Source organism: Cupriavidus sp. UYPR2.512, from assembly GCF_000379565.1.
Lineage (GTDB): Bacteria > Pseudomonadota > Gammaproteobacteria > Burkholderiales > Burkholderiaceae > Cupriavidus.
On sequence record NZ_KB902852.1, the window covers coordinates 113370 to 169124 of the forward strand.

The window sequence follows — 55755 nt, forward strand, 5'->3', positions numbered from 1 at the left end:
AGCCTTTCGCGCGCTTGCATGAGGGGCAGCAGGGCGCGCCGGAAGGCACGGGTCTGGGGCTGGTGCTGGTGCGCGCCGTGGCCGAGCGGCATGGCGGCAAGGCCAGCGTGCGCAGTGCGCTTGGCGCGGGGGCGGTATTTCGTATCGAATTGCCTGTGGCCTGAGCGGGACGGCAACTACCGCTAGGCATGTTGCGGCTGCCGACACAATTGTTGGCAGTCGCCGCAGGCGGATTTGCGTAGCATCGGATCGCCGCTGGAGCCGCATCCGGTGGTTTTCGCGCCCACGCCAGCTCCCCCAATGGCCGTAACTGGCGTGGGCGGCTTTTTTGGGGTTCTTCGCCGATTGGCGGGGGGATGGATTTTGGGCTTTGGCACTGCGGTTGGGTGTCGTGCTTGGCGAGCGTGGGCTGTTTCGCCGGCGTAGCCAGCGAAACGGCGAGATACCGCATGGCCCGGTAGGCCTGGCCAAGTGTCCGATCCGGTTCCTGTCCATCACGATCGATCAGCGACAGGGGGGGAATAGGTGCTCTGCGATACGCGCCATGCTGCCCGGGTTGCCGGCGCATGCGATCACCGCTGGCACGGCTGAATCTCCCTCACGCTCTATCCCCTGAACGTCAAGACAAAGCGCGTCCTCCCCTCTGCCGACTCCACCCCAATCCCCCCGCCATGCGCAGCCACAATCGCCTGCGTGATCGCCAGCCCCAGTCCCGCACCATCGGACTCAGGCCGGGCCCGCGACTTGTCCGCGCGGAAGAACCGGTCAAACAGCGAGGGCAGCAGCTCAGGCCGGATGGTCTCGCCCTCGTTCTCGACGACCACCGTCACCACTTCGGCGGAGGGCAGAATCTCCACCACAATGCCCTTGCCCGCAGGCGTATGCCGTAGCGCATTCGATAGCAGGTTGCTCAACGCCCGCCGCAGCATCAGCCGGTCGCCGGTGATGCGGCCACGGCCGCGCACGGCCAGGCGCACACCCTTGTGCTCGGCCAGCGCATCGTAGAAATCGAACAGCGCGGCGACTTCATCAGCCACCTCGATCGGCTCGGCGTTCGGCAGGGTGATGCCGTTCTCCATCTTCGCCAGGTAGAGCATGTCCGACACCATGCGCGACAGCCGCTGCAGCTCTTCAACGTTGGACGCCAGCACGTCGCGGTACTTGTCCGCGTCGCGCGGCTGCGACAGCACCACCTGGGTCTGCGTCATCAGGTTGGTGATCGGCGTGCGCAACTCATGCGCCAGGTCCGATGAGAACTCCGACAAGCGCGCGAAATCGCGCTGCAGGCGTTCCAGCATGGCGTTGAGCGTCGCGGCCAGGTCGGCCATTTCCACCGGCACCGCATCGACCGGCATGCGCTCGTCCAGCTTGTGCGCGGTGACGGTGCGCGCCCGCGAGGCCATGGTGCGCAGTGGCCAGAGTCCGCGGCGCGCGGCCCACCAGCCCAGCAGCCCGCTCGCCAGCGCGGCCAGCGCGGTGTAGAAGGCCAGCGACTGGCGGAAGGCGTGCATGAAGTGGGCATGCAGCGCCGTGTCCATGCCGACCACGACCTGCAACGGCCCCGGCTGCCCCGGCGGCACCTGCGCCAGCGCACGCATGCCGCGGTAGGTCTGGTCAGCCTGTTCCCAGGTGAAGGCATGCCGCTGCGCCGGCAGTTGCGCGGCGGCGGCCAGTGCCATGCCGAAATCGAAGTCCTGCGTGGCATACAGGCGCTTGCCGTCGGCGGCACGCACCTCGGCCACGAATCCGGCATGGTGTTCCAGCACCGGGCCCAGGCGTTGCGGCAGCGAAGCCGCCGGACCCTCGCCCGCGATCTTCTGGATCAGCCGCACGTTGTCGCCCAGCACGGCGTAGTCCTCGTCGGCGAAATGATTGTCCATCGCCAGCCAGATCAGCACGCCCAGCCCCAGCAGCACCGCGGCCGACGACAGCGAGAACAGGATGGTGAGCCGTGCCGTCAGCGACATCCGGCTCTTCATTTCGTGTCCTCCGCTGCCTCGGGGGCTTCCAGCACATAGCCCATGCCGCGCACGGTCTGGATCAGCTTGGACTCGAACTCATCATCGATCTTCGCGCGCAGGCGCCGGATGGCGACGTCGATGACATTGCTGTCGCTGTCGAAATTCATGTCCCACACCTGCGAGGCGATCAGCGAGCGCGGCAGCACTTCGCCGCGGCGGCGCGCCAGCAGTTCCAGCAAGGCGAATTCCTTGCTGGTCAGCGTGATGCGGCGCCCGGCGCGCGTGGCCCGGCGGCGGCCCAGATCCAGCACCAGGTCGGCCACCTGGATGCGGTCCAGCGCCATCTGCGCCGTGCCCCGGCGCAGCAGCGTGCGCACCCGCGCGAGCAGCTCGGAAAAGGCGAAGGGCTTGACCAGGTAGTCGTCCGCACCCAGCTCCAGCCCCTTGACGCGGTCGGCCACGCTGTCGCGCGCGGTCAGGAACAGCACCGGCACGGCGATCTCCGCCGCGCGCAGCGCCTGCACGATGCGCCAGCCGTCGACGTCCGGCAGCATCACGTCCAGGACGACCAGGTCGTAGGTCTCGGTCATTGCCATATGCTGGCCGTCCAGCCCGTTGGCCACCAGGTCGACGACAAAGCCCGCCTCGGTCAGCCCCTGGCGCAGGTATTCGCCGGTCTTGGGCTCGTCCTCCACCACTAGCAGTTTCATCACACTTTCCTTGATCGATCGGCCCTTTCGGCAGGGTCCGGCAACTCTACGCCGGCAACGCGGGCGCCAACATGACCGGAAGATTACCGGAATGTCATGTTCCGGTCAGACGTGCGTAGGGTGGCCTTCGCTACGCTTATCATGCTTTCAACCAGGACTGATGCCATGCGACGCCACCCCACTACCGGCCTTGTGCTGCCCGATCTACCCCGCCGCCGCTTTGTGCAAGGGCTGGTAGCCGGCGGCGTGGTGGCCAGCCTGGCCGGCGTCGGCGGCAGCGCGTGGGCGCAGCATGCGGGCCAGCGCGCCGGGCAGCCTGCCGCGGCCGGCTCGGGCTCGGCGCCGGTCCTGCGCGGCACGGAGTTCGACCTGGTGATCGGCGAGTCGCTGGTCAACTTTACCGGCAAGCCTGTCATCGCCACCACCATCAACGGCATGCTGCCCGGCCCGACGCTGCGCTGGCGCGAGGGTGACACGGTCACCATCCGGGTGACCAACCGCCTGCGCGAGGCCACCTCGATCCACTGGCACGGCATCATCCTGCCTTTTCAGATGGACGGCGTGCCCGGCATCAGTTTTGCCGGCATTCCGCCCGGCGAGACCTTCACCTACCGCTTCAAGGTTGCGCAGACCGGCAGCTACTGGTACCACTCGCATTCCGGCTTCCAGGAAATGACCGGCGTGTACGGCGGCATCGTCATCGATCCGGCCTCTGGGCAGGAAACCGTGCGGGCCGACCGCGACCACACCGTGCTGCTGTCGGACTGGACCGACGAAGACCCGATGCGGGTGCTGACCAAGCTCAAGGTCCAGGGCGACTACTACAACTACAACCAGCCGACCGTGGTCGACTTCTTCCGCGACGCCTCGCGCGACGGGCTGAAGCAGGCGCTGGACAAGCGCAGCATGTGGAACCAGATGCGGATGAGCCCGACCGACCTGGCGGACCTGTCCAGCGCGACGCTGACGCACCTGGCCAACGGCGTCACGCCGGCCGGCAACTGGACCGGGCTGTTCCGGCGTGGCGAGACCGTGCGGCTGCGCTTTATCAACGGCTCGGGCAACACCTTCTACGACGTGCGCATCCCCGGGCTGAAGCTGCGGGTGGTGCAGGTCGATGGCCAGGATATTGAACCGGTCACGGTCGACGAATTCCGCTTCGGCCCCGGCGAGACCTGCGATGCCATGGTCGAGCCGCGCGACGACGCCTACACCCTGTTCGCGCAATCGATGGACCGTACCGGCTATGCGCGCGGCACGCTGGCGGTCAGGGAGGGGCTGGCGGCGCCGGTGCCCGCGCTCGACCGGGCCGAATGGCTGACCATGACCGACATGATGGGCGAGATGACGGGCCACGGCGGCCATGGCGGGCATGCCGGACACGGTGCCATGCAGCACGGTGCCATGCCGATGCAGGGGATGGACCACGCCGGCATGGACCACAGCCAGCACGCCATGGCCGCCGCCGATCCGCTCAAGGTCCCCAGCAAGACCGCCCGCCACGCCCGCACCGAATACGGTCCTGGCACCGACATGCGCGTCGACATGGCCCGCACCAACCTGGACGATCCCGGCATTGGCCTGCGCAACAACGGCAGGCGCGTGCTGACCCTGGCCGACCAGCACACCATCGGCGGCGCCATGGATGCGCGCGGGCCCGGGCGCGAGGTCGAGCTGCACCTGACCGGCAATATGGAGCGCTACACCTGGTCCTTCGACGGCGTCGAGTTCGGCAAGTCGACCCCGATCTACTTCAAACACGGCGAACGGCTGCGCGTGATCCTGCACAACGACACCATGATGACCCATCCCATGCACCTGCACGGCATGTGGAGCGAGCTGGAAGCGCCGGACGGCAGCTTCCAGGCGCGGCGCCACACCATCCCCGTGCAGCCGGCGCAGCGCATCAGCTTCCTGGTCACCGCCGATGCGCTCGGGCGCTGGGCCTGGCATTGCCACCTGATGCTGCATATGGATGCGGGCATGTTCCGTGAAGTGGTGGTGGCGTGATGGCTCAACCTGAATTCGCAATCTCCATGCACAGGCACACGAAGACGATACTGGCCACGGCGCTGGCACTGACCGCAATGGGCGCAGCCCAGGCGCAGGATGCGCATGCCGGCCATGCGCACAACCACGATGCCCCGGCCGCCATGCAGGGCATGGACCATGGCCAGATGCAGGGCATGGAGCAGGACGGGATCCAGACCATGGACGGTGGCGGCGCGCCGATGACTGACATGCAGGACATGGCCGCCCCTGCCATGGACCACGGCGACATGAAGATGCAGGGCGGCAGCGCGCCGCCCGACGCCCGCGATCCGCATGCCTATTCCGGCGGGTACCAGCTCGGGGTCGGCAAGTACGCGCTTGGCGACAAGCGCCAGCTGGTGATGGCCGACGAGCATTTGTTCGCCTCGGTGCTGGTCGACCGCCTGGAGTGGGCCCACGCCAGCGGCAGCAATGCCGCCGCCTACGAGGTGCAGGCATGGTTCGGCAACAGCTACGACAAGCTGGTGCTCAAGGCCGAGGGCGAAGCGTCGAAGGGCAAGATGCACGAGGCCCGCACCGAGCTGCTGTGGGGCCACGCCGTGGCCAGCTACTGGGATACCCAGCTGGGCCTGCGCAACGACGCCGGCAGCGGGCGCCCGGCGCGCAACTGGCTGGCCTTTGGCGTGCAGGGGCTGGCGCCGTACTGGTTCGAGGTCGATGCCACGGCCTATGTCGGCACCAGCGGCCGCACCGCGCTGCGGCTGTCCGCCGAATACGAATTGCTGCTGACCCAGCGCCTGATCCTGCAACCACGCATCGAAGCCAACCTCTATGGCAAGAACGACCCGGAGGTGGGCATCGGCAGCGGCTTGTCCAACGGCACCGTGGGGCTGCGGCTGCGCTATGAGTTCAGCCGGCAGTTTGCGCCGTATATCGGCGTGGAGCGCTACCAGACCTTTGGCAATACCGCCGACATGATCCGGACCTCTGGCGGCAAGGCGGGCGAAACGCGTTTCGTCGCCGGTGTCCGCGTCTGGTTCTGACACCACAACTTCATCATCCCCAAGCGGAGATAACCATGCATGCCCATCGCCCCCTGATCCAGACCCTGCTTGCCGCAACCGCCGCGCTGGCCAGCAGCATTGCCTTCGCGCACCCGAAGCTGGTGTCATCCACGCCGGCGGACAAGGCCGAGGTGGCGGCGCCGCAGAAGATCGAACTGCAATTCTCCGAGAGCCTGGTCACCCAGTTTTCCGGCGCCAGCCTGGTGATGACCGGCATGCCGGGCATGGCCAGCCATGCGCCGATGAAAATGGCCGCGAAAGTCTCCGGCGGCGATGACCCCAAGGCCATGGTGATCACGCCGGCGCAGCCGCTGCCGCCGGGCAGCTATCGGGTGGACTGGCGGGCGGTGTCGTCCGATACCCATCCCGTCAACGGCAATATCGCCTTCACGGTGAAGTGATTGCCACAACCGGACTGGGTGGCCGCCGGGCTGCGCCTGGCGCTCTATGTCGACCTGGCCTTGCTGTTCGGGCTGCCGCTGTTCTGCATCTATGCGCTGCATCGGGGTGAACGGGCCTCACGCTTTGCCATGCGGTGCCAGGCGCTTGTGCTGGGCTGTGCCGTAGCGGGCATCGTGCTCTCGCTGGGGGCGCTCGTCGTGATGGCCCGGGCCATGACGGGGGTATCTGACTACGCTGCATTGCAGGGCCACGTCTTCGCGATGATCGTCACGGGCACGGATTTCGGCGTGGCCTGGTCGGTGCGCCTGGTGGCGCTGCTGCTTTGCGTGCTGGCCTGCATATCGTGGCGCAGCTGGCGCAGGCGGCCGGGCGCGCACTTCGCCGCGCTGGCCGCGCTGGCCGGGTCCGGCGGGATGGCGCTGGCCACGCTGGCCTGGGGCGGCCACGGCGCGATGCATGAGGGTGCCATGCGCTATGTCCACCTGAGCGCCGACGTGGCGCACCTGCTGGCCGCCGGGGCCTGGGTCGGCGCGTTGGCCGCGTTCGTGCTGCTGTCGCTGGCACGGCCGGCATCGGACCAGGCGGCCGTGGCGCTGCTGAGCCGCACCTCGAACGGCTTCGCCCGCGTCGGCACCATCATTGTTGCCACGCTGCTGCTGACCGGCGTGCTCAACTACTGGTTCATCGTGGGCCCGGTGCTGCCGGATTTAACGCCGATGTCCTATGGCGGGCTGCTGGCCGCCAAGCTCGCGCTGTTCGTGGCGATGCTTGGCCTGGCTGCCGCGAACCGCTTCCGCCTGAGCCCGCGGCTGGCGTTGGCGGTGCAGGCCGGGGAGTATCGGGTGGCGACGCTGGCGTTGCGGCGCAGCCTGCTGCTGGAGGCCTGCGCCGCCGCGCTGGTGATGGCCCTGGTGGCCATGCTGGGGATGCTGTCTCCGGCGCCGATGTGAGGCCGGGGCAATCAGACACAGGCAGTCAGACGGCCGGCACAGATCACCAGCGACCACGTCACCATCGAGACAATGGCGCTGATCCGCGCGCCGGCTGGCGGCGCGGCGCCGCTGTCCCATCCCCGTTGCCCGGCATGCAGGCTGCGATAGGGCCCCAGGCTGGGCATGGGTGGTCTCCGGTCAGGACAGGTGCAGTATAGGTCCCGATCCGGGTCGTGGCAGGGAGACTTATGCGCGGCACGAGTCGGCGCGCTGCACCAGCCGGTGCAGGCCAGGGCTCATGGGCTTGAGCGCGGCGCGTTCGGACGTGAGCGCGAGCGCCAAGTTGCGGCGGCCGCCGCGCAGCGCCGCCTCGAGCAGGGTCAGGCTGATGACGTCGCGCTGCACATGGCTGCCGCCGAAGCGGTGGGCCATCAGGCGCACCGGCATCAGCAGGTCGATGGCGGTGGTGTAATCGCCCTGGTCGAACGCGATCAGGGCATCGGCCACCGGCAGCCCCACATCGCGCGACATCATGGCATTGGTGCCGTTGCCAAGGGCGGCGCGCTCCAGCGCCGCACGGACCTGGTCGGCGGCGGCGGGCCGGTGCGCGCCCAGGCTGGCCATCACGGCATGGACATCATTGAAGGCGTAGTAGCCGGCCGCGCCGCGGCCCAGCCAGTCGTCCGCCACTGGCTGCCAGCGCCCGCCCACGTCCACGCCGCGCAGGTGCAGCCGCCACAGCAGCGCGCAGGCATCCACCAGGTCCAGCGCGATCGCCGGCGCGGGGCGCTTGATATAGCGGTCGTACAGCGCCAGCACCTCGTCGGTCCTGCCCTCTTCCAGCTGGAACAATGCCAGGTGCCACCAGTTGTGCACGGCCAGCATATTGTCGTCGGACCAGTCGTCGCGGCGCCCGTCCAGCCAGGCGATGCCGTCGGCCAGCCGGCCCTGCATCTCCATCACGTGCGCCACCGCGTGCACGGCCCACGGGTCGCGCGGATTGAGCTCCAGCGCGCGCCGACCGCTTTCCTCGGCGCGGCCGTAGAGCTGGGTTTCCTCCAGGCCGAAGGCATGCATGCCGAGCAGGTAGCCATAGCCCGGCATGCCGGCATCCCAATGCGGCAGCGCCTGCGCCACGCGGTCGCGCAGCATCGATGACTGCCCCAGCAGGAAGTCTTCGAGATGCGCCGTCTGGATCGCCAGCAGGTCGCGTGGATAGTCGATCACGATATCGCCGTAGAGCCGGACCGAGCGCTCGAACTCGCCGTCCAGCCAGGCGCGTGCCGCGGCAATATGGCGACGCTCGCGGTCGTTGGCGCGGGCATGCAGGGCTTCGCCGGCTTCGACGCTCTGGCGCAGCATCGACTCGGCCGTGCCGTCGCCGGCGGTCACCATCAGCGCGGCGCGCAGCGCGTGGCCCATGGCGAAGCCGGGGTCGGCGGCCAGCGCCGTGTCGATGGCGGCGAGCGGGTCGCCGTAGTAGCCGTTCAGCAGTTGCAGGGCGGTCTCATACTGCTCGACCGAGCGGGCGTTCTGGGTCGAGACCGGAAGATCCCGTGAATCCGTGAGTGCCATGGCAATCTCCGTGCGCCCGCGGCAGCGGGGCTGTCACGAACCATCGTAGACGGCAAAACGCCCCATGTAACGGATGTGGCGGGGTGCGCCGCACCATGCCCGCCGCAAGGCGCATGGCCGGGGTGCGTTGTGCGCTATATGCCGCTGCCGCCATATCGTTGTTGTGTGTCGGTTAAACTGCCGCATCCCCAATCACGACCTCACGACCAGGTTTCCCATGAAAACACTTGCGCTTTTCCTCGGCACCCTGACCTTCGCCTGCGCCGCATCCGCGGCCGCCCCGGCTGCCTCGGCTGCCTCGGCCGCCTCGGCCCCGGCCGCACCCGCGGCGGCGCCGCAGACGCTGGCGTCGGGCATGACCATCCAGCACCTGATCAAGGGCAACGGCGCCTCGCCCAAGGCCACCGACACGGTGCAGGTCCACTACCGCGGCACGCTGGCCGACGGCACCGAGTTTGACAGCTCGTACAAGCGTGGCCAGCCGATCTCGTTCCCGCTCAACCGCGTGATTCCGTGCTGGACCGAAGGGGTGCAGGCGATGCAGGTGGGCGGCAAGGCCAAGCTGACCTGCCCGCCGGCCACGGCCTACGGCGCGCGCGGCGTGCCGGGCACGATCCCGCCGAACGCCACGCTCACCTTCGAGGTGGTGCTGCTGGGGATCGGCGGCTAAGACCCCGCATCAGCGCGGCGCCTGCGGCTGCGCGGGCGCAGGCGCGCCCGCCGGCGCCTCCGCGGCGGGCGCTGCGGCCGCGCCGCTGTCGTCGTTTTCGTCGTAGTCCGGCAGCGACGTGTTCTCTCCCAGCAGGTAGCGGCGCCGCTGCAGGTAGGCATCGCGCACAAAGGTGTACTTGTCCAGCGCCGCGAGCTTCAGCAGGTCGGTGGCGCCCAGCAGGTTGGTGCGCACGTCCACCACGTTCATCCCGAACAGCGAATTGCGCACCGCCGGCTCGGCATAGGTGGTTGGGTCGAACCAGAAATTCACATACACGCCCATGCCGTCGCGGAATGAACTGGGGCCGAACACCGGCAGCACCAGGTAAGGTCCCGATGGCACGCCCCAGGTGCCCAGCGTCAGGCCGAAATCCTGCGAATGTTTCTGCAGCCCGGCGGGCGTGGCGATGTCGATCAGTCCGCCGATACCCAGCACGGAATTGATCGCGACCCGCATGAAGCTCTCCGCGGCCTCAACGCCCTTGCCTTGCAGCAGGTTGTTGGCAAAGTTGCCGATGTCGGCGATGTTCGAATAGACATTGGTGACCGCGGTGCGCACCGGCTCCGGCGTGACCGCCTTGTAGCCCTTGGCCACCGGCACGGCTACGTACTGGTCGAGCTTGTCGTTGACGGTGAAGACCGCGCGGTTCATCGGTTCGAGCGGATCGTCGGGATTGGCTTGCGGGCCGGTGGCGCAGCCGGCGAGCAGGGTGGCGGTAATGGCGGTAATGGCGGCAATGGCGGTAATGGCAACGGATGTAGCGCGCTGGCGTAAAGGCATCGTACGAAGGAGATCGGGGGCGGCCGCGTCGGGTTTGTGATTATGACCGGCCAGCTTTGTCATGTTTGTGATGGGCGCCTTCGCGCGGGCGGCCCATCAGGATCGGCTGGAAGAACACGGCGCCGACCAGGGTGCACGCCAGCGCCAGCGCCAGCAGTTTGCCCATGCTGGCGGTGCCGGGATGCTGCGACAGCCACAGGCTGCCGAAAGCGGTGGCGGTGGTGGCCGCGCTGTACAGTACGGCGTGCGTCAGGCTGGACTGCAGCAGCTGGGTCTTGCCGTGCCGCCAGGCAATCACGTAGTAGATCTTGAACGCGACCCCGACGCCCAGCAGCAGCGGCAGCGCGATCACGTTGGCAAAGTTCAGCGCAATGCCGGACAGCACGCACAACTCCAGCGTGACGATGGCCGAAACCAGCAGCGGTATCAGCGTGCGCAGCACGTCGCCGAAGCGGCGCAGCGTGATCCACAGCAGGATGGTGACCGACACCACCGCCCACACGCCTGCCTGGGTAAAGGCGGCCATGATGGTATCGGCCGAGCCGCGGATGGCGATCGGCCCGCCGGTGGCGGTCGGTGCCACGCGCTGCACCGCGGTGATGAAGCGGTCCAGCGCGGCCTCGCGCTGCGCGCTGGCGGGCGGCAGCTTCGGGCTGACGCTGACCAGCGCGCGCCCGTCCGGCGTGATCCAGTCGCGCACCAGTTCGGGCGGCAGCGTTTGCTGGCTGACGGGCTGCGGGTCCAGCGCCAGCTTCAGCCGTGCCAGCGCCAGCTGCAGCGGCACGGCGATGGCGCGCTCGGCGCGGTCGCGCGTGGTGGCGTCGGCGCTGGCCAGCTGCTTCAGCGCGGCGGACAGGTGCGCGGCTTCGGCCGCGCCCGGACCGGGATGTTCGTCGGCGGCGATGGCCAGCTGCCGCGCGGCATTGCGCAGCGCATTGACGCGCGCGGTGTCGGTGGCAGGCGTGGCGGTGGGCTGCGTCAGCGCTGGCATCAGCGCGGCCGAAGCCTGGCCGATGGCCTGCAGCCTGGGCGGCTGGTCGTCGGGGATAAAGGTCTGCAGCGTGACCGCGCGCGCCACCTCGGGCAGCGCCGCGAGCTTGCCGGCGAGATCGCGCGCAGCCGGCAGCGAAGGCGCCAGCACGCTGACATCGTCGGTGCCGGCCTGCGGCGCGTCCTTGAGCGCCAGCAGCGTGGCCATCGATTCGGACCTGGGGTCCTTCAGGTGCAGCGGGTCGAAGTCAAAGCGCAGGCGCGGCAGCAGCGGCGCGCCTGCCAGGATCGCGAGCAGCGTGACCAGCAGCACCGGCTTGCGATAGCGGTCGAAGAACCGGTCGGCGGGCGCCAGCCACGCGAAACCCGGCGCCTCGGGCTCGCCGCCGGGCTTGAGCACGCAGATCAGCGCCGGCAGCAGCGTGAAGGTGGTGGCGAATGCCACCATCATGCCCACGCCGGCGATCAGCCCCAACTCGGCCACGCCGCGGTAGTCGGTGGGCAGGAAGCAGAAGAATGCCGCCGCCGTGGCCGCGGCAGCCAGGGCCAGCGGCGCGCCCACGCCGCGCGCGGACAGCCCCAGCGCTTCGACGATATGGTCGCGGTCATGGCGCTCGGCGCGGTAGCGCACGCCGAACTGGATGCCGAAATCCACCCCCAGCCCGACGAACAGCACCGCGAACGCCACCGAGATCATGTTCAGCGCGCCAACCATGGCCAATCCCAGCGCGGCAGTGATCAGCAGCCCGGCAAACAGGCTGGCCAGCACCGCCACGATCAGCCGCGCCGAGCGCAAGGCCAGCCACAGGATCAGGACCACCACCAGCACCGTCAGCACGCCGTTGAGTACGGCGCCGTCGCTGACCGAGGCGAATTCATCGTCGGCCAGCGCCTGCGGGCCGGTCAGGCGCACCGTGGCCTGGTAGCGCTGCGCCAGGTGCAGGTCGGCCGCTGCCTGCCGGATCGCGCGCGAGGCGGCGGCGCCGGCCTGCAGGTCGCTGTAGTCCAGCACCGGGCTGAGCGCGATGTAGCTGTAGACGTGGCCATCGGGCCCGGGCTTGAGGCTGTCGTCGAGCAGCCCTGCCCAGGACAGCGCGGCGGGCTTGCCGGCCAGCACCTGGTCCAGTGTCTGTGCACTGCTGCCCAGCAGCCTGGCCATGTCGCCCAGCTTTACCTGCCCCATCTGCAGCGGCAGCGTCAGCGTGGTGGTGAGGAGATCGGACAGGCCGCGCAGTGTCGGGTCATGCGCGAGCGCGTTGACCAGCGGGCGCGCCTGCATGAGCTGCTGCGTGAGCTGGCGCACTTCATCGGTGCTGGCGAACAGCAATCCGTTGCGCGCGAAGAACGGGCCGCCGCCGGGCTGGCTGACCGCGGTGAAGCGTGCCGGCTGGCGGCGCAGCGCCCCGGCCAGCGCGTCGGCGGCGGCCTCGGCCAGTTCTGCCGCGGGCGCCTGCACCACCGCCAGGATCAACTGGTTGCGCTGGGGAAAGGCGTCGCCGATGGCGGCGTCGCGCACCGCCCAGGGGGCGTCGGATTTCAGCAGGCGGCCGATGTCGGTATTGATCGCAAAGTTGCGGGCCACGTAGACGCCGCTGGCGGCGGTGAGCAATGCCGCCAGGATGATGACGCGCCACGGCCAGGCGGTGGCAAGCCGGACAATGCGTGTCAGCAGCGAAGTCAACATGGGCGGATCCGGAAGGAGCACGAACCGCGAGTATATCGGCTGGTAGCGTGTCGCATGCGGCATGCGCGGCCCGTGGCATCCGCGATGCAGGCCGATCCGCTATAAACTGTCAGCCTGGCGCCGGCGCTGCAGCGGCGGCGCCGCTTCACGGTCCTTCCCGGCTCTCACATCCATGACGATTCACGGTTTGCTTCCCCTGGCGCCGCTTGCAGCGGTGGCCATGGTTTCTGTAGCGCACGCCCAGGCTATCCAGCCCGGCGACCTGCGCGCCAGCCCCGAGCGGCTGGTGCAGGCCGCGGTGGAGGGCGTGATCGGCACTATCCAGTCCAATCCCGACACCCGCGCCGGCGACCTCGGCAAGATCACCGCGGTCGTGCAGAAGCAGTTCCTGCCTTACACGGATTTCCAGCGCACCACACGGCTGGCGGTGGGGGGTGCCTGGCGCACCGCCACGCCGGAGCAGCAGCAACAGCTTTATGAGCAGTTCCAGATGCTGCTGGTGCGCAGCTATGCGGTGTCGCTGGCGCAGCTGCGCGAGCAGAACGTCAAGTTCCGCTACCAGCCGGTCAAGTCCGGCAGCGGCGCCACCGATGTGGTGGTGCAGACGCGCGTGCTCAACAATGCCGACGAGATGCAGATCGACTACCGGCTGCAGCGCACTGCCAACGGCTGGAAGATCTACGACATCAATATGATGGGGGCGTGGCTGATCGAGGTGTACCGCAAGCAGTTTGCGGACATCGTCGCGCGCAGCGGGGTCGACGGGCTGGTGAAATACCTGACCACCCACAACGCGCGCCAGGCGTCTGACGCCTGAGCGCCGCGCGCCATCATGGCGCGGCGTGGCCGGTGTGCCGGTTGCGGCGCCAGTGGCGCAACTCCACCCACTGCCATGACAGCAGCGCGGGCACGCCGAACAGGATCTCGCGCGCGCGCTTGACCAGTGCCAGCGCCAGCGAGACCTGCGCATCCATCCCCAGCACCTGCCCCAGCAGCATCACCACCGCTTCCTGCACGCCCAGCCCGGCGGGCACGAAGAAGGCCACCTGGCGCGCGGCCTGGGTGAGCGATTCGATCGCCAGCGCCTGCCAGACCGGCACCGGATGGCCCAGCAGCATCAGCGCCAGCCAGATCTCCAGCGTGCCGCTGAGCAGCCCTGCCAGTTGCCAGCCCAGCGCCGCCAGCAGCTCGCGCCGGCGCCGGTTGAGCGCGCGGATATGGGCATCGAGCCGCGCACCGTCGATCATCGCGACGATGCGGTGATCTTCGCCAAACAGCTTGCGCGCCGCGCTTTCCAGTTTTTCGAATACGGCGGTGTGCCGCAGCGACAGCGCGAACAGCACCGGCACCGGCAAGGACAGCAGCAGCCCGGCCAGGATGACCCAGGCTCCGCCGCTGTCCTGCAGCGCGGCCACCAGCAGCAGCACCCCCATGGCCGAGAACAGGTACTGCGAGAACAGCGTCACCATCACTTCGACCACGATGCTGGCAGTCACCGCAGTGGTGTCGCGGATGCGCAGCCGCGTCAGGCGGATGCCGACCAGTTCACCGCCGACCCCCACCGTTGGCAGCAGGCGGTTGACCGCTTCGCGCACAGTGGCGACCCACCACAGGAAACCGAGTCCCGCCTTCTCCTCGGGGTCGGCCGAGGCCAGCAGGACGCGCCAGCCTTGCGCGTCGAGCAGCAGCGGCAGTGCGTGCAGGGGCACCAGCAACAGCAGCAGCCAGCCGCCCTGCGCCACGATGGCGGCGATATCGCTGGCGCCCTGGTGGATCACCAGCGCGGTGAGCGCCAGCAGCCCGATCAGGCCGGTCAGGTAAGCAATGCGCTTCATCTTGAAGTTTCAGGGCACCAGCACGTCGGCAAAGCCGCCGCGCCGGTTGGCCGCGCGCTCCAGCGCGGCGCGCACGCGCGGCGACAGCAGCGCGGCCAGTTCGTCGGCGTGGCGGTAGCCAAGCATCGATGCGGCGATGGCCGCGCCCGACACCACGGCCGGGTGCAGGTAGATCTCGCCCACGCCCGCGGGCAGGCGCGCCAGCGCCTGCAGCAGGGCTGCCTCGTCCATCTGCCCGCTGCGCGCGATGCCGACCACGTAGTCATTGTGCGCGATGCCGGCACGGTCCAGGCGCCGGCGCAGCAGCGCCAGCCAGGGGCGCAGCAGCAACGGCGCGCCATGCTCGCGCGGCAGGCGCATCGCGCGCAGGCCGTAGTCGCGCCCGATCGACAGGATCAGCGACAGCACCGTCGGATGCAGGTGGAAATGCTTGTGCGTGTTGACGTGGTCCAGCGGCAGGCCGGTGGCGGCAAAGGCTTCGAACTGCGCGCGGATCTCCGCCGCCAGCTGGCGGCGCACCCGCGGCAGGAAGAAGAAGCGGCAGCCGTCCAGGGCCATGGCGGAGCCGAAGCGGGCTTCGGCGTCGACCAGGTCGGGGATCTGCGCGCGCGGCAGCGTGGCCGGGCCGTCGGCCAGCACCACGTGCAGCCCCACGCGCAACGACGGCAGCCGGCGCGCGCGCTCGACCGCGTCCGCCACGGCGGGCGCGCCCACCATCAGGCTGGCGGCGTTGAGCACGCCGTCGCGGTGGGCCAGCTCCACCGCCTCGTTGACGGCGGGGTGCAGCCCGAAGTCGTCGGCGGTGACGATCAGCGCGCGTTGCGAGGCACAGGAAAGCGCGTGGGCCAGGATCAGGCCTCGTGCGAGCGCAGGAAGCGGAAGAACTCCACGCCTTCACGCAGGCGCCGCTTCATCATGTCCCAGCTGCCCAGCATCTCGCGCACAATTTCCCAGATCTTGCCGGGGCGGAAGTAGAAGCGCTTATAGAAGGTCTCCACGCCGTGGTAGATGTCTTCCTTGGACAGGTGCGGATAGCTGATCGCGGCCAGCTGCACGCCCTGGTCATTGACCAGGTTGATGACCTTGTTTTCCTCGAGCCAGCCGTTCTCCACCGCCTGGCGGTACAGCGTGGTGCCAGGGTAGGGCGCGGCCAGCGACACCTGGATGGTGTGCGGGTTGATTTCCTTGGCGTACTCGATGGTCTTCTCGATGGTCTCGCGCGTTTCGCCCGGCAGGCCCAGGATAAAGGTGCCGTGGATCTGGATGCCCAGCTTGCGGCAATCCTCGGTGAAGCGGCGCGCAATGTCCGTGCGCAGGCCCTTCTTGATGTTCAGCAGGATCTGGTCGTCGCCGGACTCATAGCCCACCAGCAGCAGGCGCAGGCCGTTCTCCTTCATGATCTTGAGCGTGCTGTACGGCACGTTGGCCTTGGCATTGCAGGACCACGTCACGCCCAGCTGGCCCAGCCCGCGCGCGATCTCTTCCACGCGCGGCTTGAAGTCGGTGAAGGTGTCATCGTCGAACATGATCTCCTTCACCTCGGGCATGTTCTCCTTGATCCACTTGACCTCGGCGATCACGCTTTCGGCCGAGCGCGTGCGGTAGCGGTGCCCGCCCACGGTCTGCGGCCACAGGCAGAAGGTGCACTTCGAACGGCAGCCGCGGCCGGTGTAGATCGACACATAGGGGTGCTTCAGGTAGCCGATGAAGTAGTTGTCGATCTTCAGGTCGCGCTGGTAGACCGGCGCGACGAAGGGCAGCTCGTCCATGTTCTCGATCATCGGGCGCTGCCCGTTGTGTTCGAGCGAGCCGTCCGGCAGCCGGTAGGAGAGGCCCAGGATGTCCTTGAGCGGCTTGCCGGCGGCCACGTCCTGGCAGGTGTAGTCGAACTCTTCACGGCAGACGAAGTCGATGGCGTCGCTCGCGCCCAGCGTGCCGCCCGGATCGACCGCGGGCTTGGCGCCGACCATGCCGATCATCACGTCCGGCTTGCGCTGCTTCAGTTCCTCGGCAAACTTCGCGTCGGTGGGGAAGGAGGGCGTGCTGGTGTGGATGATGATCAGCTCATAGTCCGCGGCGATATCCAGCGTCTGCTGCACGGTCAGGCCGTCGGCCGGTGCGTCGAGCACGCGGCTGCCCGGCACCAGCGCGGCGGGCTGCGCCAGCCAGGTCGGGTACCAGAACGACTTGATCTCGCGCTTGGCCTGGTAGCGCGAGCCCGCGCCGCCGTCGAAGCCGTCGAAGGAAGGGGCCTGGAGGAACAGGGTTTTTTTCATAGCGGCCTCTGGGGATGGATGCCGGTGGATGAAGGTTGGTTCGGGGTCAGCGCAGGACTGGTGTGCAGGGCATCCCGCACCGACAGCACTTGCTCGCGCCACTGCACGCGCTTGCCTGCCAGCGCAAATGCCCAGCCGGCCAGCAGCAGCGCATCGCGCAACGGTGCGCGCAGTGCGGCGGCGACGCTGCCTGCCAGCACGCTGCGCGCCAGCGCGCCGACGGCCGCCACCGCAATCACCAGCGGCAGCGGTGCCAGCAGCACACCCAGCGCCAGCATCGGCCAGGTGAACGTGATGAAGGTAAAGGCAAAACCCGGCGGATTCAGCGAGCGGATCGTGCGCAGCCAGCGCAGTTCATGGCGCCACAGGTCGGTGAAACGGTCCTCGGTGACATCGGTTGTGACCACCACCTCCGCCAGCACCGTGCGCAACCCCTGCTGCCGCGTCAGCTCGCCCAGCCAGTAGTCGTCGGCCAGCCGGTCCGACAAGGCTGCGAAGCCACCGATGGCTTCCAGCACATCGCGCCGCAGCGCAATCGTCGCGCCAAAGGCAAAGCGTTGCGAGCCGCCCGCATGCGCAATGCGCACCGAGGGCGCGAACCAGTCATTGATGAACTGCGCGCCGACGCGCGACCACGGCCCGCCCGTCGGGTTGCCGCGGTAGAGGCAGGTGGCCACGCCCACGCCGGGATCGGCCAGCGGCGCGGTCACGCGCGCCAGGTAGTCGGGCGGCACGGCGATATCGCTGTCGGCGATCACCAGCAAATCGTGCCTGGCCTGCGCGAACAGGTTGATCAGGTTGCTGACTTTCAGGTTGGTGCCGTGCACTTGCGGATCGGCCACCAGCGCGATGTCGCACGCCGGGAAGTCGCGGCGCAGCCGTTCGACCACGGCAATGGCGGGATCGTCCGCGGCACGTACGCCGAATACCAGCTGGAACGCCGGATGCCGCTGCCGGCACAGCGTGGCCAGGTTCTCGTACAGCCGGGGCTCGGCGCCGCACAGCGGCTTGAGCACGCTGACCGGTGCCGTTGCCGTGCCGCCGCCTGCCGCAGGCGCGCGGCGCGACAGCCAGGCGGCGGCCAGCGCATAGCCCGCCGACACGCAGGTCAGCGCAGCGCCCGGGAGGGTGGCGGCAAGTTCCGCGGCCATCGGCAGTGCCGTCAGTGCGTGGCCGCGGCGTTGGCCTTGGCCGGCCGCGGCCGGTTGGCGGGTGGCTTCGCGCGCTGGATTTCCTCGAGCTTGATCTCGACGTGGCGCGAAAACACGTAGTCGGCCGGCCGCTGCTGGTCCAGCGCGATGTCGGGCGCCATCGGCCCGCTGGTGCGCACGCCGCGCAGGCTTACGCCCAGCGCCTTGAGCGGATGCGCAAAGGTGTCGGCCACGGCGGTGGCTTCATAGCCGCTGTGCACCATGCAGTCGGCGCACTTCTCGTAGTTGCCGGTGCCGTAGGCGTCCCAGTCGGTCTCTTCCATCAGCTCGCGGAAGGTGGCGGCATAGCCCTCGCCCAGCAGGTAGCACGGACGCTGCCAGCCGAACACGGTGCGCGCCGGGTTGCCCCACGGGGTGCAGTGGTAGGTCTGATTGCCGGCCAGGAAGTCCAGGAACAGCGTCGACTGGCTGAAGGCCCAGTTCTTGCCGGCGCGGCCGCGGCTGAGGATGTCGCGGAACAGCTGGCGGGTCTTGCCGCGGTTCAGGAAGTGCTGCTGGTCCGGCGCGCGTTCATAGGCATAGCCCGGCGACACGGTGATGCCGTCCACGCCCAGCGCCTTGACCGAGTCGAAGAACTTCGCCACGCGCTCGGGCTGGGCATCGTTGAACAGCGTGCAGTTGATATTGACGCGGAAGCCCCGTGCCTTGGCCAGCCGGATCGCCTCGACGCAGCGGTCGTATACGCCTTCCTGGCACACCGAGCGGTCATGCATCTCGCGGTCGCCGTCCAGGTGCACCGACCAGATGAAATACGGGCTGGGCTGGTACTGGTCCAGCTTCTTTTCCATCAGCAGCGCATTGGTGCACAGGTAGACAAACTTGCGCCGCGCGATGATGCCTTGCACGATCTGCGGCATGTCCTTGTGCAGCAGCGGCTCGCCGCCGGCGATGGACACCACCGGCGCACCGCATTCATCCACCGCCTCCAGGCATTCCTGCACCGACAGGCGCTGGTTCAGGATGGGGTCCGGATAATCGATCTTGCCGCAGCCTGAGCACGCCAGGTTGCAGCGGAACAACGGTTCCAGCATCAGGGCAAGCGGATAGCGTTTCTGTCGCGACAGATGCTTGCCGACGATGTAGGCGCCCACGCGGGCGACCTGCAGTAGCGGAATAGCCAAGGCAGCTTCCTCTGGTTGGTTCAGCCGGCGATATTCTCGTTGGCGGTGGCAGGTGCGGCCGCGAGTGCGGCGGTTTCCTTGCCGGCCTTGCGCGGGGCCGGTTTCGGCTTCACGTCGGCCAGCTCGGCCGGCAGCCGGAACTCGGCATGTTCCTCGCGCCCGGCCATGGTGGTGACATCCACCGGGCCCAGCCGGCGCAGCGCGTTGATCACGTCCTCGACCATTTCCTCGGGGGCGGAGGCGCCGGCGGTGATGCCCACCACGTTGGCGTTGCGCACCCAGGCGGGGTCCAGTTCGCTGCCTTCGGCGATCAGGTAGCTGGGCACGCCGCTTTCCGTGCCGATCTCGCGCAGGCGGTTGGAGTTGGAGCTGTTGGTCGCGCCGATCACCAGGATCACGTCGGCCAGCTTGCACAGGTCGCGCACCGCGCTCTGGCGGTTCTGCGTGGCGTAGCAGATGTCGCGCGTATCGGGACCGACCAGGTTGCTGAAGCGGCGCCCGAGCGCGGCGATGATATTGCGGGTGTCGTCCACGCTCAGCGTGGTCTGCGTGACGTAGGCGACCGGGGTGTCGGCGGGCAGGTCCAGCCGCGCGACCTCGGCCTCGTTCTGCACCAGGATCACCTTGCCCGGGATCTGGCCCATGGTGCCTTCCACCTCCGGGTGGCCGGCATGGCCGATCAGGATCACGGTGCGGCCGCTGGCCGCGTACTGGCGGCCCTGGGTATGGACCTTGATCACCAGCGGGCAGGTGGCGTCGATGGCATGCAGCTGGCGCTGGCTGGCATCGGCGATGACCTCGCGCGAGACCCCGTGCGCGCTGAAGATGGTCACCGCGCCGGTCGGGACTTCGTCCAGTTCTTCGACGAAGCGCGCCCCCTTGTCCTTCAGTCCCTCCACGACGTGCTTGTTGTGCACGATCTCATGTCGCACGAACACCGGGGCGCCATGCTTGACGAGGGCGCGGTCGACAATCTCGATCGCGCGCACCACGCCGGCGCAGAAGCCCCGGGGCTGAGCAAGAATCACCTGCATAGAGTAAGCCCCCCGACCCTTTGCAACGGGTTTCAGTGTTTGGGATGGCGGGACGGGAAATGCACCGGCAACCGCCGGAGATCCACCGCAGATCACATTTCCGTCGCACGATGGTTACTATATACCCGACACGCCGGCTTTGTCTGGAGTCGCTTTGGCCAGCGCGAGGCTGGCCAAGGCGATTCCGTCTTACGGGAAAACGGGTTCATGACGATAAACGATGACGTGCTGGTGACAGGCGCCTCGGGCTTTCTCGGCTCGGCGGTGGCGCGCGGGGCGCTGGCACGCGGCTTCCGGGTGCGCGTGCTGGTGCGCCCGCAAAGCCCGCGCACCAACCTGGCCGGGCTGCCGGTGACCGTGGCGGAGGGCGACATGCGCGACGCCGGCGCGGTGGCCGCCGCGCTGCAGGGCGTGCGCTACCTGTTCCATGTGGCCGCCGACTACCGGCTGTGGGCGCCGGACCCAGAGGACATTGTGCGCACCAACGTCGACGGCACCCTGGCCGTGATGGAGGCCGCGCAGCAGGCCGGCGTCGAGCGGGTGGTCTATACCAGCAGCGTGGCGACGCTGCGCGTGGCAGGCGCGCGGGCGCCGGTGGACGAGACCGCGGCGCTGCGCCCGCACGAGGCCATCGGCGCCTATAAGCGCAGCAAGGTGCTGGCCGAGCGCGTGGTCGAAAAGCTGGTGGCCGAGCGCGGCCTGCCGGCGGTCATCGTCAATCCGTCCACCCCGATCGGCCCGCGCGACGTGCGGCCCACGCCGACCGGGCGCATCATCGTTGAGGCCGCCATGGGCAAGATCCCCGCCTTTGTCGATACCGGCCTGAACCTGGCGCATGTGGACGACGTGGCCGAAGGGCATTTCCTGGCGCTGGAACGCGGCCAGGCCGGCGAGCGCTATATCCTGGGCGGCCAGGACGTGATGCTGCAGCAGATGCTGCGCGAGATCGCGCAGCTGTGCGGCCGGCGCCCGCCGACCGTACAGCTGCCGCGCTGGCCGCTGTACCCGCTGGCCTACGGGGCGGAGGCGGCGGCGCGCTTTACCGGCAAGGAGCCGTTCATCACTGTAGATGGACTCAATATGTCCCGGTACCGGATGTTCTTTACATCAGACAAGGCGCGCAAGGTGCTGGGCTATCAGCCGCGGCCATACCAGGAGGGCTTGCGGGACGCGCTGGAGTGGTTCCGGGCGCAGGGGTATCTCGGCAGGCAATAAGAACCCGTTTCATAACGGCTTCCAAGGGCGGCAGGGCGGGCTCAGGACCGCACCGGCGCCTGCGCGCGGCCCTTCCACTGCCCGCCGCGCCGCAGCCAGTAGCGCCGTGCCGAGTCGATGGTTGCCCCCAGGTAGAACAGCGCCGTGAGCGGCAACAGCGGCGCCAGCCACGCCGGCTGCCGGTATTCGCGCAGCATCGGCAGGTAGGCCAGGGTCAGCGCGCCCCAGGCCAGCCATGCCGGCCACAGCCGCCAGCCGATCGCCAGCACCGGCGGCACCAGGTAGGTCAGCGCCATGCCCGCCACCGCGCCGGCCAGCCGCAGCGGCGAATAGCGCAGCTGGGTGTAGGCGCTGCGCGCGATCATGTCCCACAGGCTGTGCCAGTCGTTGTAGGGCCGCAACGACACGCTGTCGTCGGCCAGGTCCAGCCGGATCGCGCCGCCGGGCTTGATGCGCGCGGCCAGGCTGCAGTCGTCGATCAGCTCGCCGCGGATGGCGGCAAAGCCGCCAATACGCGCCAGCGCCGCGCGGCTGGCCAGCATGCAGCCCCCGGCCGCGGCGGCCACGCGGCTGCGGGCATCGCGCACGCGGGCGAACGGGTAGAGCTTGGCGAAGAAGAAGACAAAAGCCGGCACGATCAGCCGTTCCCAGGCGGATTCGCAGCGCAGCCGCACCATCAGCGAGACCAGGTCGCGCCGTTCGTGCTCGGCGCGCGCCACCAGCGCGGCCAGCACGCCGGGGCCGTGCCAGATATCGGCATCGGTCAGCCAGACGTAGCGGGCCTGCGGAGCGATGCGGTCGGCCGCGGCCAGTCCTTCGGACTGCGCCCAGACCTTGCCGCTCCAGCCGGCCGGCAGCTCGCGTGCGCCGATCACGGTCAACCCCTGCGGACGTGCGGTGGCCGCGGCGGCGGCGCGGGCGCTATCGGCGGTTCCGTCCTGGCTGTGGTCGTCCACCACGACCAGCGCCAGCCGGCCCGGGTAGCGCTGGCCCAGCACGCCGGCCACGGCGCGGCCGATCACCTCGGCCTCGTCGCGGGCGGGAATGACCGCGACCACATCCGGCCAGGCCGCGGGATCCGGTGCGGCAGCCGGCTTGCGCACACGCCAGAAGCCCGCGCGGGCAAAGATCAGCACCAGCCAGACCGCCAGTGACAGCAGCGACAACGCCAACGCAAGGTGCATGGGCCGGCCTTATTTCACGAAGCGCCGCGCCAGCCGGGCCAGCCGCGGCACGGTTTCCGGGCGCAGCAGGCGCGCGTCATAGCCGGCCATGCGCCGGTCGTTCTCGGCCAGGCACAGGTCGATCATCGCGCCCGGCGTCAGGGCTTCGCCCAGCGCCGCGGAACCGTTCATGGTGAAGTTGGCATCCTGGGCCACGCCGTCGGTGTCGATGCCGCGCGCGATGCCGATGCGCTCCCAGATCAGGAAGGCCCACACCCGCGCCACCTTCAGCGCAAACAGCGGGCGGCGCCACCACGGCAGGTTGCGCCGGTACCAGGCCGCCCAGTTGACGAAGAACAGGATATGGCGGCCTTCCTCCTGGATCACCGGCTCGAAGGTCTCGACCAGCTCGGCGGGGAAGAAGCCGGAGCGCCTGGCCGCGGCGAACAGGCCGAAGGCAAAGAAGCTGTCGATGCACTCGCTGTAGCCGGTGACCAGCCAGCCCCATTCCGGATCGTCCGGGGGCGGGTAGTCAGGCTCGGGCGCGAGCGCGATGCCGTAGGCCTCCACCAGCTTCGACAGCACCACCTTGTGGCGCGCCTCTTCGCCGCCGTCCATCTCCAGTGCGCTGCGCAGCAGGGGGTCGCCGACGGTGTCGGCAAAGGTCTTGACGCGGACCGAGGCGCGGCCCTCGGTCTGCACGGCGATATCCCAGATCGGCAGCGAGGTGACGCGATGCAGGGCCTGCGGCGACAGCTTGGGCCAGTCGATGACGGCCGGCTTGTAAGGGTTGTGGGTCTGCAGCAGCATATTGCAGAACATCTGCAGGTGCTGCGCGGAGCCGATGCGCACCGGCCCCGGAGTGGGGTCGGCCCAGTGGCGCATGGCATGGTCGGCCTGCTCGACGGCAGTGCGCGCGACCGTATCGGCAACCGCGATGGCGCGGGCCTCGGCATCGGCGGCGCTGTTGCGCGGCGGCGCCGCCGCGTTGCCAGCAACCTCAGTGGTTTCGGACATTCGGCCCCCTGGCGTTGGATTGCCCGGGAGCCATTGTAGCGAGGCGCGCCGGCCGGCGCACCCCGTGGGCCAGAGCCAGGTCAGGCGCGGTAGCTGACCGGCCCGCGCGAGCGCATGTCCAGCGCGTAGTAGCACGCCGTCAGCAGCACCAGCCAGCCCGGGCCCACGTACAACGCCACGCGGGTTTCCGGGAAGTAGGCCATCAGCGCCACCACCAGCGCCAGGAAGGCCAGCGCGATGTAGGAGCCATACGGCCAGAACGGCATGCGGAAGGCCAGCGCCTTGCGCTCGGCCGGCGCCAGGCTGCGGCGGAAGTTGATCTGCGTGACCAGGATGATGGCCCAGGTCCAGACCGCCCCGAAGGTGGAGATCGCCGTCACCCAGATGAAGACCTGCTCCGGCACCAGGTAATTGAGCAGCACGCCGCACAGCAGCGCGGCGATTGACACCAGCAGCGCGCGGCGCGGCACACCATTGCGGTCGACCTTGGCAAAGGCCTTCGGCGCCTGGCCCTGCTGCGCCAGGTTGTACAGCATGCGCCCGGTGCTGAAGATGCCGCCGTTGCACGACGACAGCGCCGCGGTCAGCACCACGAAGTTGATGATGCCGGCGGCGGTCTTGATGCCCAGCCGCTCGAAGGTCAGCACGAACGGGCTGCCCTGGGCGCCGATCTCATTCCACGGGTACAGCGACAGGATCACGAACAGCGCGCCCACGTAGAAGATCAGGATGCGCCAGAACACCGAGTTGATCGCGTCCGGGATCGACTTCTTCGGGTTGCGCGCCTCGCCGGCGGTCAGGCCGATCATCTCCACGCCCAGGTAGGCGAACATCACCATCTGCAGCGACATCAGCACGCCCGAGGCGCCGTTGGGCATGAAGCCGCCGTGCTGCCACAGGTTGGCGATGCCGGTGGCGACTCCGCCGTTGCCGAAGCCGACGACGATCATCGCGCCGCCGCCGATCAGCATCAGCACGATGGTGACGATCTTGATCATGGCGAACCAGAACTCGAACTCGCCATAGGCCTTGACCGCCATCAGGTTGACCGAGCCCATCGCCGCCAGCGCGGCCAGCGCCCAGATCCAGCGCGGCATGTCGGGGAACCACATGCCCATGTAGATGGCCACGGCGGTGATCTCCGCCACGCAGGTCACCAGCCACAGGAACCAGTAGTTCCAGCCGGTCAGGTAGCCCGCCAGCGGGCCCATGTGGTCCTGTGCGTAGCGGCAGAAGGAGCCGGCCACGGGGTTGTGCACGGCCATTTCGCCCAGCGCGCGCATGATCAGGAAGATCACGGCGCCGCCGATCAGGTAGCCCAGCATGATGGCGGGGCCGGCCATCTTGATGGCATTGCCGGCACCAAGGAACAGGCCTACGCCGATGGCTGAACCCAGTGCCATCAGCCGGATATGGCGTTCGCCCAGGCCGCGTTGCAGATGTTCTGCGCTTGCACTCATGTGTCGTTGTCTCCGTGTCATCTGAAAGGCCGCGCCGGCCTTCGTGGGGCCGGCGGGAGCAGCTATTTTCTCGTCCGCGGCGGGCCGCAAACGGAAAATAGCGGGCAGGTTAATCAGATCGCGGGGATATTTGTTGCTGAATTCGTGGTGAAATTCAGGAAAAATTGCTGCGGCAGCTGACGAATATGGCGGCTCGCTCGAAAACCGCCTGCGTTTCCTGGGCGAGGTGACGCAGGCGCTGATCGAGGGCACGGGCAGCAAGGACCGGGTCGGTATCCGCCTGGCGCCACTGACCACGCTCAATGGCTGCGTCGACCCCGATCCGGAGACCACCTATACGGCCGCGGCAAAGCTGCTCGGCGAGCTAGGCGTGGGCTACATCCATATCGCTGAGGCCGACTGGGACGATGCGCCGCATATGCCCATCCGAGGATGGCGAGTCGATCCGCTACGCCATCGTCGCCGGCCCCTACGCCGGAGCGACTGGCGAGGCCCGTTGCGAGTGGCAGGAAATCTCGGAGGGCATGTATGCGATCTCGTGGCAGGAAGCTGACGGCGCGACCGTGGTGCATGTCGACGACTTCGTGCGCGGCCGCTCCATGGCATTCTTCACCGCCGCGGACAAGACGTTCTACCGGATGCAGGGCCCGTTGACGGCGCTGGCCGACCCGTCGGCTAGCTAGCGCTGAGTGTCTTGATAGGAGCGTGTCAACCAGTTCGGCGAGCTTCTGATTGCAGAGGCTGTTGTGTTGACGAGAGCGCTCGGCAGGCGTGAATCCTGAGCCTGGTCATCAGGCTCAGGAATAGCGGCGGATGGACTGTGCTACTTACTCGGCCACGACATGCGCAACCTTGATGGTCTGCGCATAGCGAGCCGCTTCGTCGGCAATGACCTTCGCGTAGTCCGCGCTGGATCCTCCCACGGGTTCGATACCGGCAACGTGGAACTGCGAGACCACCTCGGGCATTTTGACTGCCTCGGTAACCGCGTCGGCCATTTTCTTGACCACGGCGTCCGAGGTTCCCTTTGCGGCAAGCAAGCCGACCGTCACAGCGAAGTCGTATCCTGGCACCACCTCGGAAATCGCCGGAATCTTAGGCGCAAGAGCGGAGCGCTGCAGGGAGTTGGTGCCGAGAATCTTGACCTGGCCCGATTTGACGAAGCCCGACAGCGACGGCAAGGCAGCAAACACCACCTGGACCTGGTCCCCGATCAAAGCCGGAACGGACTGGCCTGAGCCACGAAACGGTACGTGCTTGATATCCAGCGTGAGGGCGGTCTTCAGTGCTTCCATCGACAGGTGATGGGTGCTGCCGATGCCGGAAGATCCATAGTTCAGCGCGCCCGATCTGGATTTCGCCAGCGCGACAAAATCGTTGAGTGAGTTGGCTGGAACGTGTGCATTGACGGCGAGGAAGAGCGGAGACCTGGCGGCAAGCGAGACGGGTACGAAATCGCGCTTGGGTTCATACGACAGGTTCTTGTAAATCGCCGGATTGATGGACATCATCGAGCCGTCGGTCACCAGGAACGTGTGGCCGTCGGCAGGGCTCGTCATGAGCGCCTGGGCGGCGACCACGCCATTGGCGCCGGGCCGGTTGTCAACGACGACCGGCTTGCCCAGGCGTTGGGTGAGTTGCTGGGACAAAACGCGCGCAACGGTGTCAGGCAAGCCTCCGGGCGCGTAGGGAACGATAAAGCGGATGGGCTTGGTGGGCCAGGCATCGGTGCTGGCCATGGCCAATGCGGGAACGAATGCTGCGGTGAGGCCGAGGCCCAGGCTGAGGCAAAGCCTGCGTCGCGCAAGCCGGATTTGGGGGCGGTTCATGTGTTGTCTCCACTTTACGATCGTAGTGCATGCGGCGGCCCTTGGCGATGCCGTTCTGACGATGGCATTCGTGGGCTCGCTGCGCGGGGGGTATCCGGATGATGGTCTTGGGCGAGCCATGGGTTCAGGCGACCGGTAATATGTCGACCGGATGTGGCGAAGCCCTCGCCTGCCGCGTGAGCGTTACGTCCCGATCCTCGCGCGCCGAGGTCAGCATCGCCAGGCAGACCTCGAGCGTGGACCGCGCCCACGCGCCGTCATGGAGCGGGTCGCGGCCATGGATGACGGCATCGACCAGTTCGTCGATGACCTCGAAGCGGGGCACCGCCGGTGCCGGCAGGGGGATGTGTTCGCGCTGCGTGTCGGCGTAGACCCAGATGCCGTCCGGCATCGGCCGGATATCGGCATGCTCGCAGCTCACGATGACCGGCCCGAAGTGCTGGTTGGCGAGCGCGCGTTCCGTGCCGGCCGGGGCCTGCCACGACGGGCCGCCGTAGGTGCCATCCGTCTTCAGGCGCGCCTCCGCCTGCGCCGTGCCGACCGCCGCCAGCTTGCGCCGTGCGCGGCCGTAGTCCTCCTCGCGCGTGGCGAATCCCATTTCGCTGAAGCCGCCGTTCCACGGATCCGTGTCGAAACGGCCATAGCCGCTGTAGGTCAGCGACGCGTAGGCACCGTCCTCGAACCAGAGCATGGCGCTATAGGCGCCCTCGGTCGGCCGGGCCGGGTCCCATCTGCCCAGTGTCGCCCGCACACGCGTGGCGGGCGCGCCTGCCAGCAATCGCACCACGTCGACCTGGTGCGCGGCCTGACTGAACACCACGCCGCCGCCGGCCTCCGTCTGCAATTCCTCGGGGCGCCGCGGGCGATACAGGAAGTCGGTGTAGTTCAGCGCGTGAATCATGCGAACCGCGCCGAAGCGCCCTGACGCGATCAGTTGCCGCGCGTGCAGGTATGGCGAATCAAAGCTGTGGCAATGCCCCACGATTATCCGTACGCCGCCGCGCTCGCAAGCCGCGATGATCCGGTAGCACTCCGCGAGCGAGATCGCCATCGGCTTCTCCACGAGCAGGTGCTTGCCGCTTTCCGCCGCCAGGCACGCATGCGCAGCATGGTACTGATGAGGGCTCGCGATGTAGATGGCGTCAAGGTCTGGCGACGCCGCCATGGCCGCCAGGTCCTCATAGACGGGCGCATTGAAATCGCGCGCGAACTGCTGGCGTGCCGCTTCGCGGGGATCGCAGGCGGCGGCGAGGCGCACGCGCCGATCCGCGAGGAACGTAGGCAGCATCAGCGAGAAGGCACGGCCGAGCCCGACCACGCCCAGGCGCACTTGCCGGGTTGCGTTGGCGCTCATAGGTCGATCACCAGTTCGGCGCACTTTGCCCGCGAGACGCAGATCATCACCTGGTGGTCCAACTCCTCCGGCATCAGCACCATGTCGCGATGGTCCGCCTCGCCCGAGACCAGCCCGGTACGGCATGTGCCGCAGGTGCCGCTCTCGCAGGACGATGGCACATTGCAGCCATGCTGGCGCAGCACGTTCAGGATGCTCGCGCCGACCGGCACTTCGTAGCGTTGCCCGCTGCGGCTGAGCACCACGTCGAACGGCTTGTCGTCGGCACGCACGCCGCCGCCCTCGTTGAAGCTTTCGAAGTGGATCCGGGTGGCGGGCCAGTGCCCCGACATGTCGCGCACCGCCCCCATCAGGCCGCGCGGACCGCAGCAGTAGATGTGGGTGTCGCACGGACGCTCGAGCACCGGCCACAGATCGAAGGCCTTGCCAGGATCGCCGAAATCGTGGTGGATCTTCACCTTTCCCTTGAGTTCGGGCGCCTGCAACTCGTCCAGGAAGGCGGTGCTCTCGGGCGAGCGCGTGAAGTAGTAGAGCCGCCACTTTGCGGTGGAAAGCTCGCCAAAGCTGCGGATCATCGAGAGAATCGGCGTAATGCCGATGCCGCCGGCGATGAAGACGAATGCCTTGGCGTCCTCCAGCAGCGGGAAGGCATTGTCGGGCAAGCCGACCGGGATCAGGTCGCCCTCGCTGGCATCGTCGCACAGGCTCTTCGAGCCACCCTGTCCCTGTTCGTCGCGCTTCACGGTGATCACGTAGCGGTGCCGCTCGGCGGGGTCGTTGCACAGCGAGTACTTGCGCAGCATGCCGTTGGGCACCTGCACCTTGATGTGAGAGCCCGGCGTGAACGGAGGCAGCTCGGTGCCGTCCGCCTGCACGAACTCGAAGCTGCGGATGCCTTGCGCGGCGTCGTGGATACGCGCGATGCGCAGCAGCATCGGCGTGTCTGTATGGGGCTCGGGATGGAGCGGTGTGGTAGTCATGATGCGCATTCCTGTCAGTCGACGATGCGCATCGACAGGTCGATCGCGCGCACGTCCTTGGTCAGCTTGCCGCTGGAAATCCGGTCCACGCCGGTGGCGGCGATGGCCTGCAGCGATTCGAGGTCGACGCCACCGGAGACCTCCAGCAGCGCCCGCCCGGCGTTCAGCGCACAGGCGCGACGCATGTCGTCGAGGCTGAAGTCGTCCAGCAGGATGCTGGTGGCCCCGGCGGCCAGTGCCGCCGCCAGCTCTTCCAGGTCTTCCACTTCGATCTGCACCGGCACCTCGGCGCCGAGGTGCGCTGCGCGCTCGAGCGCCTCGCGCACGCCGCCGGCCGCGGCGATATGGTTCTCCTTGATCAGGATGCCGTCCCACAGCCCCAGGCGATGGTTGGCGCCGCCGCCCACGCGGACGGCGTACTTCTGCGCGAGGCGCAAGCCAGGCAGCGTCTTGCGGGTGTCGAGCATCGCGCAGCCGTTCGGATTGGGCGACACCCCGGCGATCCGCTCGATGTAGCGGCGCGTCACGGTGGCGACGCCGGACAGCGTCTGCAGGAAATTCAGCGCCGGGCGCTCCGCGGACAGCAGCGCCCGCGCGTCACCGGTGATGCGGCAGACCTCGGAGCCGGCGAGCACGGCCTCGCCCTCGGCAATCCGCCACGCAATCGACGCGTCCGGATCGAGCCGCGCCACGCATGCGTCGAACCACGGCTGGCCCGCGATCACAGCGTTTTCCTTCGCCACCACGCACGCCTGCACGCGCCTGGCCGCGGGCACGAGCTGCGCCGTCCAGTCGGCGCGCCCGATGTCCTCGCGCAGCGCGTCGTCGACATTGCGTCGCAGCGCCTGCTCAAGGGTTTCGTTGTACTCGAACATCTTTGCTCCTGGAGGTGCGCGGGCGCGGCATGGCCCCGCCCGCGCGTTCGTCAGATGCTGTAGGACTCGTAGGTGGAGGGGTGGAACATCTCCTCCACTGGCATCAGCCGCTCGGACAGGCCCTGGCCATGGTGATGGCGGGCGAACGTCTCCAGCGTGCGCAGGTTTGCCTGCACGCCGTACGACCAGTAGTCCTCGCCCAGCGTCTCGCGGGCGGCCTTCAGCATCTCTTCCACGAACGGCATCGTCACCTTGGTCGCGGACGTATCGGACAGCTGCGCCAGCGCGTGGGCCATGGACTGGCTGAACGCCTTGAAGACGGCGCCCGGCAGCCACGGCTGCGCCTCGGCGAGGGTCTTGCGGATGCCCACCACATGCATGATGGGAAACACGCCGGTGCGCCGGAAGTAATCTTTCGCCTCGGCGGTCGGATCGTCGAAGAGCCAGCCCACGTTCTCGTTGCGCAGCGCCGCCGCGCCCGGGGGCCGCGGCGCGATGAAGCCGTCGATCTCGCCGCTGTCCAGCAGCTCGGAGATTGTGCGGCCTTCGGGCGCGGCCTCCACGCGGACATCGGCGGGAAGCTGCAGCTTCACCTTCTCCGGACGCCCCGGCGTATCGATGCCGCCGCGTACCCAGGTCACATCGGACGGGCGGATGCCAAAGTCGTCCTGCAGGACCGCACGCGCCCACACGATCGCGGTGAGCTGGTATTCCGGAATGCCGATGCGGCAGCCCTTCAGGTCCTGGGGACGTCCGATACGATCCTTGCGTACATAGATGGAGGTGTGGCGGAACGCCCGCGAGAGAAAGACGGGCACCGCGATGTACGGACAGTCGCCGCGCGCATGCCTGACCAGGTAGCTCGAAAACGACAGCTCGCTGATATCGAAGTCCTGGCTGCGCATGGCGCGGAAGAACATTTCCTCCGGGTTGAGCGTCATGTAGACGGGATCGACGCCGTCGATCTGGACGCGGCCATCGAGCAGCGCGCGGGTACGGTCATAGTCGCCCATGGCGACGGAGAGACGGAGTTTGGTCATCGGTGATGGAGTGGGGGCTCGGGGGAATGCGGGTGGCGGTCAGCGGGGGATGTCGGGGATGTGCTCCTCATGCCGTGACGGAGTACGACGGCTCCAACTCGGGCAGTTCGGGTCCGCCGGCCCAGACGTATTGCACGTTGAAGGTACGCCAGTCATCGGACTTCGGCACCACCGCCTGGAACGCGCAGACGTCCGCGGGAATCGCATTGGCACCCGTGCCGATCGCTTCGCCGCCCTGCTGGAACGCCCTGACGGCATCCAGCATCTGCTTGCGGAACTCAACGATGGCGAGATCGCTCGCGCCCAGCCGGTCATGGCTGCGGTCGGCGATCGGGCCCATCGTCAGCCACATCGCGACGTCCTGGTTCGGGAAGCCGGCAATCCCGGTGAAGTTGCCCGCCTTCATCGCCTGGCGGTCCTGCCAGAAGCGGTTGTCGATGTTGCGCAGCGGGCGGTAGTACGCGTCCAGGTCCACGCCGACGGTCTGGCGCAGGAACTTGCGCCACGTCTGCGTTTCGGGAGTTTGCGTCGGATGGCCCCAGGCGATGAAGTAGAACGCCGTGTTGGTGTCGTCCATCGGCACGTTGATGTTGGCGACGTTGTAGAGGTTGTTCGGCGGGATCAGCGCGGTTGCCGGCGCGACGAAGACCGTGGAGCGCACATAGTCATGCGTCTGCGCCTGCTGGATCGGCCTGCGGATGGCGGCGTAGCGGAAGCCGTAGCCGCCGCGCTGCACCTGCAGCCGCGGCGCCTTGTCGGTCGAAGGGCGCAGCCACAGGCTGTCAGTTGCCTTGGCGCAGTCCACGCGCGCCGGCACCATGTCCGAGCTGTGCAGGCTCGAGCTGTGCGCGGAATCGATCGCACCCTCCAGCACCTGTGCCCAGTTGCAAGGCAGCAGCACCTTGGCGATGCTGACGCGGGTGTCCTCGGTCGGCGCCCAGCGTGGCGGCACGAATTCCGGCACCAGGTCCGCCGGTCCCATGTATGCCCAGACCATGCCGCCCCATTCCTTGACCGGATAGGCCTTGTGCTTGACTTTCTCTGCCATGCCGCTGGCTGCTGGCTCGGAGACCATCTCCAGCACGTTGCCCTCCACATCCATCTTCCAGCCGTGATAGAGGCAGCGCAGGCCGCCTTCCTCGTTGCGGCCGAAGACCAGCGATGCCCTGCGGTGCGGGCAATACTCGTCCATCACCCCGACGCGGCCGTCGCTGTCGCGGAACACGACCAGGTCTTCGCCGAACACGCGCGCCTTTACCGGCGCGCCATCGGGCTCCGTCACCTCCTCGAGCAGGCAGACCGGCGTCCAATGCCGGCGCATCAGCTGCCCCATCGGCGCATCGCCTTCCACACGGCACAACAGATCGTTTTCTTCCTTCGTCATCATTTGGGGGCTCCTGGCCAGCGCATCTCCGGCGCTGGCCGGTCTGGCGTTCTGGCTTTGCTTGAAAATACTTAGTGGCCTAAGAATAATCAGAGAAAACATCGATAGCAAGGCGGGACTGGGAAACCAAGGGAAAATACTTAGGAGGCTAACAAAAAGAGGACGTGCGCCGTCACAGTCACGTGCGCAATGCGCGGCCGGACGGGAAGCAAGGCATCGGCTTGCCAGATGCTCGGCGCAAGGCAAATAAGTGCCGGCTGCGAAACAGGTCGCAGCCTGGAAGATCGAGAGGGGGAGGGAGGAGGGGGGCGGGGGCGGCTGGAGATGTGTTGGGAAACAGGACTGCCAGCCGCAGTCCTCCCCTTGCAGTCGCGCAGTCGCTTACGCTTGCTCGATACCTTCCTGGTCGCGGGTCAGGTTGTCGATCATCACCAGCAGGGCGCGGCGAGTGTTGGCGACTTCTTCCGCGGCGAGATGCTGGACCGCCACCGCATTGACCTCTTCGGCCAACGGTACCAGCGTCTTGCGCAGCCGCTTGCCCAATGGCGTGAGGAACACATAGATGTTCTTGCGATTGGTCGGCCGGCGCTCCAGCGTGACATAGCCGAGCGCCTCCATGGCTTGCAAGGCCGCGAATGTGGTCGGCTCCATCACGCCCGCTTCGATGCTGAGCTCACGCTTGGTGATGCCGTCGCGTTCCCAGAGAATGCGCAGGAAGGTCCAGTGGCCAAGCTGCACGTCATGCTGGGAGAGTCGGTGCTGCAGCGCGCGCAGGAAGAACCGCGTCGCGTCTTTCACAAGGTGCGCAAGGCGATCATTGGGCACGTCGTCGTGCCAGCGGCGCAGGACGCGCTGGGCGATTTCCTGTTCTCTGAGTGCAGAGGCTTTCGACATAGGGCGGGAAGCAAGGACAAAGGCGTATTCTGCCACGGCTTGTCTGTGCTTTACGCAGGCTCCGCGGCCGGACGGACTTCCAGGTTCCTGCGCAGGACGACCGGCTTGGCGCCGGCGTGCTGCTTGCAGATCCAGTGCGCCAGCGCCGAATCCAGATGTTGGACATGCGCGGGGAACCAGTGCTCCAGTTCCTCCGCCAGCCGGCGCACTACCGCAACCTCCCCGCGTACGAGCCTTGCCTGCACACCGGATACAGAGGCCAGCACGGCCTTATGTTCGCCGATGTGGCACTTGCGCGGCGGAAAGGCCGTTGCCTCCATAAGGCTGTCCTCGTGCAGGAAATGCGTTCGTGCCAGTTGTAGCAGTTCCTCCAGCTTCTCCGCCAAGCCGTCAACAGGCGCTTCGCGCAGTGACTGGATAAGTGCCGCAAACTGTCGATGTTCGTCGTCAATCGCGCGATGACCGATCAGTAGCCCGTCATGCCAGTACATTGGATTGTGCGCTGCCATCATGCCTCGATCAACTTTGTTAGGAGCCTAAGCATTATAGGCGGGGCAGGTTCCGTAGGCAACGACAATGAGCATGGCGAGGAGTGCTGTTGGCTGCACGGCGTGGCGAAGACGCCCGGATCCCCGCAGTCCAGTGTCTCGATGCTGCTGCGGACCATGGTGGCGCGCGGCTACATGGAGTTCGACGCCCCAGCTTAGAACCTATTGCCCGTCGGTCTGCGTCGCGTTCCTGTGCGGGTGGACCACAAGAAAACAAGGCACCGGCGCCTCGCGGCCGCTTCCAGTGCCGCTCGCGAGGTGACCACCTCGCTCTGGGCTTCACGCAGGCGGTCGAGCAATTCCGCGCCGACCGTGGCGATCACGCGATGTTCCTGCAGTAACCGGCTGATGATGATCCGCGTGCCGGGATCCCGTTCCACGAGCAGCGCGTAGGCCACATCCTCACGGGGGTGGTGCACGCAATCGCCATAGTTGCGCATGTAGTGGATGATCGTGGCCATCAGGCCGTAGTCGGGCTGCTCGCCCTGATGGAAGGTGCTGACCTGCTTTTCCAGCAGGTCGAGCATTGAGGCGAAATGGATATGGTCGGTATGCCAGGCGGCAAGCGGTGTCGGGCTCGGGGTGGAAAGCGACGCCGCCCTCTGACTCGCCTCGACGCGAGAGGGTCACCACGGTTAGCCCGGTGCCAGCATCGCCTGCCGCGCACGCTGGCTAGCCGCGTGCGGCCGCCCGCCACGCCCCGGGCGGCTGCCCGAGGCGCCGCGTGAAGCTGCGCGTGAAGGTGGTCTGGTCCGGGTAGCCTGACGCCAGCGCGATCTCGGCCAGCGGCAGCGTGGATTGCGTCAGCAACTGCAGCGCGCGGTCCAGCCGCAGCCGGGTCTGGTAGCGGTGCGGGGTATCGCCGAAGGCCTCGGCAAACAGGGTCTGGAAGCGCCGCACGCTCCAGCCGAAATGCCCGGCGACTTCCGCTGCGCGCAGTGGCGAGGCCAGATTGGCGCGCAGGTAGGCGTCCACGGCCATCAGCGGGAATACCTGCTCGTCGCCGGGCATGCCGAGGCAGTCCGCGAGCGCCGCGGCCAGCGTGGCCGCCAGCTGCCAGTCGGTCTGCGGCCCGCGCGCTGCCGCGGCGGCGCGCCACGCCGCCAGCGCGCGCACGCGGCTGCCGAAGGCGCCGTCCAGCGAAAACGTGCGCGGGCGCGCCATCAGCCGCGCGGGCAGCGCCACTGACTGCGCCGGGAAGTCCGCCACCAGTTGCAGGTTGCCGTCGAAGCCCAGGAATTCATGATGGCTGCCGGCCGGCACGATCAGGCCGGTGCGGTCATCCACGCGATAGACGTGGCCGTCGATCTCCAGCTCGGTGGCGCCGGCCAGGCCGAACAGCAACTGGTGGTAGCCGTGCTGGTGGCCGTCCGGCTGCGGGCGGTAGTGCCGGTGCTCGACCAGCGGCGAGGCGTGGGGCTCAGCGGGCTTGGGCATGCCGCAACCTGCCGGGGGTCTGGCACAGCCACACGCCCGCGCCGGCCACCGCCATGCCCAGCGCCTGCACCGCATCCAGCAGTTCGCCGAACAGCAGCCAGGCCTGCAGCGCGGCCAGCGGCGGCGCCAGGAACATCAGCGCCGCGGCATTGGCGGCCTGGCCGCGCCGCACCAGGCTGACCAGCAGCCAGGTGCCGGCGCCCGACAGGCCGATCGCCGCCCACGCCAGCGCGGCCCACAGCGCCACGCCGCAATGCCAGTGCAGCGGCGCGTCGGCGGCCTGGATCGCCACCATCGCGGCGGCTACCAGCATGGCGCCCAGGTTCTGCCAGGCGGAGCTGGCGCGCAGGTCACAGGCGGCAATGGCGGTCTTCTGCAAGAGGGTTCCCATGGTGATGGAGACAATGGCCAGCGCGCCCAGCAGCACGATCCAGGGCGATAGGGCCGGCGCGGCCGTCTGCATGCCGGCCTGCATCGCCGGGGCGACCACCAGCGCGACGCCGAGCGCGCCCAGCGCCAGGCCCTGCCACGTCCGCCTGGAAGGTAGCTCTTTCAGCAGGGGAATGGCAAGCAGCGCGGTCAGCAGCGGCTGCAGCGCGCCCAGCAAGGCCATGATCGCCGGCGGCAGGCCCCTGGCCACGGCCCCGTAGCCGGCGCACAGGTAGACGCCCTGCATCAGCGCGCCGGCCAGCAGGTGGCGCGGCGCCTCGCGCAGCGGTGGCCAGGCCGCGCGCGCGGCCAGCGACCACGCCACGAACATCAGCCCCGCCACGGCAAAGCGGCCCAGCAGGAACAGGCTGGTATCGGCCAGCGGCACGATGGCCTTGCCGACGATAAAGCCGGTGGACCAGATCAGGACAAAGGCAACGGTGGGCAGCCAGGTGGCAGCGGACAGGGGGCGCGACATGAAAGCAGGCGTTTGCGTCGGGGCGGGATCGGATGGGCAAAACGCAAGGCTAGCCAGGCCGCGCGCCGCTGTCTTGGCAAATCCGGCAATCGGCATGCTGAAAGCATTGGTAACACTCCCGCAGCGCCTCCGGGTCAACGGATGTGCGCTTGCGACGTAACATAGTGATGGTCTGATCGAAAAAGGCGAGGAGGCGGGCATGAATCCGGCGCAGCATTCGAGACAACCCCGCCGTGGCGGGCTCGCCCCCTGGCGGGCCGCCGCGGCACTGGCACTGGCCGCATGCCTGGCCGCCTGCGCACAGGTGCCGGCCGGGGCTGGCGGCAGCGCCGCCGCCACTGACCTGCGTTGGCTCAACACCGTCACCTACGGCGCTGACCAGGCCACCCTTGGCGACCTGCGCCGGCTGGGCCGCAAGGGTTTCCTCGACCAGCAACTGACGCTGCCGCTGGCCGATCCGCCCGAACTGGCGGCCGCCATCGCGGCCTTGCCCAACCTGCAGGCCGACGCCGCCGCGCAGATCCAGGCCGCGCGCGACGCCCGCCAGCGCATCGACGCGCTGCCCGACGACGACAGCAAGCAGCAGGCCCGCCAGGCGCTGAACGCGCAGGGCCGCGAGATCGAGGCCGATGCCGCGCGGCGCCACCTGCTGCGCGCGCTGTATTCGCCCGCGCAGCTGCGCGAGCAGATGACATGGTTCTGGATGAACCATTTCAACGTCTATTCGGGCAAGGGCCAGGTCCGGCTGCTGCTGGCCGACTACGAAGAGCGCGCCATCCGTCCGCACGCGCTGGGCCGCTTCCGCGACCTGCTGATGGCCAACGTGACTGCGCCGGCCATGCTGGTCTACCTCGACAACGCCCAGAGCAGCGCCAACCGCATCAACGAGAACTACGCGCGCGAGCTGATGGAGCTGCATACCATGGGCGTCGCCGGCGGCCCCAGCGGCTCCCGCTACACCCAGCAGGACGTGCAGGAGCTGGCGCGCGTGCTGACCGGCGTGGGCGTCAACCTGCGCGGCACGCCGCCGCCGCGGCTGCCGCCGGCGCGCGCGGGGCTGTACCGCAGCGAGGGCTTGTTCGAATTCAACCCCGCGCGCCACGACTTCGGCGCGAAGACGCTGCTGGGCCAGCGCATCGAGCCGGCCGGCTTCGACGAAGTGGCGCGAGCGGTGTCGATCCTGGCGCGCGAGCCGGCTACCGCGCGCTTTATCAGCGTCAAGCTGGCGGCCTATTTCATCGCTGACAACCCGCCGCCGGCGCTGGTCGAGCGCATGGCGCAGACCTTCACGCGCACCGATGGCGATATCGCCGCAGTGCTGCGCACCTTGTTTCTGGCGCCGGAGCTGGACCGGCAACTGGCCGCGCCCATGCGCAAGTTCAAGGATCCGATGGTCTATGTGGTGTCATCGATGCGGCTCGCCTATGAAGGCCGTCCCGTGACCAACCTGCGCCCGGTGATGAACTGGCTGAACCAGCTCGGCGAGCCGCTCTACGGCCACGTGGCCCCGGACGGCTATCCGTCGTCGGAAAGCGCGTGGGCCAGCTCGGGCCAGATGGTGCGGCGCTTCGAGATCGCGCGCGCGATCGGCTCGGGGCCGGCGGGACTATTTGCCGGCGATGGCGCGAGGCCGCGCGGCGCGCGCTTCCCGATGATCGGCAACAAGCTGTACTACGACACCATCGAAGCCACCCTTGGCCCCGCCACCCGCGCCGCGCTGGCCCAGGCCGAATCGCAGGCTGAATGGAATACCATGCTGCTCGGCTCGCCCGAGTGGATGCAGCGCTGATGGCGCAAGGAGCAGACCATGGAACGCCGACAATGGCTGAAAACGATGGGCGGAGCCACGCTGGGGCTGGCGCTGACCGCCATCACCTCGCGTGTCTATGCGCTGCCGGCGCAGGCCGATGCGCGCTTCCTGCTGGTGTTCCTGCGCGGCGGCTATGACGCCGCCAGCGTGCTGGTGCCGGCGGGCAGCGATTTCTATTACGCCGCGCGCCCCAATATCGCCATCCGCCGCCCGCCCGCGGCCGGTGCGGACGCTGACCCCAACGCGGCGGTGGCGCTGGCGCCGGCTTTTGCCGCCGACAGCGCCGCGCGCGGCATCGGCGACTGGGCGCTGCACCCGGCATTGGCCACGACCATGCTGCCGCTATGGCAGCGCGGCCAGCTGGCCTTCATGCCGTTCGCCGGCACGCACGACCTGTCGCGCAGCCACTTCGAGACCCAGGATGGGATCGAGGCCGGCTTGCCCGGCGAGGGCGAGGACCGCAAGGCCGTGGCCTCGCTGCGCGGCAGCGGCTTCCTGAACCGCCTGGCGCAGGCCATGGGCGGGCAGGCTGCGCCAGTGGCCTTCACCGACGGCTTGCCGATGGTGCTGTCCGGCCCGCGCGACGTGCCCAATGTCTCGCTCAAGGGCAGCGGCCGTACCCCGTTCGATGCGCGCCAGGCGAAGCTGCTGGCGCAGATGTACCGTGGCACCCGTTTCGAATCGCTGATCGATGAAGGCTTTGAGCTGCGCGAAACCGTGGCGCGCCAGGCGCAGCCGCAGCCTGGCATGTCAGGCAGCGACGCCGGCACCATGGCCACGCGCATGCAGGAAATGCAGGCCGCCAACCGCCGCTCGCTCAGCGCGCGCGGTTTCGAGGTCGAGGCCCGGCGCATGGCCGGGCTGATGCGCGAGCGTTTCAACCTGGGCTTTATCGACGTGGGCGGCTGGGACACCCACGTCAACCAGGGCGGCGCGCAGGGGCAACTGGCCAGCCTGCTCGACAACCTCGGCCGCGGCCTGTCTGCCTTTGCCGCCGAGATGGGGCCCGCCTGGGACAAGACCACCGTGGTGGTGCTGTCCGAATTCGGCCGCACCTTTCGCGAGAACGGCACGCGCGGCACCGACCACGGCCACGGCACGGTCTACTGGGCCGCGGGCGGCGCGGTGCGCGGCGGCCGCATTGCCGGCGAGCAGGTGGCGGTAGAACCGGCCACGCTCAACCAGAACCGCGACTGGCCGGTGCGCAATGAGTACCGGGCGGTGCTGGGCGGGGTGTTCCGCAGGCTGTACGGGCTGGATGAGGCGCGGCTGGCGCAGGTGTTTCCGGGGGTGCGGGGGCGGGATATCGGGTTGGTGTAGCCGCCCGCGCCGCGCTGTCCGGAGGGGGCGTTCAGTTGCTACCGTTGGCTGGGGTGATGACGGTGGGCGCGAGGGGCGTGACGGGCGCTGGGGGCGCAGGCGGATTTGCGGAAGCCGGGGAGGCAGGTGGGGTGTTGGGCGCCTGTTCCGCCTGAGGGGTTGGCGCCGGGGCGCTGCCCGCGCTCATGTCCTGCGGCACTGCAATCACCGTCTCCCCCCGGTCCAGCGCCAGGCTGGAGTCATCCGGGCCGACCTCCGCCGCGGCAGCCGATGCCGCACCGGCCGGCGGCGCGACCTCAGCCTCCGGCGCGGGCAACGCCGGCCGGCGCGGTGCCGGGCGCGGCGCCGGGGTCTCGCTGGCCTTGTCGCGCGTGAACAGCTGGCTGAACCAGCCGCGCAGCTGCGTGCCCAGCGATGCGAACAGGCTGGTCTCTTGGTGCTCGGCAAAGCGCGCGCGGCCGTCGACGATGCGCGAGCGCAGCGCGCGCTGGTAGAAGTCGCCCACCATCGGCAGGGCGCTGTGCGCGCCCTGGCCCCAGTAGTCGCTGCGCAGCGTGACGCGGCTGTCGTTGAAGCCGACCCAGGCGCCCGCCACCAGTTCCGGATGCATCAGGATGAACCAGCCGTCGGCGTTGTCCTGGGTGGTGCCGGTCTTGCCGGCCACGTCGGCGCGGATGCCGTAGCGCGAGCGGATGCTGGCGCCGGTGCCGCGGTCGATCACGTCGCGCATCACATCGAGCAGGGTTTGCGTGGCCGCGGCGGGCAGCGCGTGCTCGGCGCGGGCCGGCCGGAACACCTGCAGCACATTGCCCTGTCGGTCTTCGATGCGCGTCACCATGGTGGGCGCGATGTAGTCGCCGGCGTTGGCGATGGTGCTGTAGGCGGCCACCATCTCCTTGAGCGTGACCGGGCTGGTGCCCAGCGCCAGCGACGGCACCACGTCGAGCTGGCTGTCGCGCACGCCCATGTCGCGCGCCAGCCGCGCCACGCGGGACGGCCCCACTTCGTGCATCAGCTGCGCGGTGATGGTGTTGCGCGAATAGACCAGGCCGTCGCGCAGCGACATGGCGCGGCCGGTGGGGCGGCCTTCATCGGTGGGGCGCCAGACTTCGCCGCCGGCCAGTTCGATTTCAACGGGCTGGTCCACCAGCGTGTCGTCGGGCGTCTTGCCCTCTTCAAAGGCCGCACCGTAGACAAAGGGCTTGAAGGTCGAGCCCGGCTGGCGGCGCGCCTGCTGCACGTGGTCGAACGCGTCCTGGGTGTAGTCGCGGCTGCCGACCCAGGCGCGGATCTCGCCGTTGCGCGGGTCGATGGCGAGGAAGCCGGCCTGGATGCGCGTCTTCTGCTGGTGCAGCGCGCGCATGAAGGCATGGTCGGACATCAGATGGCGCAGCGCCTCTTCCGGCGCGGTGCCGGCGGCGATGGCGGCACGGTACTCGGGGGTCTCGCGCACGAAGGCCTGCACCAGCGGCATGTTGGCGGCCCAGCCCGCGCGCGGCGCCCAGGCCGCGTTGGCGATGGCCTGGAGCCGGTTGCCCTGCTGCACCACGGCCTGCGTGGCCATGGCCTGCAGGCGGGCGTCGATGGTGGTGTGCACCACCAGGCCATCGGCGTAGATGTCGTAGCCGTTGCGGTCGGCCCAGCCGATCAGCCACTTGCGTAGCTGCTGCGCGAAGTGCGGCGCGGGGCCGGGCGGCTCGGTCTGGCGTTCGAAGTCGATGCGCAGCGGGCGCTTCTTCAACTGCTCGTAGCGCGCCGCATCGAGCTTGCCGCGCTTGACCATCTGGCCCAGCACGATATTGCGCCGGTCGAGCGCGCGCTCGGGGTTGAGCACCGGGTTGTAGTAGCTGTTGCCCTTGAGCATGCCGATCAGCGTGGCGCTCTGCAGCACGTCCAGCGAGCGGGCCGGGCGGTCGAAGTACGTGCGCGCCGCCATCTCGATGCCGAACGCGTTGTACAGGAACGGCACGGTATTGAGATAGGTCTCGAGAATCTCGTCCTTGGTATAGAGCGCCTCGATCTTCAGCGCGGTGATGGCTTCCTTGAGCTTGCGGGTCAGCGTGGGCGCGCGGCCGATTTCATCGGGATACAGGTTGCGGGCCAGCTGCTGGGTGATGGTGGAGCCGCCCTGGCGGTCGCCGGAAAAGGTACGCACCGCGGCCGAGGCCAGCCGGCGCCAGTCCAGCCCGTGGTGCTGGTAGAAGCGATGGTCTTCGGTGGAGATCAGCGCAGCCACCACATTGGGCGAAATCTGCGACAGCGGCACCCAGTCGCGGTTGGCCCACTTGAACACCGCCAGCTCCTTGCCGTCGGCGGACAGCACCTGGGCCGGCTGCTCGGACTTGGCCTTGCGGATATCGCTGATGCCCGGCGTGAACGGGATCAGGACCATCACATAGAGCAGGAAGGCGGCCGGGATGGCGGCCAGGCCTACCAGCACGCCGCGCCGCGTGGGGCGCAGCGACCCGGGCCGGGTCAGGCCGGCGCGTGCAAAGCGCGCGGCCATGCCTGACAGGCGTTGCTGAAGGGGGGCAGGCAATGAAGCCTGCAGCGAGGCGAGCAGCGGGGCAAGCCGGGTCTTGATCTCAGCCAGCCTCATGAGGCGAAGCGGTCGAGGCACAGGCACATGGCGGCACGGGGCACTGGCATTACCGTCGTCGTAAAAGCCTGCATCCTACCAAAACGTTCCCGTTGGTTACAGGGAAAACCCCCATTCGGGGACTATCCGCTACTTCCTGCTGTAAAGCATGGGTCACAAAGGCTTCATGTTGCGTTGCGACAATGCCGAGTCCGCAACTTGTGCGGACGATGCGCCGTTGCCGGCTTGCCCGGCTGGATCGGGTTGGCCTGGCCGACACGGCCCGGGTCCGGCGCGGTGTCGTGCCTCAAACAGAACACAGAGAAATTACAGTGAAGAAAGCTCTCCTTGCAATGACGGCAGCAGCGGCCGCGTCGGCCGTATCCGGGGTGGCGTCGGCCCAGTCCGTGTCCAACGTGACGCTCTACGGCATCGTCGATGCCGGCGTCGAAGTGATCAGCAACGTGCCGGGCAGCAACGGCGCCCAGGGTACGGCAACGCGCCTGAACTCCGGCAACTTGTCCGGCTCGCGCTGGGGCCTGCGCGGCACCGAAGACCTGGGCGGCGACCTGAAGGGTATCTTCGTGCTGGAGAGCGGGTTCGACATCGACACCGGCATCTCGGGCCAGGGCAACCGCCTGTTCGGCCGCCAGGCCTACGTCGGCCTGCAGGGCGGCTGGGGCGCGGTCACGCTGGGCCGCCAGCAGAACGCGCTGTACGACCTGTTCGGCGCCTTCGACCCGATGGGCGTGGGCCCGCGCTATTCGCTGAACAGCGTTGACTCGGCCTTCAACGGCCGCGCCGACAACGCCATCAAGTACACCGGCAAGTTCGGCGGCCTGACCGCCACCGGCTTCTACAGCTTCGGCCGCGACAACAACGGCGAAATCCCGGGCGAGCCCAAGGTCGCGCGCAACTTCGGCGGCGGCCTGTCGTACGCCGCGGGCGGCTTCTCGGTCGGCGCTGCTTACGACCAGTACCAGGGCGCCACGGTGGCGCTGCAGGACCGTGCCGCCAAGCGCGCCGCGGTGGGTACGGCCTATGCCTTCGGCGGCGCCAAGGTGTTTGCCGGCTACCGCTGGCTGAAGGACGACGGCGTCTCGAGCGCCAGCGCCGCTTCGACCCGCAGCAACGTGTACTGGGCTGGCGCGCAGTACCGCTTCACGCCTGCCTTCCAGCTGACCGGCGCGGCCTACTACAACGACACCCGCAATAGCGATGCGGATCCGTGGATGTTCGTGCTGTCGGCGGACTACTCGCTGTCCAAGCGTACGGACGTGTACCTGAATGTTGGCTACTCGAAGAACAAGTCAGGTTCGGCGCTGGGCCTGAATGGTGTTGGCACGGTGGTGGCTGGTGAGAACCAGACCGGTGCTACCGTTGGCCTGCGTCATCGCTTCTGAGCGTAACCGCCTGATGCCCGCCTTGCAGGTTGCGATGCCTGCATTGGTGGGCGATTAACTGTCATATCGACACCTGCGGATTGCATTGCGGGGTTCGTTGGGCCGGTTGGTTTGATCGGCCCTTTTTTTCTGATCCTCGCCCTGGTGGCGGGGTGTTCTTGTTGTTGCCATTAACGATGTCTACCGATACCCCGCCGCCCCAATAAACTGCCCAAACCTCTCACACCAGATCACCACCGCCCCATACCGCGCCGGATCCACACCAGCCGGCAACGCTACGGTGAAGTTGCCAAAGGTCTTCAGCTCGCCAACTTGCAGCGACCGGTCCTTGATCCGAAGGAAGGCCTCCTTATTGTCGACAAACTCCGGGGCCAGGTAGATCCGATAGTCCGGCCCTGGCGCAACGATGCCTTCGAAGGCAAGCGCCTGCGGCGAAACATGGAGCTGGCCGCTGGCCCAGTGCAGTGCGTCGCTGCCCGCCAGGTCCTTGCGGAAGGTGCCGGTGTACCGCGACTGTTGTGATACAGCCTGCACTTGCTCGGCACTGGCACCGGCCTGTTCTGTCAGGATCGGCAGGACATAGATGCCCGCGGCAAAGCCCGCCGCCAGCGCGGCAAGGTGGGTCAGCACAAGGACGGCGGGCTTGCGGAGCGGGTTGGCCAGCATGTTCTTTCTCCCGAAAGCATGAGGATGCGGATATGTCGGTGCCGGGGCCGGATCCTGACAGATCTGTGGTGCCTTAGCACATTCGCAACGGTTTCACCAATCCAACACACGGAAGTGGTTATGATTTGGTAGTCGACTTGTCGAGAAGCTGCCTATGACCCTCCACGTCACGATCCGCACCATCCGTACCGGCACGCTGCAATCCGCCCGCTATCAGGCGCGGGTTTATCTCACCACCGATGCCGAGGCCCTGCCGTTGCTTGCAACGGATTGGAGCGAGCGCGAGGCCGAGGCCTTCCGTACCGCGCAATTCTGGGCGCAGCGCAACGCCTATGTGGTGTCTAATCCACGCGCCGGGACTTTCTACGGAGTTTCGTGCCGGCGCTGAAGCCGGCCCGCGGTTGGCGCGGTGCCCCCGCGTTGTGGCTGGCGGCCATCCTGGCCCTGGCCGGCTGCACCGCCGAAAACGTCATCGGCGTCCTGTCGGGCGGCCGCGATGGCTTGTGGCGCAACGTGCAGCAGCGCTGCCTTGGCAAGCCAGCGGCGGCTCATCCCGATTGCGCGCAGGTGGACCGGTCCCAGGGGCTGGTGCTCTACAAGGACGCGATCGGCAAGTCGCATTACCTGGTGATTCCGGCACTGACGGTGACCGGCATCGACGACGCCAAAGCCTGGGACGGCGCGGGCGCCAACCCCTGGGCCTTCGGCTGGGCCGCGCGCGGCATCGTCGCCCGCTCGCTTGGCAAGGCCGTGCCTGACGACATGCTGGGCCTGGCGATCAATTCCCGCGCCTCGCGCAGCCAGGACCAGCTGCATATCCATCTCGATTGCATCAGCGCTGCCGCGCGCGCCGTGGTCAATGGCGCGGCCGGGCCGATCGGCACCGGCTGGACCGCGCTGCGGCTCGAGGACAAGCCGGTGCGCGCGATCTTTGTGCCGGCCAGCGCGCCGGTGCTGGCGGTCGACCCTTTCCAGCTTGTGCGTGATGGCACCAAGGGGAGCGCGGCCGCAGCGCCGCCGGACCGCGGCATCTTTGTCACCTATGTGCAGGAACGGCAGGGCGGGGCAGGCTTTGTCGTGATCGACCAGCCCGTTGACACGGCGGCTGGCAGCAACGGCCACGCCAGCGATTTCCTGGACCGGCGTTGCCGGCTGGCTGAAGGCTTGTCGAGCGCGCCGGGCTGATCGGCGGCCAGCCCGCCGGGCCTCACTGCGCGCGGGCGCCCGAAGCCGCGGGCGTTTCAACGCGTTTCGCGGGCATTCCGGCGGGCTTGGCGGGCGTCCTGCCGGGTGCCGCCAGCGCGTCCAGCGCCTTGGCCGCCGCCAGGTGCTGCGGGATCATCAGCCCTGCGCGCGCCGTTGCCACGGCGATCTGCGCGCCCTGGGCGCTGCCGCGGGCGACAAAGTCGCGCCCGTGGCGGTAGACCAGCCGCGTCAGCTCGGCCACCTCGGTATCGGACAGGTCCGGCCCGGTCACCAGGATCGCCGCCGTGGCGATGGTGCGCACCGGCGCGTGCAGCCCGGGATAGGTGCCCGGCGCGATGGTGGCGCGGAAATAGCCCGCCTTCTGCCCGACCATCGCGGTGATGGCCCGTTCATCCAGCGGCAGCAGCCGCAGCGGCATTTCGCCCAGCGCGTCGCGGATGCTGTCGGCCGGCACGCCAATCACCTGGATCACCGCGTCGACCTGGTTCTGGCGCAGCGCCACCAGCCCGGTGCCCAGCCCCACTTCCTCGGCCTTGTAGTCCTTGTCCGTCAGGCCGTGCGCAGCCAGCACGCGCAGCGCGGTCATGCGCGAGGCTGAGCCGCGCTCGCCCAATGCAATGCGCTTGCCGCGCAGGTCCGACACCGAGCGGGCGGGATCGCCGTCGCGCACCAGCACGTGCACGGGCTCGGGGTAGAGGCTGCCGATGGCGCGCAGCGAAGCCTGCGGGCCGTCTTCGGCAAATGCGCCCTTGCCCTCGTAGGCGTCCAGCGCGGCGTCGCCCTGCGCCAGCGCCACCGAGACCTTGCCCTCGCGCAGCAGGCGCAGGTTCTCTTCGCCGCCGTGCGTGACCAGCGGGATCGCGCGCACGCGCGCCCCGTCCACCAGCGCCTTCGCAAAGCGCAGGTACTGACCGTGTTCGGCGCCGGCGGCAATGGCATAGCCCTCGTCGACCCGTGCCAGCCGCGCGCGGATGTTGGCGTGCGCGGTGGTCAGCTCCTGCTCGATCACCGCGCGCTGCGCCGGCGAGGCATCCTTCTGCACGGATTCGATCACCTTGCGCATCGCCTCGAGGATCGCCGTCGGTCCGCTTGGCGCGTTGGTGGCGACCGCCGGGGCTTCGGCAGGGCGGTAGCCGGCCGGCAGCACGCTGACCCAGCGCCCGCCGTCGCGCCGGTACAGGGCGGTGCCATGCGCGCGGATGATGTCGCCGGCCTTGTTGCCGCCGCTGGTGATGCCGGTGATGCCGCGCGGGCCCGCGCCCAGCGCCGACACCAGCCCGGCCACGCCAGGTGAATCCCATGCGCCGAAGTCGTAGTCGCGCAGCAGCTTCAGTTGCGCGTCGAAATACACCACGCGGCGGATTTCGCCGGCCGGGGCCTTGGTGTCAGCCTGCGAGCCGCGCCGGTGCAGGCCGGCCAGCTCCACCGTGCCCGGCGGCAGCGCCTGCGCCAGCCGCTCGTTGATGCCGGTGCGGATGCCGTCGGCGGGCGGGCCGCCGCCGCAGCCTGCCAGCCAGGCGCTGGCCAGCAAGGCAAAGAGGAGGGTGAAGAGGGTGCGGCGCATGTCAGCCTCCGATCAGCGGCAACGCGAGCAGCATGGTCAGCACGAAGGCGTTCATCAGGTCGACGAAAAACGCGCCGGCCAGCGGCGTGATCAGGTAGCTGGTGGGGGCCGGCCCGTAGCGGGACGTGATGGCGCGCATATTGGCCATGGCGGTGGCGGTCGATCCCATGTTGAAGCCGATGAAGGCGGCCGAGGTGACCGCGGCCTCATAGTCGCGCCCCATGAAGCGGAAGCAAACCAGCACCACATAGAGGATGATGAAGACCACCTGCATGGCGATGATCAGCAGGAAGGGGCCGGCGGACAGCGCCACCTCGGCCAGGTCCAGTGCCATCATCGTCATCACCAGGAACAGCGACAGGCAGATATTGGTGATCAGGTCGGTGGCGCGGTCGTCAAAGCGCACGCCGGCAAAGGGCAGCAGGTTGCGGATGGCGATGCCGAGCATCATGCACCACAGGAAGCCGGGGATGGTGATGGCGCCGGTCGGCAACTGCGCGGCAACCCAGCGCCCGCCGATCACCGCGGCCAGGATACCTGCCAGCGATGCCAGCGCACCCACGGTGGTGATCGGCGAGACGGCTGCCGCTTCTTCCTCGGTGTCGCCGGCCTCGCGCGCGGTCGAGCGCAGCTTGTTGCGCGAGATCAGGTACTGCGCCACCGGGCCGCCGATGATGCCGCCCACGATCAGGCCGATGGTGGCGACCGTCATCGACAGGTCCATCACCGCCTGCAGGTTGTTGACCTCGGCAAAGCGCTCGGCATAGGCGGCGCCGGTGCCGTGGCCGCCCACCAGCGTGATCGATCCGCTCACCAGCCCGAAGATGGGGTGCAGGTCCAGCGTCCTGGCCATGGCCACGCCTACCACGTTCTGCACCACGATATAGGGCAGCAGGATAATCAGGAAGATCACCAGCGCCTTGCCGCCGCGCTTGAGCATGCGCAGGTCGGCGCAGAGCCCGACGCCGCCGAAGAACATCAGCAGCAGCACCGGCTTCATGCCGGGATCGATCACCACGCGGAAGTTCAATGCCGCCACCGCCACCGAGGCGATGATCGCGAACAGCAGCCCGCCGGTGACAGGGTCGGGAATGTTGTAGCGCGACAGCGCGCCGACGCTGCGGTTGACCAGCGTTCCGATCAGCAGCACCACCACGGCGGTCAGCAATGAGCCCAGCAGGTCGAGGTTCATCGGGGGCGTCCTGGCAGTTGAAGTTGCGGGGAATGCCATCGGGCGCCGCTGGCCGTGCCGGGGGTGCACTGGCCGCAGGCAGGGCCTGACGGGGAGCATGCATCACTACGGGTTGTAGACGCGCGGGTGGAATAAGGCAAGAAATGGATAGGGCGGGGCAGTGACGACCGGGCCTTGAATGCCGATGCCGTGCTCCCTCTCCCGCACGCGGGAGAGGGGAGCAAACCGGCAGGGAGCGACTCGCTCAGCGCGCCCGCAACGCGTCCACGATATTCATCCGCGCCGCCCGAACCGCCGGCAGGAAACCGCCCACGAGCCCCATCGCCATCGAGAACGCCAGCGTCTGCAGCGCAATGGCCGGGGTCAGGATGAAGCGGAACGAGAGGTCCGCGAAGGTCTGGAAGTTGATGGTCGAGAACGAGGCGAACTGCATCAGCGCGGCGCATGCCAGCCCCGCGAAGCCGCCTACCAGCCCCAGCAGCGCGGCTTCGATCAGGAAGGCGGCCAGCACGTTGACGCGCTTGAAACCCAGCGCGCGCAGCGTGCCGATCTCCGCCACGCGGTTGGCCACCGAGGCGTACATGGTGATCATGGCGCCGATCATCGCCGCGATCGAAAAGATGGTCGACAGCGTGAAGCCCAGGATATTGATGAAGCTGGACAGCGCCTTGGACTGGTCGCTGTAGAAGGCCTGCTCGCGCTTGGCCTCGTCCGCCAGGCGCGGGTCGACGTCGATATCGGCGCGAAAGCGGTCGAACAGCGCCGTATCCGCCAGCCGCACCACCATCGATGAATACGCATTGCGCCGGAACGACTGCATCAGCTGGTCCACGTCGCCCCAGATTTCGGAGTCGAAGCCGCTGCCGCCGGCGTCGAAGTGGCCGACCACGGTCCAGTCGCGCTGGGCAAAGCGCAGGTGCTCGCCGATCTGCACCCCGGCAAAGCCGCCGGCGATGCTGCTGCCGGCGATGATCTCGGACGAGCCCGGCCGGAACATGCGCCCGGCTACCAGCCGCACCTGCGGGCGCAGGTCCATGCCCGGCGGCGAGATGCCGCGGATCACCACGTTGGACGGCTGCCCGGTGCTGGTCTTGGTGAGCGAGATCAGCACCACCGCCTCGCGCGAGGCCAGCGGGCGGCCCGCGCCGCTCATGGCCACGGCCGGGTGCATCTCCATGATGCTGGCCTGGTCGCGGTTGACCGCGCTCTGGATCTCGGTCTCGGCGCCCTTGCGGATCAGCACCACGTTGTTCTGCTCGCCGGTGGTGACCAGGGTCTTCTTCAGGCCGGCGTCCAGCATCAGCATGGTGGCAAAGACGAACACCACCAGCGCCAGCCCGCCCGCGGTCAGGGCGGTGGTCAGGCGCCTGGCCCACAGGTTGCGCGCGATATAGGTCAGCGGGATCGCCACGTCAGCCTCCGTGCGCTAACCGATGGCCCGCAGGCCCTCGACGATGCGCACGCGCGCAGCCTGCACCGCCGGCACGATGCCGGCAAAGACGCCCACCGCCAGCGCGCAGGCAGCCTGCAGTTGCATGGTCTGGGGCGACACGGTGAAGACCGGGAACACGCCGCCTACTGCCTGCTTGAAGGCGGCGGCCACCGGCGGCGTCGCCAGCACGCCGAGCGCGCCGCCGGCCACGCAGATCGCCAGCGACTCGCCGAACACCAGCAGCGCCAGGAAACCGGGGCCGAATCCCAGCGCCTTGAGCGTGGCATATTCCACAGTGCGCTCGCGCGCGCTCATCGCCATGGCGTTGGCCATCACCGCCATGATGATCACGATCACCACGTAGGACACCACGCGGATCGCCGCGATGATCTGGTTGGACATGGCGACAAAGCCCAGCTGGAAGGCCTGCTCGGTTTCGGTCAGCGTTTCCGCCAGCGAATTGCGGAACACCGCATCGACATTGCGCGAGATCGCGGCGGCGTTGTCGGGGTTGTCCACGCCCAGCACAAAGACGCCGACCTGGTCGGCCTGGCGCGGGGTGCGCTTGCGCACGGTTTCGTTCAGGTATTCCCAGTGGAACACCATCTGGCGCGTGATGGTGCTCTCGTCGCGCCCCTCCATGATGCCGCGCACCACGAACTCCCAGGTGCCGGGGTAGATGGTGCCCTTGATCGGGATCACGTCGCCCACCTTGAAGCCGTACTGGTCGGCCAGCTGGCGCCCCACCAGCGCGCCCTTGCGGTCGCGCTGGTAGTCGGCGCGCTGCGTGGCGGGCACGATGAATTCCGGGTAGAGGTCAAGGTAGCTGTCGGATACCGCGAACTGCGCGAAGAATTTCTTCGGATCGCGATAGACGCCGCCGAACCAGTTGGAGCGCGCCACCAGTGTCACGCCGTCGACGCCCTTGATGCGGCCTTCGTAGCTCAGCGGCAGCGGAAACACCAGCGAGATCGCATTGCGCGTGACCAGCCGCGCGCTGGATGCCGCCGACGCGCCCGCATACCAGGCGTCGATCACTGTCTGCAGCAGCCCGAACGCCAGCACCGCGATCACCAGCCCGAACACCGTCAGCGCGGTGCGCAGCTTGTGCCGCAATGCATTGCGGGTGATCAGCTTGAGCGCGTACATAGGGTTCTGGGATCAGGCAACCTCGCCACGGATCAATTCCCCCTTCTCCAGGTGCACCAGCGACCCGGCCGCGGCCGCGGCGTGCGCGTCGTGCGTGACCATGATGATGGTCTTGCCGGCGTCGGCATTGAGCCGCTGCATCATCGCCAGGATCTCGGCGGCGGAGGTGCGGTCGAGGTCGCCGGTGGGCTCGTCGGCGACGATCAGCGCAGGGTCGGTGATCAGGGCGCGCGCAATGGCCACACGCTGCTGCTGGCCGCCCGACAGCTCCGACGGGTAGTGGCTCATGCGGTCGGCCAGGTTGACCATGTCCAGCACCAGTTCCACGCGCGCGCGCCGCTCCGCGCGCGGCAGGCTGGTCAGCATCAGCGGCAGCTCCACGTTCTCGAACGCGGTCAGCACCGGCATCAGGTTGTAGAACTGGAAGATAAAGCCGACGTTGGCGGCGCGCCAGTCGGCCAGCCCGGCTTCCGGCAGCCGCGTGATGTCCAGGCCCGCCACGTGCAGCGTGCCGCTGTCGGGCCGGTCGATGCCGGCGATCAGGTTCAGCAGCGTGCTCTTGCCCGAGCCGGACGGGCCCATCAGCGCAACGAACTCGCCTTCGCCGATTTCCAGCGAGATATCTGTCAGCACCGGAACGGTCTGCACGCCGCGTCGATAGGATTTGGCGACGTGGCTGATCTGCACCAGGGGCGCGGCGCGCATGCGGCCCCCTTCAGCTGGCCTCGTCACGGCTTGGCCACGGTGATGCGGTCGCCGTCGCTGAGCTTGTCGCCCGGCGACAGCACCAGCACGTCGCCGGGCTTGACACCCTGCACGGCCACCAGTTCGCCGACCTTGCCGCCGGTCTTGACCTGAACCTCATGCGCCCGGCCGTCCTTCACCACATAAGCCAGCTCCCGGCCCTGCTGCTTGACCACGGCGGCGGGCTGCACCGCCACCACCGGCTGGCGGTCCTGCGCCGAGGCCGGGCGCGACAGGAAGGCGATCTTGGCGCTCATGTCCGGCAGCACGCGCGCGTCGCGGTCGACAAAGCGCACCTTGACCAGCACGGTGGCCTTGGAGCGGTCCACCGTTGGCACGATGCGCGACACCTGCCCCGCCAGCCGCAATCCGGGCAGCGCATCCAGCAGCAGCTCGCACGGCTGGCCGGCGCGGATCTTGCCGATATTGGATTCGGCGACATCGGCTTCCACCTCCAGCGTCTCCATGTCGGCGATGGTCACGATCGCGCCCTTGGTGTCGGCGGCGGCAGAGAAGGGGGTGATGTTGTCGCCCACGTTGGCATGCTTGACCAGCACTACGCCATCGAAGGGCGCGCGCACCACGGTCTGCTCCACCGCGACCTCGGCCGCGCGGGCATTGGCCTGCGCCGAGGCGATCGACGCGCGCGAACTGTTGACCGAGGCCCGCGCCTTGTCAAAGCGCGCCACGTCGGCGTCGTACTGGGTGCGAGAGATGGCGTTCGGCACGATCAGGATCTTCGAGCGGCGCAGGTTCACCTCAGCGTCCTTCAGTTCGGCCTGCTGCAGTGCCAGGTTGGCCTGTGCCACCTGGACCTGTGCCTGAGCCTGCGCGAACGAGGCGGCAACGTCCTTGCTCTCCAGCCGCGCGATGACCTCGTCCTTCTTCACGTGCGAGCCCTCCAGCACGCCCAGCCATTCCAGCCGGCCCTGCGCCTTGGACGCAACCGCCGCCTTGCGCTGCGGCACGACATAGCCGGTGGCATTGAGCACGGTGAAATTCTGCGTGGGATAGGCGGAGGTGACAGTGGCGGTGTGCACCGCCTGCGGCCCGGCCAGCTTCATGGCGATGCCGATCAGGGCCAGCACGACCAGCGCGATCACTGCATAGCGTAGCCACCTGCGCCGGGGGCGGATGCTGGCGCCGGCCGTGGCGGCGCTCCGGTCGATTTTCAGCCTGGACAGGTCGTGGTCAGCCACTGCGCGCTTCCTCTCGCTGTGATGGGCGGGACTCCCAGTATAGCGGCGAGTGAAAGGGTGTCCATTGCTTGCGAGAGGGGAGCAAACCGCTGGCGTTGGGGGGCGGTCAAGGCTCGGCTTCCACCGCCAGCTTCAGCTTCGCCAGCGCGAAATCCCATTGCCGCCCGATCGCTTCCAGCGACCGGCGCGCGGCTTCGACCTGGCCGGGCTCGAACTGCCACAGGCGCTCGCGGCCGGCGCGGCTGTCGCGCACCAGCCCGGCCTGCGCCAGCACCTGCAGGTGCTTGGTAACCGCCTGGCGCGTCATGGCGCTGCCCGCGGTCAGCTGCGCGATCGACATCGCGCCGCCCGCGCACAGCGCCGCCACCAGCCGCAGCCGGGTTTCGTCGCCAAGCGCGGCGAAGATGGTCGCGGCATCGCGCAGTTCCGGCGCAGGGAAGGTTTCAGGCTGTGCCGCTGACATGCTTCCGGATGTTTTCCATCTGCCCGTCCCAGCCGCCGCTGTTCATGCGGAAGGCCTCCATGCGGCGTTCGGGCGGGATCTGGTCGAAGCCGGATTCGACCACGGTCAGCAGCGTGCCGCCTTCGGCTTCCTTCAGCTCGAACACCACCAGCGTGGGCGGCTCGGCCGAATAGTCGCGGCCGCGCTCCATCGGCGCCGGATGCCAGCGCCAGGACAGCAGCCGCGGCGGCTCCATGCGCTCGACCTCTACGTCGAACTTCAGGTACTCATAGCCGGGATAAGTGATGCTGCCCACGGCGCGCTTGCCGGGCGCGAAGGTCACGCCGTCGAATTTCACGCCGAACCAGCTGCCGAAGGTGTCGGCATCGGCCAGCGCGTGCCAGACGCGGTCGATGGGGGCGGCCAGCACGATGCTGCGCTCGATGCGGTCGGTGGATGAGGTCATGTCCGGTCTCCTTGTTCAGGCTTGAATAGGCAACGCAGTGGTTGCATGTTAGGAGACCGGATGGTGAAATGCAACCAAAAGGTTGCGAACTGCCGCGGTGTGGTCAGAGATCCAGCACCAGCCGCTGGCCCTTGCAGCGCGACACGCACAGCATCATCGTCTCCTGCGCGGCCTTTTCGGCAGCCGACAGGGGGTTGCCCCCCTCTCCCGCTTGCGGGAGAGGGGCCGGGGGAGAGGGCAGGCACTGGCATACCGACACGCGTTGCTTCGTCGATACTCCGGCCCTCTCCCAACCCTCTCCCGCAAGCGGGAGAGGGAGCACGCAATCAGTCAGCAGTCCGGCGCTGCCGCATCAGGCGAATGCCGCGTCCGGCCTGAATGCGCCGCGCCCCGGCGCCAGCGCTGACGCCGGTTCCGCATCCAGCTTGAATTCCCCCACCACGCGCTGCAACTCGGTGGCCTGGCCCGCCAGCGCCTGCGAGGCGCTGGCCGCCTGCTCCACCAGCGCCGCATTCTGCTGCGTCACGGTATCCATCTGCGCCACCGCCTCGTTGACCTGCGCGATGCCGGCGCTCTGCTGTTCAGACGCCGCGGTGATCTCGCCCAGCAGCCCGGTCACGCTGGCCACCGCCTGAACGATCTCCTGCATGGTTGCGCCGGCCTGGCCCACCAGCGCCGAGCCGCTGTCCACCTGCTGCACCGAATCGTCGATCAGTTGCTTGATCTCCCGCGCCGCCGACGCGCTGCGCTGCGCCAGCGTGCGCACCTCGCCCGCCACCACGGCAAAGCCGCGGCCCTGCTCGCCCGCGCGCGCCGCTTCCACCGCCGCGTTCAGCGCCAGGATATTGGTCTGGAAGGCAATGCCTTCGATCACTTCGATGATGTCCGTGACCTTGCGCGAGCTGGCGCTGATCGCCGACATGGTCTGCACCACATTGCCCACCACTTCGCCACCGCGCGCGGCGATGCCCGATGCGGTTGCCGCCAGCCCGTTGGCGGCGCGGGCGCGTTCGGTGTTCTGCTGCACCATCGAAGTCAGCTCGCCCATGCTCGACGCCGTCTCTTCCAGTGCCGCCGCCTGCTCTTCCGTGCGCTGCGACAGGTCGGTATTGCCTGCGGCAATCTGGTGCGAAGCGGTGGTGATCGAATCAGTGGCAGCGCGGATGCGTGTCACCAGGTCGGTCAGCATGTCTTCCATCTCTCCCAGGCCGCCCAGCAGCCGGCCAAACTCGCCGCCTCGCTCGGTGTCGAACTCCTGGCTGAGATCGCCTGCCGCCACGGTTTCGGCAATGTAGACGGCCTCGGCCAACGGGGCCTCGATGCTGCGTGCCAGCGCCCAGACCGCGCCCACCGCCAGGCATAGCCCACCCACGCCCAACGCGATCAACAGGCGCCGCGCATCGGCCGCATCCTGCATCCGCGGCATGGCCACCGCGATCCCGATCGCCATCAGCGACCACATGGCGCCAAACGCCGCGCCCAGGCGTATGCGAATCCCCAGGTTCTGCATGTCTCTCTCCCGTTTCCACCCCAGAAGTGCAGGCACCGGCGTGCCGGCTGCCTGTCTTGCCAATGTCCTTCGCTGGCCAACTCTTGCTTAACGGCAGGGACGGCGCGGTCTTTAGCAGTTTCCTGGGCAAGCCGGCCTATGCCGCCGCCGCGGAGTCCGCGTAGTCGGTATACCCCCGCGCATCTCCGCCAAACAAACTCTGGCTGTCAAAACCAGCCAGCGGCAGGCCGGCCGCAAAGCGTGCCGGCAGATCCGGGTTGGCGACAAAGGGGCGCCCGAACGCGACCAGGTCGGCCAGCCCTTGGCCCAGGATGCGTTCGGCGCGGGCCTGGTCATACTTGCCGGCCACGATTACGCGTCCCTTGTAGGCGGCGCGCAGCGCGTGGCGGAAGTCTTCGGGGATCTGCGGCGCGTCGTCCCAGTCCGCTTCCGCCAGGTGGATATAGGCCACGCCTGCTGCATCGAGCCGCTGTGCCAGCTGCAGGATGGTCGGAATGATCTCCGGGCAGTTCATGTTGCGCTGGGTGATGAAGGGCGCGAGGCGGATGCCGGTGCGCTCGGCGCCAGCTTCGCCGGCCACGGCGGCGACCACTTCTTCGGCAAAGCGGATGCGGTTGGCGATGGAGCCGCCGTAGGCGTCGGTGCGGTGGTTGGCGGTGGTGCGCAGGAACTGGTCGACCAGGTAGCCGTTG

51 protein-coding genes and 2 pseudogenes (2 of these 53 running past the window's edge) are annotated in these 55755 nt (G+C 68.3%); 15 read left to right on the plus strand and 38 right to left on the minus strand.

From position 1 onward, the window contains the following. Positions 1-164: the end of a CHASE2 domain-containing protein gene (locus A3A5_RS0100530; protein WP_018308708.1), read on the plus strand. Its footprint begins 2272 nt before the window's first position; 164 of the gene's 2436 nt are visible here — the last part of the coding sequence; its start codon lies off the left edge, out of view; the stop codon is at positions 162-164. A gap of 441 nt (positions 165-605) precedes the next feature. Here the strand turns inward: A3A5_RS0100530 and A3A5_RS0100535 are convergent, their stop codons facing one another. After that, a complete protein-coding gene (locus tag A3A5_RS0100535; RefSeq protein ID WP_018308709.1) occupies positions 606-1979 on the minus strand; it encodes a heavy metal sensor histidine kinase in 1374 nt (457 codons plus the stop codon). Beyond that, positions 1976-2671 carry a heavy metal response regulator transcription factor gene (locus A3A5_RS0100540; protein ID WP_018308710.1) on the minus strand — a complete coding sequence of 232 codons (696 nt, stop codon included), beginning with the start codon at positions 2669-2671 and terminating at the stop codon, positions 1976-1978. The genes A3A5_RS0100535 and A3A5_RS0100540 overlap by 4 nt, the downstream gene beginning before the upstream one ends. 165 nt (positions 2672-2836) lie before the next feature. Between A3A5_RS0100540 and A3A5_RS0100545 the strand changes: the two genes are divergently transcribed. The 4 genes from A3A5_RS0100545 to copD are packed head-to-tail and all read left to right on the plus strand — an operon-like array spanning position 2837 to position 7079. Next, entirely contained in the window at positions 2837-4681 is a 1845-nt protein-coding gene (locus A3A5_RS0100545) for a copper resistance system multicopper oxidase (protein ID WP_026200319.1), read from the plus strand. A gap of 26 nt (positions 4682-4707) precedes the next feature. Then, positions 4708-5706: a copper resistance protein B gene (locus A3A5_RS0100550; RefSeq protein WP_018308712.1), complete on the plus strand. Its 999-nt coding sequence runs from the start codon at positions 4708-4710 to the stop codon at positions 5704-5706. 35 nt (positions 5707-5741) lie between these two features. Next, positions 5742-6128, plus strand: a complete 387-nt coding sequence (copC, locus tag A3A5_RS0100555) for a copper homeostasis periplasmic binding protein CopC (RefSeq protein WP_018308713.1) — start codon at positions 5742-5744, stop codon at positions 6126-6128. After that, the gene (gene copD, locus A3A5_RS0100560; protein WP_018308714.1) at positions 6129-7079 is read left to right on the plus strand and encodes a copper homeostasis membrane protein CopD; all 951 of its coding nucleotides are present in this window, start codon (positions 6129-6131) and stop codon (positions 7077-7079) included. An 11-nt stretch (positions 7080-7090) separates the two neighbouring features. Here copD and A3A5_RS42955 read toward each other — a convergent pair whose 3' ends face one another. Both A3A5_RS42955 and A3A5_RS0100570 read right to left on the minus strand, forming a co-directional pair. Next, on the minus strand, positions 7091-7246 hold the full coding sequence (locus A3A5_RS42955; RefSeq protein ID WP_018308715.1) for a hypothetical protein: 156 nt from the start codon (positions 7244-7246) through the stop codon (positions 7091-7093). Positions 7247-7307: 61 nt separating this feature from the next. Next, positions 7308-8636 carry a tetratricopeptide repeat protein gene (locus A3A5_RS0100570; protein ID WP_018308716.1) on the minus strand — a complete coding sequence of 443 codons (1329 nt, stop codon included), beginning with the start codon at positions 8634-8636 and terminating at the stop codon, positions 7308-7310. Positions 8637-8853: 217 nt separating this feature from the next. On the opposite strand from A3A5_RS0100570, the gene A3A5_RS0100575 reads away from it, so the two are divergent. Continuing rightward, positions 8854-9306 carry an FKBP-type peptidyl-prolyl cis-trans isomerase gene (locus A3A5_RS0100575; protein ID WP_018308717.1) on the plus strand — a complete coding sequence of 151 codons (453 nt, stop codon included), beginning with the start codon at positions 8854-8856 and terminating at the stop codon, positions 9304-9306. Positions 9307-9315: 9 nt separating this feature from the next. On the opposite strand, the gene A3A5_RS0100580 is transcribed toward A3A5_RS0100575, so the two are convergent. Further along, entirely contained in the window at positions 9316-10128 is an 813-nt protein-coding gene (locus A3A5_RS0100580) for a VacJ family lipoprotein (RefSeq protein ID WP_018308718.1), read from the minus strand. Between the two features lie 40 nt (positions 10129-10168). Next, positions 10169-12802: an MMPL family transporter gene (locus A3A5_RS0100585; RefSeq protein WP_018308719.1), complete on the minus strand. Its 2634-nt coding sequence runs from the start codon at positions 12800-12802 to the stop codon at positions 10169-10171. 172 nt (positions 12803-12974) lie between these two features. Between A3A5_RS0100585 and A3A5_RS0100590 the strand changes: the two genes are divergently transcribed. Further along, positions 12975-13619 (plus strand): phospholipid-binding protein MlaC, encoded by a 645-nt coding sequence (locus A3A5_RS0100590; RefSeq protein ID WP_026200320.1) that lies wholly within the window; start codon positions 12975-12977, stop codon positions 13617-13619. 13 nt (positions 13620-13632) lie between these two features. On the opposite strand, the gene A3A5_RS0100595 is transcribed toward A3A5_RS0100590, so the two are convergent. From A3A5_RS0100595 to ispH, 6 genes are read right to left on the minus strand one after another with little or no spacing between them, the layout of a single operon-like run. Further along, positions 13633-14637 carry a lysylphosphatidylglycerol synthase domain-containing protein gene (locus tag A3A5_RS0100595; RefSeq protein ID WP_018308721.1) on the minus strand — a complete coding sequence of 335 codons (1005 nt, stop codon included), beginning with the start codon at positions 14635-14637 and terminating at the stop codon, positions 13633-13635. Between the two features lie 9 nt (positions 14638-14646). Next, the gene (gene hpnK, locus A3A5_RS0100600) at positions 14647-15450 is read right to left on the minus strand and encodes a hopanoid biosynthesis-associated protein HpnK (RefSeq protein ID WP_081623787.1); all 804 of its coding nucleotides are present in this window, start codon (positions 15448-15450) and stop codon (positions 14647-14649) included. Positions 15451-15488: 38 nt separating this feature from the next. Beyond that, entirely contained in the window at positions 15489-16913 is a 1425-nt protein-coding gene (gene hpnJ / locus A3A5_RS0100605) for a hopanoid biosynthesis associated radical SAM protein HpnJ (protein WP_018308723.1), read from the minus strand. Continuing rightward, positions 16910-18064: a bacteriohopanetetrol glucosamine biosynthesis glycosyltransferase HpnI gene (gene hpnI / locus A3A5_RS0100610; protein ID WP_018308724.1), complete on the minus strand. Its 1155-nt coding sequence runs from the start codon at positions 18062-18064 to the stop codon at positions 16910-16912. The genes hpnJ and hpnI overlap by 4 nt, the downstream gene beginning before the upstream one ends. Before the next feature lie 11 nt (positions 18065-18075). After that, positions 18076-19245, minus strand: a complete 1170-nt coding sequence (hpnH, locus tag A3A5_RS0100615; protein ID WP_018308725.1) for an adenosyl-hopene transferase HpnH — start codon at positions 19243-19245, stop codon at positions 18076-18078. Between the two features lie 20 nt (positions 19246-19265). Next, positions 19266-20279 (minus strand): 4-hydroxy-3-methylbut-2-enyl diphosphate reductase, encoded by a 1014-nt coding sequence (gene ispH / locus A3A5_RS0100620; RefSeq protein ID WP_018308726.1) that lies wholly within the window; start codon positions 20277-20279, stop codon positions 19266-19268. Positions 20280-20486: 207 nt separating this feature from the next. Here ispH and hpnA point away from each other — a divergent pair, with 207 nt between their 5' ends. Next, positions 20487-21494, plus strand: a complete 1008-nt coding sequence (hpnA, locus tag A3A5_RS0100625) for a hopanoid-associated sugar epimerase (RefSeq protein WP_018308727.1) — start codon at positions 20487-20489, stop codon at positions 21492-21494. Positions 21495-21535: 41 nt separating this feature from the next. On the opposite strand, the gene A3A5_RS0100630 is transcribed toward hpnA, so the two are convergent. The 3 genes from A3A5_RS0100630 to A3A5_RS0100640 all read right to left on the minus strand — a co-directional run bounded on the left by A3A5_RS0100630 (position 21536) and on the right by A3A5_RS0100640 (position 25134). Continuing rightward, positions 21536-22678 carry a glycosyltransferase gene (locus A3A5_RS0100630; RefSeq protein WP_018308728.1) on the minus strand — a complete coding sequence of 381 codons (1143 nt, stop codon included), beginning with the start codon at positions 22676-22678 and terminating at the stop codon, positions 21536-21538. A gap of 9 nt (positions 22679-22687) precedes the next feature. Then, positions 22688-23674, minus strand: coding sequence for a hypothetical protein (locus A3A5_RS0100635; protein ID WP_018308729.1), 987 nt, complete (start codon positions 23672-23674; stop codon positions 22688-22690). 80 nt (positions 23675-23754) lie between these two features. Next, positions 23755-25134: an amino acid permease gene (locus A3A5_RS0100640; protein ID WP_018308730.1), complete on the minus strand. Its 1380-nt coding sequence runs from the start codon at positions 25132-25134 to the stop codon at positions 23755-23757. A 178-nt stretch (positions 25135-25312) separates the two neighbouring features. Between A3A5_RS0100640 and A3A5_RS44315 the strand changes: the two are divergent. Both A3A5_RS44315 and A3A5_RS44320 read left to right on the plus strand, forming a co-directional pair. Beyond that, a pseudogene (locus A3A5_RS44315) lies at positions 25313-25561 on the plus strand (alkene reductase); the annotation flags it as partial. After that, positions 25542-25817, plus strand: a complete 276-nt coding sequence (locus tag A3A5_RS44320) for a hypothetical protein (RefSeq protein ID WP_018308731.1) — start codon at positions 25542-25544, stop codon at positions 25815-25817. The pseudogene A3A5_RS44315 and the gene A3A5_RS44320, both read left to right, overlap by 20 nt. Before the next feature lie 144 nt (positions 25818-25961). On the opposite strand, the gene A3A5_RS0100650 is transcribed toward A3A5_RS44320, so the two are convergent. From A3A5_RS0100650 to A3A5_RS0100700, 11 genes and pseudogenes are all read right to left on the minus strand, one after another. Beyond that, positions 25962-26963, minus strand: a complete 1002-nt coding sequence (locus A3A5_RS0100650) for a tripartite tricarboxylate transporter substrate binding protein (RefSeq protein WP_026200321.1) — start codon at positions 26961-26963, stop codon at positions 25962-25964. Positions 26964-27087: 124 nt separating this feature from the next. Next, the gene (locus tag A3A5_RS0100655; RefSeq protein ID WP_018308733.1) at positions 27088-28317 is read right to left on the minus strand and encodes a Gfo/Idh/MocA family protein; all 1230 of its coding nucleotides are present in this window, start codon (positions 28315-28317) and stop codon (positions 27088-27090) included. Then, positions 28314-29297: a PDR/VanB family oxidoreductase gene (locus A3A5_RS0100660; protein WP_018308734.1), complete on the minus strand. Its 984-nt coding sequence runs from the start codon at positions 29295-29297 to the stop codon at positions 28314-28316. The genes A3A5_RS0100655 and A3A5_RS0100660 overlap by 4 nt, the downstream gene beginning before the upstream one ends. A 14-nt stretch (positions 29298-29311) precedes the next feature. Then, positions 29312-30172: a carboxylating nicotinate-nucleotide diphosphorylase gene (nadC, locus tag A3A5_RS0100665; protein ID WP_018308735.1), complete on the minus strand. Its 861-nt coding sequence runs from the start codon at positions 30170-30172 to the stop codon at positions 29312-29314. A 50-nt stretch (positions 30173-30222) separates the two neighbouring features. Beyond that, positions 30223-31212 carry a 4,5-dihydroxyphthalate decarboxylase gene (locus tag A3A5_RS0100670; RefSeq protein WP_026200322.1) on the minus strand — a complete coding sequence of 330 codons (990 nt, stop codon included), beginning with the start codon at positions 31210-31212 and terminating at the stop codon, positions 30223-30225. A 67-nt stretch (positions 31213-31279) separates the two neighbouring features. Then, positions 31280-32599 (minus strand): Rieske 2Fe-2S domain-containing protein, encoded by a 1320-nt coding sequence (locus A3A5_RS0100675; RefSeq protein ID WP_018308737.1) that lies wholly within the window; start codon positions 32597-32599, stop codon positions 31280-31282. A gap of 378 nt (positions 32600-32977) precedes the next feature. Beyond that, positions 32978-33490 (minus strand): MarR family winged helix-turn-helix transcriptional regulator, encoded by a 513-nt coding sequence (locus A3A5_RS0100680; RefSeq protein WP_018308738.1) that lies wholly within the window; start codon positions 33488-33490, stop codon positions 32978-32980. 50 nt (positions 33491-33540) lie between these two features. Further along, a complete protein-coding gene (locus tag A3A5_RS0100685; protein WP_018308739.1) occupies positions 33541-33981 on the minus strand; it encodes a bacteriohemerythrin in 441 nt (146 codons plus the stop codon). Positions 33982-34193: 212 nt separating this feature from the next. Continuing rightward, positions 34194-34598: pseudogene (locus A3A5_RS40660) on the minus strand (hemerythrin domain-containing protein); the annotation flags it as partial. A gap of 112 nt (positions 34599-34710) precedes the next feature. Beyond that, positions 34711-35475: an AraC family transcriptional regulator gene (locus A3A5_RS0100695; protein WP_018308741.1), complete on the minus strand. Its 765-nt coding sequence runs from the start codon at positions 35473-35475 to the stop codon at positions 34711-34713. Next, entirely contained in the window at positions 35459-36382 is a 924-nt protein-coding gene (locus A3A5_RS0100700; protein ID WP_018308742.1) for a DMT family transporter, read from the minus strand. Before A3A5_RS0100700 ends, A3A5_RS0100695 begins: the two co-directional genes overlap by 17 nt. Before the next feature lie 199 nt (positions 36383-36581). On the opposite strand from A3A5_RS0100700, the gene A3A5_RS0100705 reads away from it, so the two are divergent. Both A3A5_RS0100705 and A3A5_RS0100710 read left to right on the plus strand, forming a co-directional pair. Beyond that, positions 36582-38171 (plus strand): DUF1800 domain-containing protein, encoded by a 1590-nt coding sequence (locus tag A3A5_RS0100705; RefSeq protein ID WP_018308743.1) that lies wholly within the window; start codon positions 36582-36584, stop codon positions 38169-38171. Between the two features lie 18 nt (positions 38172-38189). Then, positions 38190-39512, plus strand: a complete 1323-nt coding sequence (locus tag A3A5_RS0100710; protein ID WP_018308744.1) for a DUF1501 domain-containing protein — start codon at positions 38190-38192, stop codon at positions 39510-39512. A 31-nt stretch (positions 39513-39543) separates the two neighbouring features. On the opposite strand, the gene A3A5_RS0100715 is transcribed toward A3A5_RS0100710, so the two are convergent. Next, a complete protein-coding gene (locus tag A3A5_RS0100715) occupies positions 39544-42111 on the minus strand; it encodes a penicillin-binding protein 1A (protein WP_035811648.1) in 2568 nt (855 codons plus the stop codon). A gap of 311 nt (positions 42112-42422) precedes the next feature. Between A3A5_RS0100715 and A3A5_RS0100720 the strand changes: the two genes are divergently transcribed. Next, positions 42423-43493, plus strand: a complete 1071-nt coding sequence (locus A3A5_RS0100720) for a porin (RefSeq protein ID WP_026200324.1) — start codon at positions 42423-42425, stop codon at positions 43491-43493. Positions 43494-43673: 180 nt separating this feature from the next. On the opposite strand, the gene A3A5_RS0100725 is transcribed toward A3A5_RS0100720, so the two are convergent. After that, positions 43674-44159, minus strand: a complete 486-nt coding sequence (locus A3A5_RS0100725) for a DM13 domain-containing protein (protein WP_018308747.1) — start codon at positions 44157-44159, stop codon at positions 43674-43676. A gap of 154 nt (positions 44160-44313) precedes the next feature. On the opposite strand from A3A5_RS0100725, the gene A3A5_RS0100730 reads away from it, so the two are divergent. Continuing rightward, entirely contained in the window at positions 44314-44547 is a 234-nt protein-coding gene (locus tag A3A5_RS0100730; RefSeq protein WP_018308748.1) for a hypothetical protein, read from the plus strand. Further along, positions 44535-45344, plus strand: a complete 810-nt coding sequence (locus tag A3A5_RS0100735; protein ID WP_018308749.1) for a CDP-diacylglycerol diphosphatase — start codon at positions 44535-44537, stop codon at positions 45342-45344. The genes A3A5_RS0100730 and A3A5_RS0100735 overlap by 13 nt, the downstream gene beginning before the upstream one ends. A 22-nt stretch (positions 45345-45366) precedes the next feature. On the opposite strand, the gene A3A5_RS0100740 is transcribed toward A3A5_RS0100735, so the two are convergent. The 10 genes from A3A5_RS0100740 to A3A5_RS0100785 form a co-directional block, all read right to left on the minus strand. Beyond that, on the minus strand, positions 45367-46929 hold the full coding sequence (locus tag A3A5_RS0100740; RefSeq protein ID WP_018308750.1) for a TAXI family TRAP transporter solute-binding subunit: 1563 nt from the start codon (positions 46927-46929) through the stop codon (positions 45367-45369). A 1-nt stretch (position 46930) separates the two neighbouring features. Further along, positions 46931-48121 carry a sodium/glutamate symporter gene (gltS, locus tag A3A5_RS0100745; RefSeq protein WP_018308751.1) on the minus strand — a complete coding sequence of 397 codons (1191 nt, stop codon included), beginning with the start codon at positions 48119-48121 and terminating at the stop codon, positions 46931-46933. A gap of 244 nt (positions 48122-48365) precedes the next feature. Next, complete coding sequence (locus A3A5_RS0100750; RefSeq protein WP_018308752.1) at positions 48366-49532, minus strand: ABC transporter permease; 1167 nt, start codon at positions 49530-49532, stop codon at positions 48366-48368. 15 nt (positions 49533-49547) lie between these two features. Beyond that, entirely contained in the window at positions 49548-50702 is a 1155-nt protein-coding gene (locus A3A5_RS0100755; protein WP_018308753.1) for an ABC transporter permease, read from the minus strand. Positions 50703-50714: 12 nt separating this feature from the next. Then, positions 50715-51407 (minus strand): ABC transporter ATP-binding protein, encoded by a 693-nt coding sequence (locus A3A5_RS0100760; protein ID WP_018308754.1) that lies wholly within the window; start codon positions 51405-51407, stop codon positions 50715-50717. Between the two features lie 23 nt (positions 51408-51430). Continuing rightward, complete coding sequence (locus A3A5_RS0100765) at positions 51431-52645, minus strand: efflux RND transporter periplasmic adaptor subunit (RefSeq protein WP_018308755.1); 1215 nt, start codon at positions 52643-52645, stop codon at positions 51431-51433. A 106-nt stretch (positions 52646-52751) separates the two neighbouring features. Further along, positions 52752-53108, minus strand: a complete 357-nt coding sequence (locus A3A5_RS0100770; RefSeq protein ID WP_018308756.1) for a helix-turn-helix transcriptional regulator — start codon at positions 53106-53108, stop codon at positions 52752-52754. Next, positions 53089-53553, minus strand: a complete 465-nt coding sequence (locus tag A3A5_RS0100775) for an SRPBCC family protein (RefSeq protein WP_018308757.1) — start codon at positions 53551-53553, stop codon at positions 53089-53091. Before A3A5_RS0100775 ends, A3A5_RS0100770 begins: the two co-directional genes overlap by 20 nt. A gap of 352 nt (positions 53554-53905) precedes the next feature. Beyond that, positions 53906-55063, minus strand: a complete 1158-nt coding sequence (locus tag A3A5_RS0100780; RefSeq protein ID WP_018308758.1) for a methyl-accepting chemotaxis protein — start codon at positions 55061-55063, stop codon at positions 53906-53908. Positions 55064-55199: 136 nt separating this feature from the next. Further along, positions 55200-55755, minus strand: the 3' portion of a protein-coding gene (locus A3A5_RS0100785; protein ID WP_018308759.1) for an alkene reductase. It continues 548 nt past the right edge of the window; 556 of the gene's 1104 nt are visible here — the last part of the coding sequence; its start codon lies off the right edge, out of view; the stop codon is at positions 55200-55202.

Bases quoted from the DNA above. Each gene is read 5' to 3' on its own strand.
- A3A5_RS42955 (WP_018308715.1), bottom strand. From the start codon at position 7,246: ATGCCCAGCCTGGGGCCCTATCGCAGCCTGCATGCCGGGCAACGGGGA.
- copC (WP_018308713.1), top strand. From the start codon at position 5,742: ATGCATGCCCATCGCCCCCTGATCCAGACCCTGCTTGCCGCAACCGCC.
- hpnA (WP_018308727.1), top strand. From the start codon at position 20,487: ATGACGATAAACGATGACGTGCTGGTGACAGGCGCCTCGGGCTTTCTC.
- A3A5_RS0100680 (WP_018308738.1), bottom strand. From the start codon at position 33,490: ATGTCGAAAGCCTCTGCACTCAGAGAACAGGAAATCGCCCAGCGCGTC.
- A3A5_RS0100650 (WP_026200321.1), bottom strand. From the start codon at position 26,963: ATGAACCGCCCCCAAATCCGGCTTGCGCGACGCAGGCTTTGCCTCAGC.
- A3A5_RS0100550 (WP_018308712.1), top strand. From the start codon at position 4,708: ATGCACAGGCACACGAAGACGATACTGGCCACGGCGCTGGCACTGACC.
- A3A5_RS0100760 (WP_018308754.1), bottom strand. From the start codon at position 51,407: ATGCGCGCCGCGCCCCTGGTGCAGATCAGCCACGTCGCCAAATCCTAT.
- gltS (WP_018308751.1), bottom strand. From the start codon at position 48,121: ATGAACCTCGACCTGCTGGGCTCATTGCTGACCGCCGTGGTGGTGCTG.
- A3A5_RS0100675 (WP_018308737.1), bottom strand. From the start codon at position 32,599: ATGATGACGAAGGAAGAAAACGATCTGTTGTGCCGTGTGGAAGGCGAT.
- A3A5_RS0100700 (WP_018308742.1), bottom strand. From the start codon at position 36,382: ATGTCGCGCCCCCTGTCCGCTGCCACCTGGCTGCCCACCGTTGCCTTT.
- A3A5_RS0100630 (WP_018308728.1), bottom strand. From the start codon at position 22,678: ATGCACCTTGCGTTGGCGTTGTCGCTGCTGTCACTGGCGGTCTGGCTG.
- A3A5_RS0100640 (WP_018308730.1), bottom strand. From the start codon at position 25,134: ATGAGTGCAAGCGCAGAACATCTGCAACGCGGCCTGGGCGAACGCCAT.
- A3A5_RS0100595 (WP_018308721.1), bottom strand. From the start codon at position 14,637: ATGAAGCGCATTGCTTACCTGACCGGCCTGATCGGGCTGCTGGCGCTC.
- A3A5_RS44320 (WP_018308731.1), top strand. From the start codon at position 25,542: ATGCGCCGCATATGCCCATCCGAGGATGGCGAGTCGATCCGCTACGCC.
- A3A5_RS0100705 (WP_018308743.1), top strand. From the start codon at position 36,582: ATGAATCCGGCGCAGCATTCGAGACAACCCCGCCGTGGCGGGCTCGCC.
- A3A5_RS0100655 (WP_018308733.1), bottom strand. From the start codon at position 28,317: ATGAGCGCCAACGCAACCCGGCAAGTGCGCCTGGGCGTGGTCGGGCTC.
- ispH (WP_018308726.1), bottom strand. From the start codon at position 20,279: ATGCAGGTGATTCTTGCTCAGCCCCGGGGCTTCTGCGCCGGCGTGGTG.
- A3A5_RS0100585 (WP_018308719.1), bottom strand. From the start codon at position 12,802: ATGTTGACTTCGCTGCTGACACGCATTGTCCGGCTTGCCACCGCCTGG.
- A3A5_RS0100540 (WP_018308710.1), bottom strand. From the start codon at position 2,671: ATGAAACTGCTAGTGGTGGAGGACGAGCCCAAGACCGGCGAATACCTG.
- A3A5_RS0100685 (WP_018308739.1), bottom strand. From the start codon at position 33,981: ATGTACTGGCATGACGGGCTACTGATCGGTCATCGCGCGATTGACGAC.
- A3A5_RS0100730 (WP_018308748.1), top strand. From the start codon at position 44,314: ATGACCCTCCACGTCACGATCCGCACCATCCGTACCGGCACGCTGCAA.
- A3A5_RS0100725 (WP_018308747.1), bottom strand. From the start codon at position 44,159: ATGCTGGCCAACCCGCTCCGCAAGCCCGCCGTCCTTGTGCTGACCCAC.
- A3A5_RS0100590 (WP_026200320.1), top strand. From the start codon at position 12,975: ATGACGATTCACGGTTTGCTTCCCCTGGCGCCGCTTGCAGCGGTGGCC.
- nadC (WP_018308735.1), bottom strand. From the start codon at position 30,172: ATGTTCGAGTACAACGAAACCCTTGAGCAGGCGCTGCGACGCAATGTC.
- A3A5_RS0100715 (WP_035811648.1), bottom strand. From the start codon at position 42,111: ATGAGGCTGGCTGAGATCAAGACCCGGCTTGCCCCGCTGCTCGCCTCG.
- A3A5_RS0100710 (WP_018308744.1), top strand. From the start codon at position 38,190: ATGGAACGCCGACAATGGCTGAAAACGATGGGCGGAGCCACGCTGGGG.
- A3A5_RS0100660 (WP_018308734.1), bottom strand. From the start codon at position 29,297: ATGACTACCACACCGCTCCATCCCGAGCCCCATACAGACACGCCGATG.
- A3A5_RS0100545 (WP_026200319.1), top strand. From the start codon at position 2,837: ATGCGACGCCACCCCACTACCGGCCTTGTGCTGCCCGATCTACCCCGC.
- A3A5_RS0100670 (WP_026200322.1), bottom strand. From the start codon at position 31,212: ATGACCAAACTCCGTCTCTCCGTCGCCATGGGCGACTATGACCGTACC.
- A3A5_RS0100575 (WP_018308717.1), top strand. From the start codon at position 8,854: ATGAAAACACTTGCGCTTTTCCTCGGCACCCTGACCTTCGCCTGCGCC.
- A3A5_RS0100780 (WP_018308758.1), bottom strand. From the start codon at position 55,063: ATGCAGAACCTGGGGATTCGCATACGCCTGGGCGCGGCGTTTGGCGCC.
- A3A5_RS0100770 (WP_018308756.1), bottom strand. From the start codon at position 53,108: ATGTCAGCGGCACAGCCTGAAACCTTCCCTGCGCCGGAACTGCGCGAT.
- A3A5_RS0100740 (WP_018308750.1), bottom strand. From the start codon at position 46,929: ATGCGCCGCACCCTCTTCACCCTCCTCTTTGCCTTGCTGGCCAGCGCC.
- A3A5_RS0100755 (WP_018308753.1), bottom strand. From the start codon at position 50,702: ATGTACGCGCTCAAGCTGATCACCCGCAATGCATTGCGGCACAAGCTG.
- A3A5_RS0100580 (WP_018308718.1), bottom strand. From the start codon at position 10,128: ATGCCTTTACGCCAGCGCGCTACATCCGTTGCCATTACCGCCATTGCC.
- A3A5_RS0100535 (WP_018308709.1), bottom strand. From the start codon at position 1,979: ATGAAGAGCCGGATGTCGCTGACGGCACGGCTCACCATCCTGTTCTCG.
- hpnI (WP_018308724.1), bottom strand. From the start codon at position 18,064: ATGGCCGCGGAACTTGCCGCCACCCTCCCGGGCGCTGCGCTGACCTGC.
- A3A5_RS0100635 (WP_018308729.1), bottom strand. From the start codon at position 23,674: ATGTCCGAAACCACTGAGGTTGCTGGCAACGCGGCGGCGCCGCCGCGC.
- A3A5_RS0100570 (WP_018308716.1), bottom strand. From the start codon at position 8,636: ATGGCACTCACGGATTCACGGGATCTTCCGGTCTCGACCCAGAACGCC.
- A3A5_RS0100695 (WP_018308741.1), bottom strand. From the start codon at position 35,475: ATGCCCAAGCCCGCTGAGCCCCACGCCTCGCCGCTGGTCGAGCACCGG.
- hpnJ (WP_018308723.1), bottom strand. From the start codon at position 16,913: ATGAAAAAAACCCTGTTCCTCCAGGCCCCTTCCTTCGACGGCTTCGAC.
- A3A5_RS0100775 (WP_018308757.1), bottom strand. From the start codon at position 53,553: ATGACCTCATCCACCGACCGCATCGAGCGCAGCATCGTGCTGGCCGCC.